Origin of the sequence: Cytophaga aurantiaca DSM 3654 (genome assembly GCF_000379725.1) — a bacterium.
Lineage (GTDB): Bacteria > Bacteroidota > Bacteroidia > Cytophagales > Cytophagaceae > Cytophaga > Cytophaga aurantiaca.
The window spans coordinates 57,672-115,342 of sequence record NZ_KB903625.1 but is presented as its reverse complement, the minus strand read 5'-3'; the positions used below and the strand labels follow the sequence as shown (position 1 = coordinate 115,342).

56 protein-coding genes and 3 tRNA genes (2 of these 59 cut by a window edge) are annotated in these 57,671 nt (G+C 38.0%); 30 read left to right on the top strand and 29 right to left on the bottom strand.

The genetic code is table 11. From position 1 onward, the window contains the following. Positions 1-1,803: the 5' portion of an OmpA family protein gene (locus tag A3EE_RS0105385; protein WP_245553807.1), read on the bottom strand. 303 nt of this gene lie to the left of the window's left edge; only the first 1,803 of its 2,106 coding nucleotides appear in the window; the start codon lies at positions 1,801-1,803; the stop codon falls past the left edge of the window. 155 nt (positions 1,804-1,958) lie between these two features. Between A3EE_RS0105385 and lon the strand changes: the two genes are divergently transcribed. From lon to A3EE_RS0105360, 5 genes are all read left to right on the top strand, one after another. Then, the gene (gene lon / locus A3EE_RS0105380; RefSeq protein WP_033417580.1) at positions 1,959-4,433 is read left to right on the top strand and encodes an endopeptidase La; all 2,475 of its coding nucleotides are present in this window, start codon (positions 1,959-1,961) and stop codon (positions 4,431-4,433) included. A gap of 65 nt (positions 4,434-4,498) precedes the next feature. Continuing rightward, on the top strand, positions 4,499-5,530 hold the full coding sequence (porQ, locus tag A3EE_RS0105375; RefSeq protein WP_018342414.1) for a type IX secretion system protein PorQ: 1,032 nt from the start codon (positions 4,499-4,501) through the stop codon (positions 5,528-5,530). A gap of 15 nt (positions 5,531-5,545) precedes the next feature. Beyond that, positions 5,546-6,943 carry an ATP-dependent protease ATPase subunit HslU gene (gene hslU, locus A3EE_RS0105370; protein ID WP_018342413.1) on the top strand — a complete coding sequence of 466 codons (1,398 nt, stop codon included), beginning with the start codon at positions 5,546-5,548 and terminating at the stop codon, positions 6,941-6,943. Then, positions 6,943-7,674 (top strand): SDR family NAD(P)-dependent oxidoreductase, encoded by a 732-nt coding sequence (locus A3EE_RS0105365; RefSeq protein WP_018342412.1) that lies wholly within the window; start codon positions 6,943-6,945, stop codon positions 7,672-7,674. Before hslU ends, A3EE_RS0105365 begins: the two co-directional genes overlap by 1 nt. 374 nt (positions 7,675-8,048) lie before the next feature. Beyond that, complete coding sequence (locus tag A3EE_RS0105360; protein ID WP_018342411.1) at positions 8,049-8,633, top strand: DinB family protein; 585 nt, start codon at positions 8,049-8,051, stop codon at positions 8,631-8,633. 130 nt (positions 8,634-8,763) lie between these two features. Here A3EE_RS0105360 and gap read toward each other — a convergent pair whose 3' ends face one another. Next, positions 8,764-9,771 carry a type I glyceraldehyde-3-phosphate dehydrogenase gene (gap, locus tag A3EE_RS0105355; RefSeq protein ID WP_018342410.1) on the bottom strand — a complete coding sequence of 336 codons (1,008 nt, stop codon included), beginning with the start codon at positions 9,769-9,771 and terminating at the stop codon, positions 8,764-8,766. Between the two features lie 182 nt (positions 9,772-9,953). On the opposite strand from gap, the gene A3EE_RS0105350 reads away from it, so the two are divergent. After that, positions 9,954-10,025 (top strand) — tRNA-Glu (locus A3EE_RS0105350). Positions 10,026-10,138: 113 nt separating this feature from the next. After that, positions 10,139-10,210: transfer RNA gene (locus A3EE_RS0105345), tRNA-Glu, on the top strand. A gap of 98 nt (positions 10,211-10,308) precedes the next feature. On the opposite strand, the gene A3EE_RS0105340 is transcribed toward A3EE_RS0105345, so the two are convergent. After that, the gene (locus A3EE_RS0105340) at positions 10,309-10,851 is read right to left on the bottom strand and encodes a hypothetical protein (RefSeq protein ID WP_157446896.1); all 543 of its coding nucleotides are present in this window, start codon (positions 10,849-10,851) and stop codon (positions 10,309-10,311) included. Positions 10,852-11,126: 275 nt separating this feature from the next. Between A3EE_RS0105340 and A3EE_RS0105335 the strand changes: the two genes are divergently transcribed. From A3EE_RS0105335 to A3EE_RS0105325, 3 genes are read left to right on the top strand one after another with little or no spacing between them, the layout of a single operon-like run. Further along, on the top strand, positions 11,127-11,918 hold the full coding sequence (locus A3EE_RS0105335) for an MlaE family ABC transporter permease (protein WP_018342408.1): 792 nt from the start codon (positions 11,127-11,129) through the stop codon (positions 11,916-11,918). 2 nt (positions 11,919-11,920) lie between these two features. Continuing rightward, positions 11,921-12,694 (top strand): ABC transporter ATP-binding protein, encoded by a 774-nt coding sequence (locus A3EE_RS0105330; protein ID WP_018342407.1) that lies wholly within the window; start codon positions 11,921-11,923, stop codon positions 12,692-12,694. Further along, the gene (locus A3EE_RS0105325; RefSeq protein ID WP_018342406.1) at positions 12,694-13,668 is read left to right on the top strand and encodes an MlaD family protein; all 975 of its coding nucleotides are present in this window, start codon (positions 12,694-12,696) and stop codon (positions 13,666-13,668) included. Before A3EE_RS0105330 ends, A3EE_RS0105325 begins: the two co-directional genes overlap by 1 nt. A 57-nt stretch (positions 13,669-13,725) precedes the next feature. Here A3EE_RS0105325 and A3EE_RS0105320 read toward each other — a convergent pair whose 3' ends face one another. Beyond that, the gene (locus A3EE_RS0105320) at positions 13,726-14,403 is read right to left on the bottom strand and encodes a porin family protein (protein WP_018342405.1); all 678 of its coding nucleotides are present in this window, start codon (positions 14,401-14,403) and stop codon (positions 13,726-13,728) included. A 357-nt stretch (positions 14,404-14,760) separates the two neighbouring features. Here A3EE_RS0105320 and A3EE_RS0105315 point away from each other — a divergent pair, with 357 nt between their 5' ends. Beyond that, positions 14,761-15,057: a hypothetical protein gene (locus A3EE_RS0105315; protein ID WP_018342404.1), complete on the top strand. Its 297-nt coding sequence runs from the start codon at positions 14,761-14,763 to the stop codon at positions 15,055-15,057. Between the two features lie 108 nt (positions 15,058-15,165). Here the strand turns inward: A3EE_RS0105315 and A3EE_RS21800 are convergent, their stop codons facing one another. Then, positions 15,166-15,321, bottom strand: a complete 156-nt coding sequence (locus A3EE_RS21800) for a hypothetical protein (protein WP_157446895.1) — start codon at positions 15,319-15,321, stop codon at positions 15,166-15,168. 107 nt (positions 15,322-15,428) lie between these two features. Next, positions 15,429-17,393, bottom strand: a complete 1,965-nt coding sequence (locus A3EE_RS0105310) for an AMP-binding protein (protein WP_018342403.1) — start codon at positions 17,391-17,393, stop codon at positions 15,429-15,431. Positions 17,394-17,519: 126 nt separating this feature from the next. Between A3EE_RS0105310 and A3EE_RS0105305 the strand changes: the two genes are divergently transcribed. The 6 genes from A3EE_RS0105305 to A3EE_RS0105280 all read left to right on the top strand — a co-directional run bounded on the left by A3EE_RS0105305 (position 17,520) and on the right by A3EE_RS0105280 (position 23,853). Further along, positions 17,520-17,909 carry a DUF1573 domain-containing protein gene (locus A3EE_RS0105305; protein WP_018342402.1) on the top strand — a complete coding sequence of 130 codons (390 nt, stop codon included), beginning with the start codon at positions 17,520-17,522 and terminating at the stop codon, positions 17,907-17,909. 152 nt (positions 17,910-18,061) lie between these two features. Continuing rightward, on the top strand, positions 18,062-19,051 hold the full coding sequence (locus A3EE_RS0105300) for a 2-hydroxyacid dehydrogenase (RefSeq protein WP_018342401.1): 990 nt from the start codon (positions 18,062-18,064) through the stop codon (positions 19,049-19,051). A gap of 148 nt (positions 19,052-19,199) precedes the next feature. After that, entirely contained in the window at positions 19,200-20,324 is a 1,125-nt protein-coding gene (locus tag A3EE_RS0105295; RefSeq protein ID WP_018342400.1) for an aminotransferase class I/II-fold pyridoxal phosphate-dependent enzyme, read from the top strand. Further along, positions 20,321-20,938: a dethiobiotin synthase gene (gene bioD / locus A3EE_RS0105290; RefSeq protein ID WP_018342399.1), complete on the top strand. Its 618-nt coding sequence runs from the start codon at positions 20,321-20,323 to the stop codon at positions 20,936-20,938. The genes A3EE_RS0105295 and bioD overlap by 4 nt, the downstream gene beginning before the upstream one ends. Beyond that, a complete protein-coding gene (bioA, locus tag A3EE_RS0105285) occupies positions 20,931-22,220 on the top strand; it encodes an adenosylmethionine--8-amino-7-oxononanoate transaminase (protein WP_018342398.1) in 1,290 nt (429 codons plus the stop codon). The genes bioD and bioA overlap by 8 nt, the downstream gene beginning before the upstream one ends. A gap of 67 nt (positions 22,221-22,287) precedes the next feature. Further along, a complete protein-coding gene (locus A3EE_RS0105280; protein ID WP_018342397.1) occupies positions 22,288-23,853 on the top strand; it encodes a hypothetical protein in 1,566 nt (521 codons plus the stop codon). Positions 23,854-23,878: 25 nt separating this feature from the next. Here the strand turns inward: A3EE_RS0105280 and A3EE_RS0105275 are convergent, their stop codons facing one another. The 4 genes from A3EE_RS0105275 to A3EE_RS0105260 all read right to left on the bottom strand — a co-directional run bounded on the left by A3EE_RS0105275 (position 23,879) and on the right by A3EE_RS0105260 (position 29,618). Next, positions 23,879-24,655, bottom strand: a complete 777-nt coding sequence (locus A3EE_RS0105275) for an enoyl-CoA hydratase/isomerase family protein (protein WP_018342396.1) — start codon at positions 24,653-24,655, stop codon at positions 23,879-23,881. 43 nt (positions 24,656-24,698) lie between these two features. Next, positions 24,699-26,576, bottom strand: coding sequence for a ComEC/Rec2 family competence protein (locus tag A3EE_RS0105270; protein WP_157446894.1), 1,878 nt, complete (start codon positions 26,574-26,576; stop codon positions 24,699-24,701). Positions 26,577-26,764: 188 nt separating this feature from the next. After that, positions 26,765-28,636: a T9SS type A sorting domain-containing protein gene (locus A3EE_RS20060; protein WP_018342394.1), complete on the bottom strand. Its 1,872-nt coding sequence runs from the start codon at positions 28,634-28,636 to the stop codon at positions 26,765-26,767. After that, positions 28,629-29,618, bottom strand: a complete 990-nt coding sequence (locus A3EE_RS0105260) for a PhoH family protein (RefSeq protein WP_026209610.1) — start codon at positions 29,616-29,618, stop codon at positions 28,629-28,631. Before A3EE_RS0105260 ends, A3EE_RS20060 begins: the two co-directional genes overlap by 8 nt. 114 nt (positions 29,619-29,732) lie before the next feature. Here A3EE_RS0105260 and A3EE_RS0105255 point away from each other — a divergent pair, with 114 nt between their 5' ends. From A3EE_RS0105255 to A3EE_RS22250, 3 genes are all read left to right on the top strand, one after another. Then, positions 29,733-30,512, top strand: coding sequence for an SAM hydrolase/SAM-dependent halogenase family protein (locus A3EE_RS0105255; RefSeq protein ID WP_018342392.1), 780 nt, complete (start codon positions 29,733-29,735; stop codon positions 30,510-30,512). A gap of 241 nt (positions 30,513-30,753) precedes the next feature. After that, positions 30,754-30,835: transfer RNA gene (locus tag A3EE_RS0105250), tRNA-Leu, on the top strand. 67 nt (positions 30,836-30,902) lie between these two features. Further along, positions 30,903-31,202, top strand: coding sequence for a GIY-YIG nuclease family protein (locus A3EE_RS22250; RefSeq protein ID WP_026209609.1), 300 nt, complete (start codon positions 30,903-30,905; stop codon positions 31,200-31,202). A gap of 344 nt (positions 31,203-31,546) precedes the next feature. Here A3EE_RS22250 and A3EE_RS0105235 read toward each other — a convergent pair whose 3' ends face one another. The 7 genes from A3EE_RS0105235 to A3EE_RS0105205 form a co-directional block, all read right to left on the bottom strand. Then, positions 31,547-32,176, bottom strand: coding sequence for a thioredoxin domain-containing protein (locus A3EE_RS0105235; protein WP_018342390.1), 630 nt, complete (start codon positions 32,174-32,176; stop codon positions 31,547-31,549). Positions 32,177-32,265: 89 nt separating this feature from the next. Then, the gene (locus A3EE_RS0105230) at positions 32,266-32,484 is read right to left on the bottom strand and encodes a hypothetical protein (protein WP_018342389.1); all 219 of its coding nucleotides are present in this window, start codon (positions 32,482-32,484) and stop codon (positions 32,266-32,268) included. After that, a complete protein-coding gene (locus tag A3EE_RS0105225; protein WP_018342388.1) occupies positions 32,484-32,798 on the bottom strand; it encodes a rhodanese-like domain-containing protein in 315 nt (104 codons plus the stop codon). Before A3EE_RS0105225 ends, A3EE_RS0105230 begins: the two co-directional genes overlap by 1 nt. 9 nt (positions 32,799-32,807) lie before the next feature. Next, positions 32,808-33,047: a rhodanese-like domain-containing protein gene (locus A3EE_RS21795; RefSeq protein ID WP_018342387.1), complete on the bottom strand. Its 240-nt coding sequence runs from the start codon at positions 33,045-33,047 to the stop codon at positions 32,808-32,810. Between the two features lie 12 nt (positions 33,048-33,059). Next, a complete protein-coding gene (locus A3EE_RS21790) occupies positions 33,060-33,239 on the bottom strand; it encodes a DUF6132 family protein (RefSeq protein ID WP_245553806.1) in 180 nt (59 codons plus the stop codon). Positions 33,240-33,241: 2 nt separating this feature from the next. Next, positions 33,242-33,700 carry an OsmC family protein gene (locus A3EE_RS0105210; protein ID WP_018342385.1) on the bottom strand — a complete coding sequence of 153 codons (459 nt, stop codon included), beginning with the start codon at positions 33,698-33,700 and terminating at the stop codon, positions 33,242-33,244. Between the two features lies 1 nt (position 33,701). Further along, the gene (locus tag A3EE_RS0105205; protein WP_245553805.1) at positions 33,702-33,941 is read right to left on the bottom strand and encodes a YgaP family membrane protein; all 240 of its coding nucleotides are present in this window, start codon (positions 33,939-33,941) and stop codon (positions 33,702-33,704) included. Between the two features lie 109 nt (positions 33,942-34,050). Here A3EE_RS0105205 and A3EE_RS0105200 point away from each other — a divergent pair, with 109 nt between their 5' ends. Both A3EE_RS0105200 and A3EE_RS0105190 read left to right on the top strand, forming a co-directional pair. Further along, entirely contained in the window at positions 34,051-34,671 is a 621-nt protein-coding gene (locus A3EE_RS0105200; RefSeq protein ID WP_018342383.1) for a Crp/Fnr family transcriptional regulator, read from the top strand. Between the two features lie 560 nt (positions 34,672-35,231). Next, complete coding sequence (locus A3EE_RS0105190) at positions 35,232-35,519, top strand: barstar family protein (protein WP_033417594.1); 288 nt, start codon at positions 35,232-35,234, stop codon at positions 35,517-35,519. A gap of 202 nt (positions 35,520-35,721) precedes the next feature. On the opposite strand, the gene A3EE_RS21785 is transcribed toward A3EE_RS0105190, so the two are convergent. Continuing rightward, entirely contained in the window at positions 35,722-35,895 is a 174-nt protein-coding gene (locus A3EE_RS21785; protein WP_018342380.1) for a hypothetical protein, read from the bottom strand. Between the two features lie 242 nt (positions 35,896-36,137). Here A3EE_RS21785 and A3EE_RS20055 point away from each other — a divergent pair, with 242 nt between their 5' ends. The 3 genes from A3EE_RS20055 to A3EE_RS0105170 all read left to right on the top strand — a co-directional run bounded on the left by A3EE_RS20055 (position 36,138) and on the right by A3EE_RS0105170 (position 38,010). Next, complete coding sequence (locus tag A3EE_RS20055) at positions 36,138-36,362, top strand: hypothetical protein (protein ID WP_018342379.1); 225 nt, start codon at positions 36,138-36,140, stop codon at positions 36,360-36,362. 223 nt (positions 36,363-36,585) lie between these two features. Next, entirely contained in the window at positions 36,586-37,143 is a 558-nt protein-coding gene (locus A3EE_RS0105175) for a hypothetical protein (protein WP_157446893.1), read from the top strand. A 6-nt stretch (positions 37,144-37,149) separates the two neighbouring features. Continuing rightward, positions 37,150-38,010, top strand: a complete 861-nt coding sequence (locus A3EE_RS0105170) for a hypothetical protein (RefSeq protein WP_018342377.1) — start codon at positions 37,150-37,152, stop codon at positions 38,008-38,010. A 3-nt stretch (positions 38,011-38,013) separates the two neighbouring features. Here A3EE_RS0105170 and A3EE_RS0105165 read toward each other — a convergent pair whose 3' ends face one another. Further along, a complete protein-coding gene (locus A3EE_RS0105165) occupies positions 38,014-40,053 on the bottom strand; it encodes a DUF2075 domain-containing protein (protein WP_018342376.1) in 2,040 nt (679 codons plus the stop codon). Then, entirely contained in the window at positions 40,050-40,271 is a 222-nt protein-coding gene (locus tag A3EE_RS0105160) for a helix-turn-helix domain-containing protein (RefSeq protein ID WP_018342375.1), read from the bottom strand. Before A3EE_RS0105160 ends, A3EE_RS0105165 begins: the two co-directional genes overlap by 4 nt. Positions 40,272-40,362: 91 nt before the next feature. Between A3EE_RS0105160 and A3EE_RS20050 the strand changes: the two genes are divergently transcribed. Further along, entirely contained in the window at positions 40,363-40,695 is a 333-nt protein-coding gene (locus tag A3EE_RS20050; RefSeq protein ID WP_018342374.1) for a hypothetical protein, read from the top strand. 158 nt (positions 40,696-40,853) lie between these two features. Here the strand turns inward: A3EE_RS20050 and A3EE_RS21195 are convergent, their stop codons facing one another. Further along, the gene (locus A3EE_RS21195) at positions 40,854-41,276 is read right to left on the bottom strand and encodes a helix-turn-helix domain-containing protein (protein ID WP_018342373.1); all 423 of its coding nucleotides are present in this window, start codon (positions 41,274-41,276) and stop codon (positions 40,854-40,856) included. A 170-nt stretch (positions 41,277-41,446) separates the two neighbouring features. Here A3EE_RS21195 and A3EE_RS0105145 point away from each other — a divergent pair, with 170 nt between their 5' ends. Then, the gene (locus tag A3EE_RS0105145; RefSeq protein ID WP_018342372.1) at positions 41,447-41,767 is read left to right on the top strand and encodes a hypothetical protein; all 321 of its coding nucleotides are present in this window, start codon (positions 41,447-41,449) and stop codon (positions 41,765-41,767) included. A 165-nt stretch (positions 41,768-41,932) separates the two neighbouring features. Here the strand turns inward: A3EE_RS0105145 and A3EE_RS0105140 are convergent, their stop codons facing one another. Then, the gene (locus tag A3EE_RS0105140) at positions 41,933-42,172 is read right to left on the bottom strand and encodes a helix-turn-helix domain-containing protein (RefSeq protein WP_018342371.1); all 240 of its coding nucleotides are present in this window, start codon (positions 42,170-42,172) and stop codon (positions 41,933-41,935) included. A gap of 99 nt (positions 42,173-42,271) precedes the next feature. On the opposite strand from A3EE_RS0105140, the gene A3EE_RS0105135 reads away from it, so the two are divergent. Next, positions 42,272-42,652: a hypothetical protein gene (locus A3EE_RS0105135; RefSeq protein ID WP_018342370.1), complete on the top strand. Its 381-nt coding sequence runs from the start codon at positions 42,272-42,274 to the stop codon at positions 42,650-42,652. Positions 42,653-42,875: 223 nt separating this feature from the next. On the opposite strand, the gene A3EE_RS0105130 is transcribed toward A3EE_RS0105135, so the two are convergent. Continuing rightward, complete coding sequence (locus A3EE_RS0105130) at positions 42,876-43,958, bottom strand: AI-2E family transporter (protein WP_018342369.1); 1,083 nt, start codon at positions 43,956-43,958, stop codon at positions 42,876-42,878. A 466-nt stretch (positions 43,959-44,424) separates the two neighbouring features. Here A3EE_RS0105130 and A3EE_RS0105125 point away from each other — a divergent pair, with 466 nt between their 5' ends. Then, positions 44,425-44,823 carry a GxxExxY protein gene (locus tag A3EE_RS0105125; protein WP_018342368.1) on the top strand — a complete coding sequence of 133 codons (399 nt, stop codon included), beginning with the start codon at positions 44,425-44,427 and terminating at the stop codon, positions 44,821-44,823. Positions 44,824-45,166: 343 nt separating this feature from the next. On the opposite strand, the gene A3EE_RS0105120 is transcribed toward A3EE_RS0105125, so the two are convergent. The 6 genes from A3EE_RS0105120 to A3EE_RS0105095 all read right to left on the bottom strand — a co-directional run bounded on the left by A3EE_RS0105120 (position 45,167) and on the right by A3EE_RS0105095 (position 56,370). Then, positions 45,167-46,168, bottom strand: coding sequence for a PorP/SprF family type IX secretion system membrane protein (locus A3EE_RS0105120; RefSeq protein WP_083921243.1), 1,002 nt, complete (start codon positions 46,166-46,168; stop codon positions 45,167-45,169). Positions 46,169-46,180: 12 nt separating this feature from the next. Then, entirely contained in the window at positions 46,181-47,905 is a 1,725-nt protein-coding gene (locus tag A3EE_RS0105115; protein WP_026209605.1) for a T9SS type B sorting domain-containing protein, read from the bottom strand. An 82-nt stretch (positions 47,906-47,987) separates the two neighbouring features. Next, positions 47,988-51,173 (bottom strand): T9SS type B sorting domain-containing protein, encoded by a 3,186-nt coding sequence (locus tag A3EE_RS0105110; protein WP_033417577.1) that lies wholly within the window; start codon positions 51,171-51,173, stop codon positions 47,988-47,990. Between the two features lie 2 nt (positions 51,174-51,175). Further along, complete coding sequence (locus A3EE_RS0105105) at positions 51,176-51,661, bottom strand: hypothetical protein (RefSeq protein WP_018342366.1); 486 nt, start codon at positions 51,659-51,661, stop codon at positions 51,176-51,178. After that, the gene (locus A3EE_RS0105100; protein WP_018342365.1) at positions 51,661-55,659 is read right to left on the bottom strand and encodes a T9SS type A sorting domain-containing protein; all 3,999 of its coding nucleotides are present in this window, start codon (positions 55,657-55,659) and stop codon (positions 51,661-51,663) included. Before A3EE_RS0105100 ends, A3EE_RS0105105 begins: the two co-directional genes overlap by 1 nt. 6 nt (positions 55,660-55,665) lie before the next feature. After that, on the bottom strand, positions 55,666-56,370 hold the full coding sequence (locus tag A3EE_RS0105095; RefSeq protein ID WP_018342364.1) for a hypothetical protein: 705 nt from the start codon (positions 56,368-56,370) through the stop codon (positions 55,666-55,668). 421 nt (positions 56,371-56,791) lie between these two features. On the opposite strand from A3EE_RS0105095, the gene A3EE_RS0105090 reads away from it, so the two are divergent. Further along, positions 56,792-57,671 carry the 5' portion of an SAM-dependent methyltransferase gene (locus A3EE_RS0105090; protein WP_018342363.1) on the top strand. The gene runs 23 nt beyond the window's last position, so the window shows 880 of its 903 coding nt (coding positions 1-880); its start codon is at positions 56,792-56,794; its stop codon lies off the right edge, out of view.

Here is a 57,671-nt window from a genome sequence, read left to right as displayed (position 1 = left end):
TTGAGGATGATCAACCAAAAAATCAACTACCTTATTCAAATCGGTTTCCATTTCAGGAAGGATCTCAGAACTATTGTTGTTAAATTCTAAGGAAGTGAATTTCCATTTGTTATACTTGATCGAGTTGGTCTGAAGGTTGATCGTTGTATCTCCTTCAAGTTTGAAGTTGTGTTCAATTCTAAAGAAATCATCCCCTTGAATAACCAATAAATATTCATTTTCATTATTCAGATCAAATTCAAAAGACCCATCTTCACGCATAAACTTGGGTGCTACTTCAATTCCATTTGTTAAATCGATAACAGATACAATACCTTTGAACGGTTCGTTTGTTAGTGAATCGGTAAGAGAACCTTTTAACTTCGTATAGGCTAATGGCTGTGCCTCCATTGGCAATGGGAAGCTAAACAAATCTAAATTTGCCAGGTTGTCAACTTCAGATTTAGAGTAAAATAAATCGCGTGATTTTGAATCGATGGTGAAATAATATTCATCGCCGGGGCCATTTACAAGCGGACCTATATTTTTAGGCTCTTGCCATAGATGTTCAAGCAGGCGGGTTTTATAAATATCGTAGGTATGATACGTGAAATCCAAGCTGTCTCTTTTTCCGAAATTCAATAACTGTCCATTAGAGCTAAAATAAAATACATGATGTATCGGATGATAGAACGGACTTACTTCGTTGCCACGTGTGTTGATTACAGGTCCCATGTTTTGAGCCGGTGCCCAGCCTCCTTTCAGAAGTTTGTATGTATACCAGATATCTGACAAGCCAAAACCACCAATCCGGTCAGATGCAAAATACAAGGTGTCTTCTGTGTGAGAGAGCGTAGGATGTGAATCCCAGGAAATACTATTTACCTGTATGCCTAAGTTTTGTGCCACAGACCATTTGCCATCTGCATCCATGTGTGATTCATAGATATCGCATGAACCCATACAATCTCTACAATCATATAGGAAGTCAGGTACAATACAGCGTGCAAAATAGAGTGTTTTACCATCACGGCTAATTGTTGCAGAGCCTTCGTTGCAATGTGAGTTAATTACGTTTGAGAAAGGAAGTGCTTCATCCCAGAAACCATCGTAGTTTATAGAATAATACAGATCTTCATTTTCTCTGTATGTTAATTTTGTAGGAGTTAATATTTTTTTACGTTTTGTGAAAATTAAAATATTTCCAGTTACGTTCATTGTTGGTCCGTAATCCGGGTAACGCAGATCATTTACCAATTCTCCCATGTTTAAGAAAACACTTTTAGGTGGATACAGTGTATCTACCGTTTTGCGATACTCAACTAATTGATAATAATATTCTAACGGAACATATTTGTCCAGGCTTGCAGCAGTAATGGTATCGTAATAGGTTTTAATTTCTTCTATTCTTTTTCCTCGAAGATTTTTTAATGCCGTTCTGTATAAAAATAACGCTCTGTCGTTATAGCCAAACAGCTGATAGAGTCTGCCTAGCTTCCAGATCATGTCGGTATTTCTGCTGAAATTCTGGATACCAAAAGAATTCACATATCGTTCCATGTGCGGCAACAATTCTTTGTAATTCTTCGCTTCTTCTAATTTTTTAATTTTTAAGAATTCAGCTTCGTTGTAATAAAATGGAATTACATTGATATTCTTAAATTGAAACTGATATTCTGACCGGATGACAGAAACACTGTCTAATTGACCATGTTCGGACATGGTCACAAAAGTGTTCTTATTTTTCTTTTTTTGAGAATAGCCAACATTATAAATGAGTAGAAACGTCAGTACAAGTAAGATACTTAAACTGAATTTGGCCAACTCAATTAATTTGAAAACTAATTTGTTAAAAATGTATAATGGCATGCGAATTGTAAAACTTATATAAATATAGTTCTAATTAGATTAAATACACAAATAATCCTAAAAAAATGCCATATTGGCATAGGAACGGAGTAGCATAAGATATGAGTAAAATGAATAAATCGGAGTGGTCGCTTTTATCAAATATTTTAGAGACAGAGACAGTGGATATGATACCACTAATAACTCCCGAAGAAGAAGCGGAAATGGACAAAGAGGAGTTTCCCGGTATCTTGCCAATTTTGCCCGTTCGCAATATTGTACTTTTTCCCGGTGTTGTTATTCCTATTACTGTTGGCCGTCAGAAATCTATTCGATTGGTTAAGAAATTCTATAAAGGCGATCGTACAATTGGTGTTGTAGCTCAGGAAAATCAAAAGACTGAAGAACCCGGTTTTCAGGATATTTATAAAGTAGGAACAGTTGCTAAGATTCTGCGCATGTTTGTATTGCCCGATGGGAACACTACCATTCTGATTCAAGGGAAACGCCGTTTTCAAATCACAGAAGAAGTTCAAACAGAACCTTTCTTACAGGCTAAGGTTGCGATGTTGAAAGACATACATCCGAATATGGCTAAGAAAGAAGTAAAAGGTCTGCTTCAAACGATTAAAGAAACAGCTACCAAAATTTTAAAAATGAATCCTGAAATTCCTCAGGATGCACAGGTTGCTATCAATAATATTGAAAGTGAAAATTTCTTAACGCATTTCTTATCTTCGAACATCAATGCAGAGTTGAAAGATAAGCAGAAATTGCTTGAATTTGACGATGCAGCTGATCGCGCTACGTGGCTTCTACAGCTGATGGATAAAGACATTCAGATGCTGGAGATCAAGCGGGATATTCATACAAAAGTACATACCGATATTGATCAGCAGCAGCGCGAATACTTCCTGCGTCAACAGATCAAAGTACTTCAGGATGAACTTGGAGATTTCAATACAGAGCAGGAGTTTGATCGTTTGAGAGAACGTGCATTGACTAAAAAATGGTCGGATAAAGTTCGTGCACATTTTGATAAAGAGATGTCGAAGATGCAGCGGTTGAATCCGATGGCGCCCGACTATCCCATAACATTTAACTATCTGGAGTTGCTTGTTGATTTGCCTTGGGGTGAAAACAGCGTAGATAATTTTGATTTAACACATGCCAAAGAAATATTAGACGAAGATCATTTTGGTTTGGCGAAAGTGAAACAACGCATACTGGAATATCTTGCGGTGTTGAAGTTGAAAAATAACATGAAGGCGCCTATCCTTTGTCTGTATGGACCTCCGGGTGTTGGTAAAACTTCATTAGGGAGATCTATTGCGAAAGCATTGGATCGTAAATACGTGCGTATGTCGTTGGGGGGTGTGCATGATGAATCTGAGATCAGAGGTCACCGCAAAACCTACATCGGTGCAATGCCGGGTAAAATTATCCAAGGCATCAAGCGTTCAGAATCTTCAAATCCGGTTTTCATTTTAGATGAGATCGATAAAATTTCTAAAGATCTCAGAGGCGATCCATCTTCTGCTTTGTTAGAAGTATTGGATCCGGAACAGAATTCAACCTTTATGGATAATTTCATTGAAGTTGAATACGATCTGTCTAAAGTCTTATTCATTGCTACATCGAACTCATTGGAAAGCATACAGCCTGCATTAAGAGACCGTATGGAGATCATTGAAATCAATGGATACACGTTGGAAGAGAAAATCCAGATCGCTAAAAAATATTTGATCCCGAAGCAGAAAGAAGAGCATGGTTTAAAACCGAAGTCTGTTTCTTTTACGGACGCAGCGATTGTTAAGATCATTGAAGATTATACACGCGAATCGGGTGTTCGTAATCTGGAACGTAAGATTGGTGCTGTTGTACGAAATGTTGCAGTATCGGTAGCAATGGGCAACGAATACACAAAAAAGATTCAACCTGCGCAGGTGCGTGAAATATTGGGATCTGAGGATTTTGAAAAAGACACCTATCAGCAGGATGAGTTGGCAGGTATTGTTACAGGTTTGGCCTGGACGCCTTATGGCGGCGAGATTTTAACGATTGAATCTATTATAAGTAAAGGCAAAGGTAAACTTACGTTATCCGGTCAGCTGGGTGATGTGATGAAAGAATCGGCAGGTGCAGCACTTTCTTTGTTGAAAGCAAATGTTGAAGCGATCGGTATCGACTATCGTGTGTTTGATCATTTTGATCTGCATGTGCACGTACCGGCTGGAGCAACGCCTAAAGATGGTCCTTCTGCAGGGATTGCTTTATATACCTCTTTGGCATCTACGTTTACTCAACGTAAGATCAAACCTGCTCTGGCTATGACGGGTGAAATTACCTTGCGTGGCAAAGTATTGCCAGTCGGAGGGATCAAAGAGAAAATTCTTGCAGCAAAACGTGCAGGCATTAAAGAGATTATTTTGAGTGTGAAGAATAAAAAGGATATTGAAGAAATTCACCAGCCGGATATTGCCGATCTGAAATTTCATTTTGTAGAAACGGCCGATGAAGTGTTGGCAATTGCCTTGCTGAAACAAAAAATTAAGAAGCCTTTTAATCTTCAAATTCCGGAAGAATCAAAAAAGAAAGAAAAATAACAAGTAAATTACGGAAGCAGATACCATCTGCTTCCGTTTTACGTTTTGCTAATAAAATGATACGAATGCGTTTTTTTATTTATTTGATTCTTTTGTTGCCCTTCACATCGCTGGCCCAATTAGGCGGACGTACAGGCTATTCTTTTCTTGAAGTGCCGGTTGCAGCCCGTCAGGCAGCAGTTGGCGGATACAACGTATCGATCCAGGATAGAGATGTTGCAATGGGTTATTCAAATCCTGCTTTATTAAATGATAGCGTTCATAAAACCGTTAGCTTTACCTATCAACCATTTTTTGCAGACATAAAAAAAACAACACTGTTTGGTGCCTATAAATTAAAGGAAGATAAAGGGACCTTAAGTGTGGGATTGAATTATTTCAGTTATGGGAAAATAGATCAGATAGATGCTTCGGGCAATGCTACAGGAGCAGTTTTTAGTCCGAATGAATATGCAGTGATTCTTGGATATGCAAAAAGCCTCGGGCCGTTTTCAATGGGCGCAAATTTAAAATACGTTCATTCTTCCATTGAGACCTATAACGCTTCGGCTGTAATGGTTGACTTTGGGACGCTTTATAAGCATCCCAAGCAACAATTGACGGTGGGCTTAACGTTTAAAAATGTTGGTTTCAATCTGAATAATTACGTAAAAGATCAACCCGTAAATTTACCTTTTGATATACAGTTGGGTGCAACGTTTAAACCGGAACATATGCCGTTGCGTTTTTCACTTACGACACATCATTTATATAAATTTGATATTGTTTATAATGACCCGTCTATTAATGTGAAAGTGAATTTAGATGGAACGGTGACTCCAATTGAAACCACGTTTTCAGATAAGTTATTAAGACATTTTGTAATTGGCGGCGAATTGCTGTTGACAAAGAATATTCACGCACGTTTTGGATATAATTTTTTAATGAGAAGAGAAATGCGTCTGCAGGACCGCTCTGCAGGAGCCGGTCTTTCCTGGGGTTTCATGATGCGTGTAAAGAAATTTGATATTGGCTTTACGCGCACGTATTATTCAATCAAAGGAGGCAGCAGCTTTTTTACTTTGGGATTGAATATCAATGAATGGATTAAGAAATAATAAATAAAAATTTGGATGGCAGCTTTAGAAGGATTACTAACACCTACAGAAATTGTAGCGGAGTTGGATAAGTATATAATCGGACAAGCAGATGCAAAACGAAATGTAGCAATTGCATTGCGCAACCGTTGGAGAAGGATGTATGCTCAAGAAGATATGCGAAAAGAAATTATGCCGAATAATATCCTGTTGATTGGTCCGACGGGTGTTGGCAAAACTGAAATCGCACGCCGCCTTGCAAAGCTTGCAGATGCTCCATTTACTAAGGTTGAAGCATCTAAATTTACAGAAGTAGGTTATGTTGGCCGCGATGTAGAAAGCATGGTACGCGATCTGGTAGAGCAGGCCGTGAACATGGTTAAGACTCAGAAGAAAGAAGAAGTCAAAATAAAAGCTGCGCAGGTTGTTGAAGATATTATTTTAGATCTGTTGATTCCGCCTGTTAAATCAGCAGGTTTAGGTTTTAAAAGCAATCGCTCAGATGTTCCTGTTGATAGTACAGAGGTGCCTAACAATGATGAAGAGTTAAATGAACGTACACGAGAATTGTTTCGTGAGAAGATTCGCAAAGGTGAATTGGATGAGCGTAAAGTAGAGATTAATGTACAGCAGCAAGGACCCGGTGTTGGCGTTGTGGGCGGTGCAATGGATGAAGCATCTATGATGAACATTCAGGAAATGATCGGAAATATGATTCCGAAGAAAACCAAAAAAAGGAAGCTTGCCATTTCTGAAGCGCGTAAAATATTAATGGAAGAAGAGTCTGCTAAATTAATTGACATGGACGATGTAAAAGACGAAGCCATTCGTAAAGCAGAGAACATGGGAATTATATTTATAGATGAAATTGATAAAGTAGCTTCTTCTAAAAAGGGAAGCGGTCCGGATGTCAGCAGAGAAGGGGTTCAGAGAGATTTACTTCCGATTGTGGAAGGCAGTGCTGTAAACACCAAATACGGTATCGTACATACAGATCACATCTTGTTTATTGCAGCAGGTGCATTTCATATTTCTAAACCATCTGATCTGATTCCTGAATTGCAGGGACGGTTTCCGATCCGTGTAGAATTAAACAGTCTTACTCAAGGAGATTTTTATCATATCCTAAAAGAGCCTAAAAATGCCCTGACCAGACAGTATGAAGCATTGCTGAGTTCAGAAAATGTTGTTATAACGTTTGAAGACGATGCGCTGAAAGCGATTGCTGAAATTGCATTTGAGTTGAATGTTGAAGTTGAAAACATAGGTGCAAGAAGATTACATACTGTTATGAGTCATTTGCTGAATGAGCTGTTGTTTGAAGTGCCGGATCGAAGAATGAGTGAAGCACCGATTGTAATAACAAAAGAATATGTGCATCAGAAAATGAATGGGTTGGTTAAAAATAGAGATCTAAGTCAGTTTATTTTATAATGAACTCCTATTACATCAGCGGTACTTCTTCCGGGATTGGAAAGGCAATAGCATTAGTGTTATTGGAAAGAGAGGATACGCGTGTCATAGGAATATCCAGGACTTGTACGATTGAACATATACATTACACACATGTGTATGCAGACCTGAGCGATCCTGCACAGGTAGCAAAGACTGCTGAAATCTTTAAAGCGAAACACACAGAAACGGAAAAACTTTATTTGATAAATAACGCCGGAGTTATTGATCCGATTCAATATGCTCAAGCATATTCTGAAGTAGAGATTCAGCGTTTAATGCAAGTGAATTTGATTGCATCCATACAATTGATAAGTGCGTTCCTTAAAATTCCGAAGAGCAAATACAACAGTCGTATTATCTTGTCTGTATCATCAGGAGCAGCAGCAAAGGTAATTGATGGTTGGTCGCTATATGGAGCAGCTAAAGCCGGCTTAGATCATTTCTCCAGACATGTTGCAAGAGAATTAGAATTGGCGGGTGACAATCGCACACGAATCTTTTCGGTTGCGCCAGGTGTGGTTGATACAGCGATGCAGCAAAAGATAAGAGAAACCACTTCTGATTCTTTTTCAACGGTGGATCGGTTTTTAGCATTACAGGCATCCGGTCAATTGGTAGCACCCGAAGTAATTGCCCGAAAATACTGCAGAATTTTAGATGACCCGGAACATTTTCCGGATGTGGTTTTCTCGCTTAGAGATCTCAATTAATAGATGTTTAAACACTTTTTCTTTATTCAAATATTTATATTACATATAAATGTATGTTAATTAATATATTTAAAATTTTATTAATTGATTGATTTTCAATTTATAATAATATTTGTTGATATATATCAATGAATATTATTCTTTAAAATTGTTGTTTATTAATAAATAAGGTACATATTTGTCTTATACTTTTAGGGACAATATTTTTGATATCTTTTATACTATACTTCTAATGAAAGGGATGATATTTTTTTAAATGTCATCCCTTTTAATTTTTACCGCTACCTGGTTATTAATTGCGTTGATTTTATTAACAGCTACTTATTTTGACGTGAATTATAATTAATATTGCACATAGCAATGAACGTGTTATAATGAGCGCAGAAGATACATATAAGAAGTTATTACCCTTGTCTAAGTATTGGTTAAAGGAATTGGACTTTTATGGTACAAATCAATTCAAGAAGAAGGTAAATCCTACAAGTTGGACAATTGGCCAGCTATATGATCACTTGCTTATATATTCCCAGGAAGTTCATCTTAAAGCAATTCAGGAATGTCTTCAGACGAAAGATGTGAGTGCTAAAAAAGAGGGTAAATCTTTTAAGGGATTCATTCAGTTTTCAGTAGGAAGTTATTTGCCGTATAAGCACAAAAGCAATCCGTATAAAGAACCGAGTCAGCCGTTAAGTACTGAAAAAGTAAAGGATGATTTTTACCGGTTTTTAAAAGTAGTATATAAAGCTGCTAAAGAAATTGATTATAAAAAACCAACGAAGAAAGTAAAGCACCCAAGTCTGGGCTATCTATCGGCTGAAGAATGGTTTCAATTAATAGAGATGCATTTCCGTCATCATGTTCGTCAAAAGAAAAAACTAGATAATGAAGTTCGAAGCAATTTCAGAGAAACGGAAGTGAAAGAGTTTGACGATATCCCGGATCTTCCTACATATGAATAGTTGAGGATATTAGTGAAATATAAAAGGCCTGTATAGATCCCGATCTATACAGGTCTTTTTGTGTAGATAGCAAAAAAAATCCCCCGATACCAATCGGGGGATTTTAATATTAAAGGGAAACGTTAATTAATTACTTAACAGTATCCATGTGAACAATCAAATCAACCAATTTGTTTGAATAACCCCATTCGTTATCATACCAAGAAACGATTTTAACGAAGTTTTCATTCAATGAAATACCAGCTTTAGCATCGAAGATTGAAGTACGTGCATCGCCTAAGAAGTCAGTAGAAACTACTTCATCTTCTGTATATCCAAGAATCCCTTTCATGTCGCCTTCAGAAGCAGCTTTCATAGCAGCTTTGATTGTTTCGTAAGAAGCAGGTTTAACTAAACGACAAGTTAAATCAACAACAGAAACGTCAGCAGTTGGAACACGGAAAGACATACCAGTTAATTTTCCTTTTAATTCAGGAATAACTAATCCAACAGCCTTTGCAGCACCAGTAGAAGAAGGGATGATGTTCTGGTAAGCACCACGGCCACCTCTCCAGTCTTTTGCAGACGGACCATCAACAGTTTTTTGAGTAGCAGTAGCAGCGTGTACAGTAGTCATTAAACCTTCAAGGATACCGAAGTTATCGTTCAATACTTTTGCTACAGGAGCTAAGCAGTTTGTTGTACAAGAAGCATTAGAAACGATTGTCATATCTTTAGTATATGACTTATTGTTTACACCCATTACGAATGTAGGAGTATCGTCTTTTGCAGGAGCTGATAATACAACTCTTTTTGCACCAGCTGCAATGTGTTTGTCAGCAGTATCTAAAGTCAAGAATAGACCAGTAGATTCTACAACGTATTCAGCACCAATTTCATTCCATTTTAAGTTTGCAGGATCTCTTTCTGCAGTCACTCTGATAGCGTTTCCGTTAACAACCAATTTACCATCCTTCACTTCGATAGAACCATCAAAACGACCATGCGTTGAATCATACTTCAACATGTATGCCATGTAGTCAACATCAATCAAATCGTTAATACCAACTATTTGAATGTTAGGGTTTTTTACCGCAGCACGGAAAACTAAGCGACCAATACGACCGAAGCCGTTAATACCAACTTTAATTTTTGACATAATTATTAAAGATTAAACTTTCAACTTATACAATTCTGCACTAATACAGAATAAGCTACAAACATACAATAACGCATCCCCAAAGTCAAACCAGCGGCCTTTTTATTTATTTTGGCAAAAAATAGTTTCAATGGTTTTGTAATTGTCGAAAAAATTCCTAGTTTTGCAAACCTTTAGAAAAAGGCCTGTTCGTCTAGGGGTTAGGACGCGTCCCTTTCACGGACGAAACACGGGTTCGATTCCCGTACAGGCTACAGAGATTATACGTTAAAGCTCACTCAGTTAAGTGAGCTTTTCTTTTTCTGCATCAATCCCGAATTCACATAGTTGAAATTTAACGGTTGATTAAAACAAATTTATTTAAAAAGGCCTGTTCGTCTAGGGGTTAGGACGCGTCCCTTTCACGGACGAAACACGGGTTCGATTCCCGTACAGGCTACAACTAAAATCCCTTTGCTATAACTATATCAAGCGAAGGGATTTCTTTTTTCAGGTAGTGAATGTTTACCCTGTAAATTTTTTAAGATGAATACACCATTAATACATCATAAGTCTAAGGATAAATCTTGCTAGATAAAACAGTGTTACACATATTGCTAGGATTACATACAAGCGGTTTCGACCTTTTATATTCTTTTTTACATCAATAATTTCTTCATCGCTGAAGTTATATTCCTTTTTTAATTCTGCATTGATGTAGGCTTCATCTTTACTTTCGTCTGTTGCGTTTGCAATTTTATTAGAAATTGCATCAACCAATATGGCTTCCTTGTTGATTAAGTTTTCAAATGTAATTCCATGATCTGCAAGGTCAAGTTTGATGCTTTGTATAGATTCGCCTGTCTGCAGTCGATCGGATACTAATTTCTGTATTTCTTTTAAAGAAAGTTTTGATGGATCGAACTTAGCACTAAAAAATGTATCAATAGCAAAAGACTCTTCAAACATTTCTCTATTCATGAACTCTTGTTTCAACGAAACGATAGCAGTTGAGTCCAGCGTACTTAGGTCATCTAATGTTGTACGTAACTTTTCGTCTGAATAACTACTAAAGATGTTTGTAGAATCTGATTCTTGCATGAATGATTTTAGATTTATGTATGCGATATGTTGAGATGTAATTTTGATTAAAAATAAAATCAAAATCTATAAGTTCATATAAATGTAACTATTTCTTTTTATTGTGTAACTCTACTTAAAAAACATTGTCGTACATATGTGGCAGCATATCGGAAATTATATTCTTACATATGTTGCCCGCGTTGCTTTATTGTAGTAACTTATGTTATTAAATAAAAACATCTGACAATTTTAAAAATAATAATTTTAATCTCCTTAAATACGTACAATTTTAGATGACTAAAAAAATCAGGCCATATATTTTTTCCAGAGGAATTGATGAAACCTTCAAAGGAGTGTATGATGCCTTTGCATTTATTGCACTGTTTTTTAAGCAGGTTTTTAAACCACCATTTCATTTTCGTCAGGTAATAGATCAGTGTTATGAAGTAGGAATAAAATCCTTGCCATTGATTACACTAACGGGTTTTGTTACGGGCTTGGTTTTTACAAAACAATCCAGACCTTCCCTTGAAGTATTTGGAGCAACATCCTGGTTACCTTCTCTTATTTCAATCGCATTGGTTCGTGCATTGGGGCCGCTTGTTACCGCATTAATATGTGCGGGTAAGGTAGGTTCAAGTATCGGTGCAGAATTAGGTTCTATGAAAGTGACGGAACAAATTGATGCGATGGAAGTATCCGCAATTAATCCATTTAAATATTTAGCTGTTAGCAGGATTATTGCTACAACATTGATGGTATGTGTGTTGTCATTTTACTGTAGTTTTGTAGGCTTGTTAGGTGCATTTGTAAATGTTCATGCAAATGATACAACAAGTTTTTCCAACTTTTTCCAAAGTGGATTTAGTGATATAAACTTTATAGATATTTTCTCTTCCGTTACCAAGTCGTTGGTTTTTGGATTTACAATCGGAATTGTAGGTTGTTATAAAGGATTTAATGCAACTCAAGGTACGCGTGGTGTTGGTAAAGCTGCAAACCAGGCAGTTGTAACATCCATGTTTCTTATTTTCGTTGAAGAAATTGTGATTGTACAGATAAGTAATTGGATTAGATTTTTCTAAAAATGGAAAAGAAAGCACACAATATTGATATAAATGAAAAGGCTATTTCCATTAAAGGATTGTACAAATCCTTTGGCGACTTGCATGTATTAAAAGGAATTGATTTGGATGTTCATAAAGGAGAGAATGTTGTCGTACTCGGAAAATCAGGAACAGGTAAGTCGGTTTTAATTAAAATATTAGTAGGTCTGTTGAAGCCGGATTCCGGAGTGGTAGAGGTATTAGGAAAAGAAGTTGATAAATTAAGTCAAAAAGAACTGGATGCCTTAAGACTCCATATAGGTTTTGCTTTTCAAAGCAGCGCCTTGTATGATAGTATGGATGTGCGTCAAAATCTGGAATTTCCTTTAACGATGAATTTTAAAAATCTGAGCAAAGGGGAAGTTAAAGATTCAGTAGAAGAAGTATTGGAAGCAGTAGGCTTAATTGATAAATTGAATCAGATGCCATCTGATTTGTCTGGAGGACAACGCAAGCGTATAGGCATTGCCCGTACGTTGATTCTAAAGCCCCAAATCATGTTGTATGATGAGCCTACATCCGGTTTAGATCCGATAACATGTCTTGAAATAAATGAATTGATTAACGAAGTGCAGCAAAAATACAATACGTCTTCTATTATCATTACACACGATTTAACGTGTGCCAAGGAAACAGGTGATCGTGTTGCAATGTTGCTGGATGGGATATTTGTAAAAACAGGTTCTTTTGAAGACGTGTTTGCAGATAAAGATGAACGGATACAAAGTTTTTATAATTATAATTTTATTAAATAATGAAAGAGTCACCAAATAAACGTGCGGTCATAGTTGGTATGTTCGTGCTTGTTGGAATATTGATATTGCTGGCAGGTATATTAACGGTTGGTAATTTGCATACAACATTTACAAAAAAGATGAAAATCACGGCTGTATTTGATGATGTAAACGGATTGCTGCCGGGGAGTAATATATGGTATTCAGGTGTGAAAATAGGTACTGTTAAATCGCTGCAGTTCTACGGAAAATCACAGGTAGAAGTAGAAATGAATATTGATCAGAATTCTCAGAAATACATTCGCAAAGATTCAAAGGTAAAACTTGGTTCGGATGGATTGATCGGGAATAAAATTCTGATCATTTATGGTGGTACAGAACAAGCCGGAGAAATACAAGAAAATGATGTATTGACTGTAGGTGTTATTCTTTCAACAGATGACGTAATGAATACGCTTCAGCAGAACAATAAAAACATTCTCGCCATTACAAATGACTTTAAAATAATCAGTAAACGAATGGTAGATGGACAAGGTACTATTGGTAAACTGATGACAGATGAATCCATCTTTAATAACATCAATGCAACAACAAAGTCCCTTCAGCAGGCGTCTGTAAAAGCGCAGGAGCTAATAGCATCTTTATCTAATTACACTGCTAAATTGGATGATGAAGGTACATTACTGAACGAACTTGTTACAGATACTGTGATGTTTAAATCCATGTCTGCAAGTATTGACAAGCTTCAGCAGATGGCTGATTCTGCAGCAGTGATGGTCAATAACTTAAAAACTGCTAGTCAGGATCCCAACAGTACAATCGGAGTATTATTACATGATGATGCGTCCGGAGCGCATTTAAAAGCAACAATTAAAAATCTTGAAACCAGTTCTCAGAAATTAGATGAAGATCTGGAATTGCTGAAAGGAAGCTTCCTGCTTAGAGGTGCTGTTAAGCGTAAGGAGAAGGAAGAAAAAAAGAAGAATAAGCAATAGAAAATTATAAATGAAAAAAGAGTCCAGATCGGACTCTTTTTTCATTTATAATGAATGTTACTGTGCTTTGCCCAGGTTAAACATATAACCTATATTTAAAAATAAGCCCCGGTTGTATGCATCTTGTCTGAGTCCATAATATTTATCGGTTGTTAAATTGCTGCAGCCAATCATATAGCGTGCATCAAGAAAAATAAAACCATTACCCAATTCTCTTGTACCGCCAATGCCAACAAGTAATCCTAGGTCAGTTCGTCTCATTTTTTCATCTTTTAAATTAAAATTTTCTTTGTCATCGGATTTGTTGTTTGTAATATTTGCATCGAGTGCATATGAAAAATAGCCTCCGGCTTTTGCATACAGCGAATATTTTGAAATAGGTAAAGAATAATTAAATGTTAAAGGTACAGATAGGTAATTCAATGCGAAATAAAGTTCGGTATTCTTTAATGCAAGATAAATAGGATCATTAGGGTCTATAACCTTTAAATCATATTTTAATGTACTGCCCATATTGATATAAGATATGCAGGATTCAAATCCAACATGTTGATTTAATTTAAAAAGCACCGGTATGCCAATATTGAATCTTACAAGCGAATTGAATTTGAATAGCCCCTGATCTTTCCCGCTGAATTTTGTTATAGATGCTCCTGAAGATAAACCAATATACACTTGGCTATATGCTTGTGTACAGATAAAAAAAATTCCGATAGCAATTAAAATTTGTTTCATAGTTGTTTGTTAAATAAAAAGAAGTGTAAATATATTTTTTTATATTCAGTTCTGGATACATACACCAAATAAATATGGTATCAGAATTATTTTCTATTAAAGGAAGGCGTCAAACTTCGGTTAGGTGAAGATGTATTGATTGAAATTATGTCCCATACTGTCCCCTGTAAAATAATCCTAGCCACGTTCCTGGAAGGTAATTTTAGTATAATTTCCCAAAAACTGAATCCGGGTACTTCACGTTTATATGCAAAAGTATTAGAGTAGGGTTGGATCAAAAAAAGGATTTAATAGAAGAAATAAAATAAATAAATAAAAAAATCTAGTTACTTATTTATGTTTTGCGTAATATAAAGCATGGATCAATATTTAATAGACATAGACTTTCCGGATGAAGCAGACGACGAGTTTGTTTCGTTGATTCCTTCACAACGAAGTATGATTAATACCTATATGCATAGCGGTATTGTAACTTCATATAGTTTGTCGTCTGATAGAACAAAACTTTGGGTTACGATTGTGGCTGAAAGTGAAAAAGAAGTGGGAGAGATCTTAGCGACATTTCCATTGATAAGCTATATGGTTTATTCTATCCACAAGCTGGCATTTCATAATACAGCACAATATTCTATGCCGCCAATATCATTGAATTGATTTTGTACCTTCTTCACAAAAATAAAAAAAGAGTCACGCTTATGGCGTGACTCTTTTACTTTAACTAAACTGGAAACTACTATATATATTACTGGGAACTACTATATATTAATTTTGGTAAGACGGATCAGAATGACCGTGGTGATGCTTCACTTTATGCGATTTTGATGCGTGATATTTATGACCATGGGATGCTGTAGCAGCCGATACATTAAACGCAAGTAGAGTAAATACTATTGTGCTGAATACGATTAATTTTTTCATAGTAGTACTTGTTTTGTGATTCAATTATTAATTTATAATACAAGTATACATACCAAATCTGTAGATAACTTGGGCGCATTCTGAAGAGTTTTTGAAGTTGAAATATATTATTGATGCGCAAGGTATTCTTTTCTCAATTCTTTGCGCATTAGCTTGTTGGAAGCCGTTCTGGGGAAGTTTTCTTTAAAACAGATTGCAAAAATTTTAAAAAGAGGATTTAATTCTTTTTGAATCATTTTTTGTAATTCGTTCTGAAAAGCAGAAATATCTGAAATTGACAGAAGGGGATGAATGAAAAGAATTAATTTTTCCGGTCCGCCGTTTTTATCCTGCGAAGCAATTGCTGCACTTTCAAAAACTGCAGCATGTTTATTAATTACTGTTTCGATTTCAATCGAACTGATTTTGATGCCACCCAAATTCATGGAGTCGTCTGTACGACCAATACTCTTATAATAGCTGATACCATCAAGTTGTTGAATTGTAAAACCATCTCCGTGTTTTCGAAGCAATGGATAATTTTTAATTGCCGGAAGTTCAGAATAATATTCTTCGTGGTGATTTTTATTTAACAATTGCTGAGATAGACCGATTGCTGGCGGAATGATGAATACTTCGCCTGAGCCTGCTGCTGAAAGCACTTCTTTATGTTCGTTGATCAAAATAAACTGACTGCCAGGTGCTGCTGTATTGAAACAAGAAAGTGCATTGGGAAGCACAACAGCGCTACTTATGTAGCCACCACCTATTTCAGTTCCGCCGCAGTATTCAATGATCGGGGCCTTGAAATTATTCATGTAAAGTAAATATAAATAATCATCCATGTCTGAAGGCTCGCCTGTTGAACTGAATACCCTCACATTCCAGTTCGGTATTTTTCCAAAGTCCTGTGCGCGCCAGCTTTTAACAACAGATGGAATGGTTCCTAAGACGGTAACCTTCGTTTGAATGGTAAAATCTATAAATTCTTTTTTTGAATATGCACCACTATAAATGGCAATGCTTGCCTTATTGAGTAAACTTGCAAAAATGAGCCAGGGGGCCATCATCCAGCCCATGCCACTGGTCCAGGTAACAACATCTCCTTCATGAATGTCTTGCAGTAATTTGCCGTCGGCAGCACATTTAATGGGTGTTGTCGCGGTCCAGGGAAGTGCCTTGGGTTCTTTTGTAGTCCCCGATGAAAATAAAATTGAAATGGTGTCTGTACTTGAATGATAAAACGGTTCTGTTGCAGCAGCATTGAAATTTAATAGATCCGTAAGTAAAATATCATTGACATTATTCCGGATGCTGTAGGCATCTGCTATTTCAGCTGTATGCAGTATTATTCGCTCAGGATTTGCTTCGAGAACTTTTGGTAAAACGGATATTTTTTTATCTGCATACCAATAGAAATCAGTTGTGATAACGGTTGTTGCCTGTATGATGTCAATACGTTTTTTTAATTCAATAGCAGAGAAGCTATCGGCAACCAACACCGGCTCTGCACCAATGTAGATGAGTGCTAAATAATTTGTAATTGCTTCGATGCTAAAAGGAATGTACAGAACAATGCGGTCACCTGCTGCTATTCCATGAGCGTTCAGTGCAGCCGCACAGGCACGTACTTTTTTTTGTAGCTCTCCATAGGTTATCTGGATAATATCTGGAGACTGTTCGCTTTGATAATAAAAAGCAGTTTGATCTGATTTCGCAAGAAAGCAGCTTTCAACAATATTGAATGTTGCGTCCTGTAGCCATTTGGTTTGATCCGGATCGGCAGCTTCTTTTAGTATTGCAGTATAAGGAGTTTTAATTTTTAAGGGAATGGATTTAATAATATGTTCCCAGAATTTGGCTTTGTTTTTAATGGACCAATCATAAAATTCCGGATACGAAAGATTCAGATCTTTTATCCAGATACTTACGTTTGAGGCAAGCGGATATTGGTCCGGAGTCCATACTACAGGCACATCCTTTTCTGAAAAAATAGTTTTAAAGCCCTGAAGAATAGAGTTAAAAGGGGCGTTCTGATTTTCTTTTAAAAACAGCTTCCACGCATCATTTTTCGAGGGATTGACAGGATTCATAACTACGGTTGGTTAGTGCTATTATGTACGCATAATTTAAAAAAGAGATTATGAAACTAAAAGTAAACTTATTTCGTTGATTATGGCATAATAGTTGTACTAAAACAGATATAACCGTTTGCATATATGTCTCGAATTTATTTATTAATCGTATTCGTGTTTTCCTGCGCATTTTATTCAAATGCACAAGCTGATATTCAGTTTAAAGAAATGGGGCATGATTTTGGCAAGGTTCAGGCAGGGAAAGATACCTTATGGTATAATTTCGTTGTTACCAATACGGGAAATGAACCATTGCTCATTCAGGATATAAAAACCTCGTGTGACTGTACACTGGCGCAATGGCCTAAAACGCCTATCATGCCTGGGAGAACAGCAATTGTTCGTGGCGGATTCAAAATTGAAAACAAATCCGGAACATTTGAAAAGTCTTTGTACATCATCACAAATACGTCACCTGCAACAACGATTTTATATCTCAGAGGTGAAATTATCAGCGGTGAATCAACCCAATAAATAGTTTGTTGTTTAGTTTAATGTAGTTTATAGTTTATTTTCGTAATGCCCTTTGCTTGTCACAAAGGGCATTATTTTTTATATATTTTTTAAGTTGTGTATTGTCGATATTTTAATCCAATTTTATAGTAACGTATTTAATTTAGATTATTATGATGAAAGTTGTTGTATACAGCACAAACACGTATGATAAAACCCATTTTGAGGCAACTGCTGATCATGCATTTACATTTGAATATGTAGGCACCGCTTTAAGTATCGATACAGTACACTTGGCTGCAGATGCTTTTGCAGTTTGTATTTTTGTAAACGACGATGCTTCAAGACCGGTATTGGAAAAACTTGCTGCAATGGGTGTTAAAGGCATTGCGATACGTGCTGCAGGCCACGATCAGACAGATCATGAAGCTGCACACCAATTAGGTCTGCATGTAGCATATGTGCCCGCTTATTCCCCGCATTCCATTGCAGAGCATACGGTAGCTTTGTTGCTGGCATTAACGCGTAAAATTGTTGAAGCAGATAAGCGGGTAAAAAGTTACAATTTCAAATTGGATCCTTTGGTTGGATTTAATCTGCATCACAAAAAAGTTGGTATTGTAGGCATCGGGAAAATTGGAGGAATCACTGCAAAAATTTTACAGGGCTTTGGCTGTACATTATTGGGTTATGATCCCAAACCGAATGAGGAGTATGCTAAGGCCTACGGTTTACAATATGTATCTATAGATGAACTGATTCAGAACGCTGACATCATCATCATACAAGCTCCGCTGAATGCTGCTACCAAACATCTGATCAATACGGATTCAATTGCTAAAATGAAAGATGGAGTATTTATTATTAATACAGGGAGGGGAGCAATTATTAACACCGCTGATGCTATTGAAGGTCTGAAATCCGGAAAGATAGGTGCATTGGGAATTGATGTATATGAAAATGAAAAGGGATTATTCTTTAATGATCATACCATGTCCATTCCTACCGATGATGTTTTTGCACGTTTGCTCACATTCAAAAATGTACTGGTTACAGGTCATATGGCTTTCTTAACAACCAATGCATTAACAAGCATTGTTCAAACAACCCTAGAAAATCTGAATGCGTGGAAAGATGGTCGTAATGCTGTAAATGAATTGTAAATCATGTTGTTTCATCCAGGTGTATACACGTAAATCGCGTACTTCAAATTCAATTCACCCCTTTATTAAAATGACTTTTAAAGGATTTACTTATATTCGTATTCGTTAAGATGATTGATTATTCAGATCATCGCTTATAAAAATAAGAATGTCGTATAAAGATAACATTTCAAAAAAATTAGCAGCACGCAAATCGGAGAATGCTTTCAGAACGTTGAGCGTGCGCGAAGGTTTGATTGATTTTTTTTCAAATGATTATATCGGATTTGCACGCAATAAAGAATTACAAAAAGAAATTCATTCAAAAGAATTGAGTTATAATCTGGAAGTCTGTAACGGATCTACAGGTTCACGTTTGTTGTCGGGTAACAGTGCATTGGCAGAATCTGTCGAGCAGTATCTGGCTCAATTTTTTAAGGTTGAAAGCACCTTATTATTTAACTCCGGCTATGCAGCGAATCTCGGCGTGCTTTCTGCGTTGCCTCAAAAAGGCGATACCATTTTATACGATGAATTGATTCACGCAAGTTTAAAAGACGGCGCACGTTTGTCTTTTGCAGATCGTATTTCATTCCGTCATAATGATCTGGAAGATTTAGAACGAAAGATCAAAAAATCGAAAGGTGATATTTTTGTTGTGCTTGAATCCATCTATTCCATGGATGGTGATCAAGCATTGTTAAAAGAGATCATCGGGATTTCAAAAAAATACAATGCCTGTATCATTGTTGATGAGGCACATTCTACCGGCACCTCCGGTGCAATCGGACAAGGTTTGGTGCTTGCTGAAAACGTTGCAGATGATATCGATATCCGTATTCATACCTTTGGAAAGGCAATGGGGATACATGGAGCCTGTGTAGCTGGTTCTAAAGAATTAATTGATTATCTAATTAATTTTTCAAGACCATTCATTTACACAACCGCATTTTCACCGCATTCATTTTTATCGGTACTGGCTGCGTTTGAAAAATTGGAACAATCTGCTTCGGTGATCGAAGCATTAAATAAAAATATACAGCAGCTTTCTGCAGGCTTACATTCCTTTGAAGGATACATAGCCAGTACTAGTCCGATCCATGTGTTGAAAGTAGGGGGGACGGATAACGTAAAGCAATTGGCAACTGCTGTACAGGAATCCGGATTTGATGTACGACCAATCCTTTCGCCTACTGTGAAAAAAGGCGAAGAGCGTTTGCGTTTCTGTGTGCACGCATTCAATACAAAAACACAGATAGAAGAATTGCTTGCTGCTCTCAAAAAGAATTTATGAAAAAATATTTTATAACAGCCATCTCAACAGATTCGGGCAAAACACTTGTCAGTGCAATTCTTGCAAATGCATTGCAGGCTGATTACTGGAAGCCTGTACAGGCAGGTGTAGAAACAGACAGTTTGTGGATGCGTAGAATGCTGCATAGTGGTCATTCTATGATTCATCCCGAAGCATATGCGTTGAAACTTGCTGCATCGCCGCATGCAGCTGCAAAGGCAGAGGGAATAGAAATAGATTTGTCGCAGATCCAATTGCCGGAGACCAATGGCAATGATCTTATAATAGAAGGTGCAGGCGGAGTATTGGTTCCGCTGAACGATGCAGATGTTGTAGCAGATCTGATACCGCAATTTGATGCAGAAGTAATTCTGGTTTCAAATAATTATCTGGGAAGTATCAATCATACCTTACTTACTGCGCAGGAATTGAAGCGGAGAAATATTAAAGTGAAAGGAATTATTTTTAATGGTCCAGCGAATGAAGAAACTGAACGGATTATTTTAAAACATACCGGATACACAATGCTGCTGCATGTATATCCGGAAAAAGAAATTACCATCGCTGTGATCAATGCATATGCAGTGAAATTATTTGAAAACTGGTATGAGTAAAAATATTATTGAAACAGATGCAGCGCATGTATGGCATCCGTATTCTCCCTTATTAACTAAAAGACCTGTTGCAGAAGTTGTTTCTGCGAAAGGTATGTATCTGCATTTAGCAGATGGTTCAACGTTGTTGGATGCAATATCTTCCTGGTGGGTGAACATACATGGACATGCGAATGAAGTATTAGCAAATGCTGTTAAAGAACAGATACTGTCTTTAGATCACACCTTGTTTGCAGGCTTTACACACAAACCTGCGGTAGAGTTTGCAACACGTTTTTTAGAGGTGGTTGCATGTGAGCAGCAGCGTGTTTTTTATTCTGAAAATGGAAGCACTGCGGTAGAGGTTGCATTAAAACTTGCTGTACAATACTGGAAAAATAAAGGGCAGAATAAAACTGCCTTTGTTGCAATAGAAGGCGCGTTTCACGGCGACACATTTGGTGCTATGTCTGTTAGCGCGCGCGGCTTATTTACAGAAGCTTTTGAATCGTTGTTAAATCCGGTGGTGTTTATTCCGTTTCCGGATGGTTCCAATGATGAAGCCGTGTTATCTGCATTGGAATCGTATATTAAGGACGACACGGTTGCAGCATTTATCTACGAGCCACTTATTCAAGGCACTGCAGGCATGCGTACATACAGTCCTGCGATGCTTGATAAAATGATTCGTTTGTGTAGAGAACACAACGTATTGTGCATTGCAGATGAAGTAATGACGGGCTTTGGAAGAACGGGTAAAAAATTCGCTTCACACTATTGTGAAACACATCCCGACATCATGTGTTTTTCAAAAGCGATCACCGGAGGCTTGTTGCCTTTAGGTGTGACAACATGTACACGGGAAGTAGAAGCACCTTTTTTAACCGAAGAATTGAATCGTGCATTCTTTCACGGACATTCCTATACTGCTAATGCAACCATCTGTAAATTGGCTTTAACCAGTTTGGAATTATTTGAATCCGAACCATGCCAAAACGATATTAAGCGTATTGAAGCAGCTCATAAAAAGTTTTTTTTAACATATGTTAATCATAAAAATATCAAACGTATTCAATCTCTTGGAACAATACTGGCAATTGAGCTTCAAACGTCGAATGGGAAGACAACGTATGAGCATGAGATGAGGCATTTTTTATATGATTTTTTTATTGCTAAAGGTATTTTATTGAGGCCATTAGGAAATATTATTTACATTTTACCACCTTACATTATCACAAATGAAGAGCTGAATCGCATTTATAAAACTGTTGAAGAAATGTTGATAGTTTTAGATAAAAAATAAAACTCCATGCAACCGTATTGCGTATGTATACACGTATACATAAAGTCAATAAATTAAATAAATTCGCATGAATCGCATCATAACACTCATTTTTTATATACTTGCTGTAAGCGGGTATGCTCAGGTTTTAACTAAAAGTGCGGAATATACTATTGCGAGTTCCAACATAGAAACGACCCAACAGATATTGAGTTTACCTGTAGGAAAAGAGCACTTTATAAGTTTGAATAAAACTAAAGGTTCGCAATTAAGTCCGTCTTCTTTTTTGCTGCAAAAGTATGATATGAACTTAGCTGCCGTTTTTAGTACGCCGCTTACAATAGACGTTAATGAAGATTATAAAGAAATTCATGTAGTAGAAAATGAAATTTATTTATTTTCAGAGAAACATGATATTTTTCAAAAGAAGAAAGCATTGAAAGTTTATGTTTTCAATCTGGAAACGGGAGTATTAAAAAGCGATAAAATAATCAATGAGCAGACAGTTGCTGCATGGCTTGAATATCCATCTAAAGGTGCAACAAAAGAAACCTACGAGTTAGCGATCTCAAGCAACTTAACTTATAATTTTAATACGCCTTTAGAGTATCAGTATACCATTCAATTTTCTCCGGATAAAAAAACCATTCTTGTTTATACATTTGATTACAGTCAAAAAACGCTTATTGCAACAACCATCATTTTAGATACAAAATTGAATGTGTTGCAGGATTCAAAAGTGAGTGTAGATAATAACTTTATTAATTATGGTATTTTTGTAAATAATAAGCAGGAGCTTCATATTTTGAACTGCGATAAATTAGGACGTATTGTTTTAGTTCGTTTCAATCCGGTAACACGTGACATGATCTTCTTGGATGTGCAGAGTACGATTTCAAAAAGAGAAGGATTGAAATTGCAATTTTTTAATGACGATGAAATCTATGTTGCCAATGTTATTACTTCTAATAAAAAGTTCAGTGGCATCATGTATTCTAAATTTAATTTTAGAGATCGTATCGTAGAGAAATTAAATATACATGATTTGTCTGAAGGCTTATTGCAAACTTCTAAAGCAGTACATACTTCTACTAAATTATTTTCAAGTGAAGAAAACTGGATGAATTATCAGATCGCAGATTTTCGTTTAAATGAATATGAAAAAATTGTTTTAGTGCTTGAAAAAAGAAATCTGGAGGTGATCGGATATCAGTATGAATCATCCAGTGTGAACGATATTAAAAACTGGATGGTGAAGCTGGGTAAAGTACATGTTGAGTCAGTGATTATGATGGCTTTCAACAAAGACGATCAGTTGCTGTGGGAGAATTATTATGCCAAAAATCAGGTGAATGATATTACGGGTGGTACATTACATGCTTCGTATTCAATGGATATCAGCGACGAAGGTAAGATCCGTATGGTATATGCCAGCAGCGATAATGCAACGGGTGTATACAATCTATTAAAATACGTAGAGTGGGACGAACTGAGCGGAAGCAAAGTAAAAGACTTATCTCTTTCGAATGATGATGGTTTGGTGCTGTTGCGCAACTATACCTTGTGGTGGGAGAGTAAACTGGTGCTGGTTGGCAAAAAAGGTATTCTGGGTAAGAAAACCATGGTACATACCTACGATCTGGCCAGTAAATAATTCTACGGAATTATTTACTGATCTTTTACCACTTAAGCGTTTCTTTATTTAAAAATGCTGCAATGCCTTTTTTGCAATCAGAAGAATTACGTGCAGTGGCATTCATTTTAGCAGCATAAGCTAATGCCTCGTTTAATGGCATCGACTGTATTTCGGCCAACATTTTTTTTGTAAGCTCCATGGATGTTTCGGAGTTGTGTATGATCAGATGTTCCGCAAATTTTAACACTTCTTCTTCAAGTTCGTTTTCTGAATCAATAATATTTGTTACAAGACCATATTTTTGTGCATCTGCAGCTTTGATCACATTTCCGCTTAACAACATCATGCGCGCGTTCGACTCGCCGATTTTCTTAATCAGAAAGGTCATCACAATTGCAGGAATAAAACCAATCCGCGATTCTGTATAGCCAAAGTTTGCTTCCGGAATACTGAATGCAAAATCACATACACTCACCAATCCGCAGCCTCCCGCTAAAGCATGTCCGTTTACTTGTGCAATAACAACTTTGTTTAATGTATAGATTAATTTATAGAGCTCCATCAGATGTGTGGAGTCTACTAAATTTTCTTCGTAGGTATTGTGCTGCAACTGCTGAAGATATTCTAAGTCTGCACCGGCACAAAATGCCATTCCTTCGGCTTTTAGAATAATTACTTTTACAGCAGGATCTGCCGCAAAAGATTGAAATGCTTCCTTCAATTCACTTACAAATTGAAAATTAAGTGCATTGCGTTTATCCGGACGATTTAAGCTGATAAAGCCGATGCGATCGCTGATGGTGGTTTGTACAAATTCCATACGTTATAAAAGTATAAAATAAATATAAGCAGAATTTATCATATCATTTTAGTGAAACAATGCTTTTTACTTTTAAAGAATGGAATTTTTTAGCGCTATAAACCATGCTATCCTGTTCTTTATATGAAAACGTATGTTCGATTGCTAAGGGAACGTTTGTGCAATTTTTACGGGTAATCCAGATCAGATTGTGGGCTGGAATTTCAGCGGCTAAACCGCTATAAGAAGAGTTTGTAGGATATTCGTTCAATTCACGCAGGTTGTAAAAGGCTTTTATTTTTAGTTTGTCAAAGGGTTTTACAGGAACCTGTGAATACATAGTTGCATCCAATCCGTTTATAGAAAGGATGGCTGATTTCTTTCCATGGCTAATAAACAGGCGGTCTGTTTTATGTTCACTTACATACTCGTTATAGATCCGGAATGCAGTCCAGCTAATGCAAATCAGAATGCCTGCAATAAGCGTTTTCTTTTTCAGTATAAACGGAAACTGAATGTAGGTGCAAAGAATAGCAGCTACCAGAATGGCTTCTACGGCGCTGAAAGCAATCGGTTGTATGGAACTGTTTGGTAGAGAAGCAAAGTAGGTTGCCGTGTTTGCAAACAGTTCTATGATCCATTGTGTGCAGTTGAACAGCCATGTGAAATGAATGCCGAGTCCGACAAAAAAAATGCTGATCATGCTGGCAAATAAACCGATGGTTGAGATGGGGATGAGTACCATGTTTGCCGGAATGAAATAAAGCGGAAAGGATTGAAAGTGATACAATACAACAGGTAAGGTGGTAAGCTGCGCGCAAACAGTTATGGATAATCCTTCAAAAAAATATTTACTTACACGGTTTTTAAAATCGAATTGTCGTGAAATGAATTGGTGTAAAGTTAAAATACCGATCACTGCCAGGACGGAAAGCTGGAAGCCCAGATTCCATAGCTGGTATGGGCTGAACCAAAGTATGATCAGGATGCTTGTGCCCAATGTATTTAAACCACTGCCGCGTTTGCGGAATGCATAGGCAACGGCAAACATGCTGCACATGATGGATGCTCGCAATACAGAAGTGGAACATCCGCTTAATAACGTAAAGTATGTTAGCACAAACAAGGCAGTTGCCAGAAATACAAAACGATGTTTCTGTGAACTTCCGAAAGGCAGAAAGATCAGAAACAGCATTTCATAAATCAATGCGGTATGCATGCCCGACACCGCTAATAAATGCGAGACACCGCTTTTCAAAAAAGAGTCCTTTGTTTCTCTATCCAGCTCCTCACGATAACCCAACAACAGACTCTCCGCTAAGCCTTTCGATTCAGGAGTTGTGAAGATCTGTGCGGTAGATTTTTTAAACTGAACTCTGCTTGCCTGAATCCATTGATAGAAGGCATGTGTAAGACCATGTACGGTATCTTTTGTAATGGAACAGAGTTCAAGTTTGTGCGTGATGCCATTGCTAAACAGATAGGTCTTATAATCGAATTCAAAGGGGAATGCCGGCGCGTCAATTTCGGATGCAGGTTTTGCAGTTGAAAACACATCTCCGTAGTTCAACACCACATGTGTGTCTTTACAGATTACTAAAAAAGTTTCTGTATCAAAGAATTCGAACGAAGAGGAGTTGATTACCGTTGCCTCAAATTGTGTTTGAAACGATTGCTTCTGCGGGAACGAACTGATGCGAAGCTGTTTCATCCTTCCTGTCTCATGCTGCTGCCAGAGCTGCATACGCAGCATGCCCAAGCAGATCATTACCATGCTTATTGAAATGAGTAAATGGATTTGGTATTGTGCGGTTGTTTTAAAAAAACGAAAGATCAGATAGCTTAAACTGATTGCTCCGATCAGACAAACGATCCAGACGGGTATATCTATATACCGTGCAATGCATATGCCTGCCAATAAAAATAAGCTGTACCGAAACATAGGAATATGTTTCCGTGTAATTTCCCCCATAGCTGTAATTCAAAAAGTATTCTAAAAATTTGTAAAATGATATTGAAAATCAACCGCAAAGAACGCAAGGATTTTTCGCAAAGGGCGCAAGTAAAGCAGTTGTGTTCCTTGCGTTTTTTTCTTTGCGTACTTTGCGGTTGATTTTTTTCAAGCGGTATTTATTGCTTCACAATCTTGTAGACATATCTGTTGCCTCCATCTGACACCTGGATCAGATATACACCACTAGCCAGCGATGATAGGTCGATCTGTTTTGTATAGCTGTATACTTCCTGATCGTGGGCTTTGAAAACAAGCTGGCCCAGCATATTGTAGATGATGTAATCAATATTTTTTGTTCCGTTAAACAGTATTTTAATATTCAGTACATCACTCGTTGGATTAGGAAACAGCGTTGCAGTAAACGTATCAGAGGATTGTAAAATATTAATGTTGTCCAGATAAAATGTATTGATGCCTTTCGAGTACGCAACAAACTTTAGATGAACAACTGTATTCGTCGCATAGCCAACGAGGCTGATCTCTGTTGTATTCCATTCGTTTGCTCCCGGAACAAATGATGCTCTAGGGTTTGATGTGCTGCTAAAGTTCGATCCATAAAATGTATACAGTGGAACGAAATTATCAGCACAGCCTGTGGAGATGAAAATAACAATGCTATCTGTTTTGGGATTGTTGGCAAGTGGACTGTAAGCCCAGTTAAACCGAAGCTTCGGATTGGATGTTGTTCTTAAATTGAAATACGGAGACACGTAACTGAATACGTATTTATGAGTAGTTGCATCGGTTTCAACATACACACTGTCGTTGGTGACAGAGATTGCATAGCTACCATTGTTGAATGCGCTGGTATTGCTTAGTTCAAATCCTTTGGTGTAGGTACTGCTGCTGTTTGGATTTATTGTTGTCCAGCCATCGGATGCAATGTCTCCATCTTCAAACGATTTTTCATACGGCGTATTGATGCCTGCTGGAATGGAACAACAGCCTAAGGAAGAAAGCAAGGCATAGCGTCTGGCGCTGAGTTCAATGGTGGTGCGCATTCTGGACTTCTGATCCTCTGTAAATAAATTCATACACCCGTCGTCGGAGTAGTCCATATAATTCTGAACCATACGTGCAGGGGTACATACTACCGTATTCGGTCCGGAAGGGATGTTGTTGCATGCCGGATAAGCCGATTCATAGACGTTTCCACAAGGAGGTGTATCGTTGCAATAATCTGTTAAGGAGCAATCGCCGCTGTTGAAATCGCCCCAGGGGTGCGACAAGCCAAACCAGTGGCCCACTTCGTGCGTGGTGGTTCTGCCTAAATTGTATTTTGTTACATAAACATTTCCAACCTTCCCGAATGCTTTGTAATCAATTACTACACCATCTGTTTTTTTAACTCCATCTGATGGATTTAAACCGGGAACGCCTGTTGCGCCCGGAGGCTGTGCAAAACCAAGTATACCACCGTTGAGGTCACATACCCAAATGTTCAGGTACTGATCGCTTGGCCAATAAGCAAGCTGACTCAGCAGTGTTGCATCTGCAACGGTGTAGGTTGACTGATTGTTGTAGGTGCGTGTAATGCCGGTTGAATAGACACCATTCGAATCTCTGTTAGCAAGACAGAATTGTAGTTTCACATTTGCAGCAATGGGTTTGTAACCGGGAGGTGTATTTACCGAGTCTGCATTCAAACGCTGGTAATCGTTGTTAAGCACTTCTATCTGTGAAAGCACCTGCGCATCGCTGATGTTGTTATTGTTTGTGCCGCCAATAATACCTGCAGCATTGTTGTGAATGATATGGATCACAACCGGTATTTTTATAATTGTATCTGTTGATGTAGACGTGCGAAGAGATTGGTTCGGATGTAAGGTTAGTTGTTTTTGAAACAGAAGAATGTGTTTGTATGCTTCGGGTTGCGTTGCTTTCAAATGTTCTATGTATTCTCCCGAACCGCAACGGTCGCCCGTTTGAGCCATGCCTGTACTGCATACACAAAAAAATATCCAAAAAATCAGTAACAGTTTATTCATTTTTCTTTTGTTCGTTTTCGTAAGCCTCCAGAATACGTTCAACAAGTTTATGGCGCATTACATCTTTTTTATCCAGTTCAATCTGGGCAATACCCGGAATGCCTTTCAATATTTTAGTTGCTTCTACCAAGCCCGATTTCTGATTGCGTGGCAAATCAATTTGAGAGCTATCACCCGTTACAACCATTTTACAGTTGTTACCCATACGCGTCAAAAACATTTTGATCTGCATGGCTGTGGTGTTCTGTGCTTCATCCAATAAAATGAATGCACCGTGCAAGGTACGTCCACGCATGTAAGCCAAGGGCGCAATTTCTATAACGTTGTTCTCGTAATAATATTTTAATTTCTCTGCGGGGATCATATCCTCTAAGGCATCGTAGATCGGACGCAGGTATGGGTCGATCTTTTCTTTCAGATCACCGGGTAAAAAGCCCAGACTTTCTCCTGCTTCAACAGCAGGTCTGGTGATGATGATCTTTTTAATTTCTTTATTCTTTAACGCACGTACGGCAAGTGCTACAGAGATGTAGGTTTTACCCGTACCGGCAGGGCCAAGCACAAACATCAGATCGTTTTCGCGGATGCCTTTCACAATCTTTTGCTGATTGAGTGTACGTGCTTTTATGATGATGCCTTTGTTGCCATGCAGAATAATGTCGTCATCCGCTGCAGCGCTGCTTCCTGTGCCGCCTTCTGCAGGTGTAAGTCCGTCCTGTGTAGCAAGCTCATCAGAGCTTAAAATAGAGCGCACGTATTTATCATCCAGATATCCATATTTATGGAAATAGATCTGAAGCGTATCGATCACATCTGAGATACGTTGTACCTCCAGCAGGTTGCCAATGATCTTGATCTCATTGCCACGACTGATAATCTTAGACTTGGGGAAAGCTGTAATTACCTCGTTGATGTTCTTATTATGGACACCCATGAATTCTGCAATAGGCAGATCTTCCAGGTTGATTATTTTTTCTACGATCAATGCAATCAGTATTAATTGTTATAGCAATCACGATAAAAAAATGTATTTTTACTTTTACAGGTTTTACCGTTTTTCGCTTTTAACAAATATACTAAAAAGACAGACTGGTTCATGGCGATTATTACTTTTATGTCCGATTTTGGCTGGCGCGATCCCTATGTGGCTTCGATTAAGGCAAAAATTTTATCGGTCAACCATACCATGCAGATCGTTGATATTACGCACGAAATTGAGCATTTCAATATTCCGCATGCGGCCTATGTGATGCGCAACATCTTTCGTGATTTCCCTAAAGGCTCGGTGCATCTGGTCTGTGTGAATACGCCTATTTCCGGTAGAGAAAAACTGGTGGCGTTGAAGCTCGAAGAACATTATTTTGTAGGCATAGACAATGGTTTCTTTTCCCTGTTGAGTGATAAGCAGCCAACGGTAATGATTGAACTACGCAAAGACGATAAATATTCGCCCCTTTTTCCGGAACGGAGTACGCTTGCTACCAGTGCCGTAGCATTGGCCAGCGGCAGTTCCATTTACAATATGGGCGTTGAATTGAAAGGTTTGGGTACGATGATGCTTCCGCAGGTAAAAGTGACCAAAAACCAGATCTGGGGCAGGGTAGTGCATGTGGATCATTACGGCAATCTCATTACCAATATCACCCAGGAAATGTTTGATAAGGTGCACGACGGCAGACCGTATTCGGTGATGTTTTCCAGAGAGCAGGTGGAACAGATCTCAAAGGCCTACAGCTCGGTAGAGAGCGGGGAGTGCGTAGCGGTATTTAACAGCAGCGGCAATCTGGAAATCGCAATTTGTCACGGAAATGCGTCTGAGTTGTTAGGGCTACAGTATGATAGTCAGGTACAGATTAAATTTGCGGAGAGTATCTAGTTACTAGTTTCCAGTCACTAGACTCGAAATGATTGCCAGTTTTCATGTTATGAAACTTCACGAATTATTTTTTTTCTAGAAACTAGTAGCTTGCAACTAGAAACTTTTATTTATAAGTAGTTGGTAACTAATTTTCTATACTCTAATCTGGCAACTAGTACCTAGTAACTAGCAACTAAAATTTGTTTTTTCAGCCAAATTTTCTACTTTTGCAACCCCACATAGAAGATGTGGATGATTTGCCTGGATGGCGGAACTGGTAGACGCGCACGACTCAAAATCGTGTACCGTGAGGTGTGTCGGTTCGATTCCGACTCTAGGTACAGGCAAGATAAAGAGAAACATCACGCAAGCGGTGTTTCTCTTTATTGTTTTAGAGCTAAAATTTTTATGGCATCTGTTTATATTCTTTTTTCAGATTCGTTGGGTAAATATTATATAGGAAGTTGTAAGGACATAGATGATCGGTTGCAACAACATCGATTGAAGGTATATAACACAAGTTTTACGTCGAAAGCAGAAGATTGGCAAGTATTTCTTTTGATATCAGTCCCGATAGCTATCGGGATGGGCTATGAGCAAGCGCGTAAAATTGAGGGTCATATCAAACGTATGAAGAGTAGTGTTTATATCAAAAATCTTAAGCAATATCCTGAGATAATTGAAAAACTGATTCAAATATATTCATAGTATTCCGGTTGGTGGTCCCGATAGCTATGCGGTCCCGATAGCTATCGGGATGGTAGACGCGCACGACTCAATCCCGATAGTTATCGGGACGTGTACCGTGAGGTGTGTCGGTTCGATTCCGACTCTAGGTACAGGCAAGATAAAGAGAAACATTACGCAAGCGGTGTTTCTCTTTATTGTTTTAGAGCTAAAATTTTTATGGCATCTGTTTATATTCTTTTTTCAGATTCGTTGGGTAAATTTTATACAGGAAGTATTAGTTACACTCAATAAAAAACGTTCTGAAAAGTTCGATGTTTATTACATTTTTAATGAAAAAGGGAGTCAGAGCGGTTATCGAACTATTACTTCAATTGTTTAGAAACTTCCTCTTTACCAATATAACCTATATGTGACCAAACAAGTTTTTTATCCTTGTAAAGTAACAAGGTTGGTAACGTTGCTAATTTAAGTTCTTTGAATAATGATTGATTTTCATCAGCGTCAATGCGAAGTAAAATAAATTTATCTTCCCTCTCTTTTTCTAATTCATCCAAATAAGGTTTCATTTTTTTACATGGCGCACACCAAGGAGCATAAAAATCCACCAATACCAATTTGTCAGAAATAAGGAGAGCATCAAATTGTTGTCGACTCATTCCTATTGATTTATTTACCGTATTGGTCGTTTCAGGAAAACCTGCATCACGCCATTTCAGAATCCCGCCATTTAATTCGTAAACCTTTGAAAAGCCCATAGTGCGCATTTTATCAGCCGCTGAAGAACTCCTCCCTCCACTCAAACAATACACAAAAACAGAGTTTGATGTATCCAATAGAGAAATCTGTTTTTCAAAATCATCTCCGTTCCAATCAATATTTATGGCGTTTTGTAAATGCCCTTTTAAATATTCTTTGGGCGTTCGCACATCTATAATTGTAGATGAATGTTTCTCTTTTATTTTCTCAGTAAATTCAATAGGCGTTAGTAACATATTCTCTTGTTTCACTTGTGTAGTAGAACACGAAAAGATTGACAACAGAATACATGTTGTGGAAATAATCAGGAATACTTTCATATACGTTAAGTATTATTTTTTTTCTTTACATAAGGCAAATCACAGCCATTGCTTCTGCAACAACCTGTATTCAATACAGCTTGAAACAATAGAAATGCAGCAAGCAAACCAGATAAAATATCCCGGGATTGAAATGCATGAATTGAAATTACTATACCAATAATCAATCGAAGCCACCTCATGAAGTGCCAATCCGAAAATAACGTGTGTTTAATACGTTCCATTATTTTATTTTGCTTTGCAATCCTGACCAACCGCCGCCATTATATACTTCAACAAAACCATTGGCCTTTAAAATACTTCTGGCTGAAGAACTACGCATTCCTGAAGCACAACATGTAATAATTGGGTTCTCTTTTTTGAGTTTAGATAAATTACTTTTTAATGTATCTAATGGAATATTCAACGAACCTTTTATATGTCCTCCTTGATATTCTCCTTTTGTTCGTACATCGATTATTGTTGCTCCGTTTTTTACTAAAGTAGAATAATCAATAGGAGTACCTGAGCCGAATAAATTTTTTAAAAAGCCTATCATAATTTATTATTAGTTTTTTTGTTGAACATTTAACCAGGAACCGCCATTCGAGCATTCAATTCCTTCTTCTTTTAAAAAAGCCGTTGCGTGACCACTTCTATTGCCGCTTGCACAGCATAAAATAATTGGTTGTGTAAACGACTTAATATCGTTCAGGCGATGAGGTATTTCCTGCAAAGGAATATTCATCGAATTCTCTACATGCCCTGATTTGTATTCTTCAGGACTTCTTACATCAATGATTGTCATGTTTTCGTTTTTTTAAGCTTTGAACATATTGAATAGTAAGCCACCCATTATAAGACCATACATCGTACTGTTGACTGGATTTGATGTTATGGGGCAGCTTCCATTGGCGCATCCAACAAACTGGTAATACATATAGCCTGCAAGTGCTCCAATCAACAAACCCAATGCAGTAATTCTATATTTTTTTATCATGTTCATGGTTCTGATATGGATACGGTTTTATTGGAAAAGACCAAGGTCCCATTGTAAACAATATCCCAGGTAACAGGCATGATTTTCTTTAACATGCTGCTTACACCACAGTATTTTTCCTGCGAGTCGGATACTGCCTCAAGGGCAGCGTCTTTATTTTGCACACTCCCTTTGAAAGAATATTCAAGATGAATGGATGTGTATTGTATGGGAGCAGTTTTGCTTAATTCTCCCGTTACCTTTATATCAAAGGAGTCCATCTCTTTTTTTTCTTTTCGTAACAAGGCTACTACATCCATGCCTGTGCAGCCCGACAAAGCAGTAAGTACGAAGGGCTTTGGAATCGGAGCCGAGTTTTCTCCTCCAGATTTTTCGGGGGCATCCATAATAACCGTATGAACGTTTATCAATGCATTGAATTGCATTTTACCCATCCATTGGGTTTCTACTTCATGTGCCATATCAGTGTGTGTCTTTTTGTTTTGTATTTATTTTAAAAGGCAGGTACAACGGACAAAATGCGATAAAGCTTGTCGCAATGAATATCGTTGCCAATCCCAGCAGAATAATTGCTGTTACTCCATTAATGACTTGAGTGAAATACAGAACTATTATTAAGGCAGCAAGTAAGGAACGAAAGACTCTGTCGATCATTCCCATATTATGTTTTATCTTCATATCGGATGGTTTAGTTGAATTCATGCTGCTAAATTCGGTGAATGTGAATTGTTGGTCAGTTACTTTTGTTACATTCACCTAAATAATTCAACAGTTAATAAGTAAATTGCTGAGCAACAATAATTTGAAATCTATGGATTTGGAAAATATATCGAAATTGAAATCTTCGCCTGAAATGTGGCAGCGACTTTCTGCCTATGGTGTTGTTAAGAACTTTAAACAGGATGATGTGATTCTGAATGAAGACAGTTATATAAAGGCGATTCCGATTGTACTTAAAGGGAGCCTGCGCGTGATGCGAACCGAAGAAGATGGAAGGGAGATATTGTTGTATTATATTAAAGCCGGAGAAAGCTGCATCATGTCTTTTTTAGGAGGCATCCATCACGAAACAAGCAAAGTAAAGGCAGTAGCAGAAGAAGATGTAGAAGTGTTGCTGCTGCCGGTTGATAAAGTCGGTGTGCTTTTGAAAGACTTTCCCGAATGGCTGGATTATATATTCAAACTATATCATAAGCGGTTTGAGGAATTGCTTGAAGTTGTAAATGCTGTGGCGTTTAAAAAAGTAGACGAAAGATTGTTAGATTTTCTTCATAAGAAATCTGACAACACAAAAAGCAAAATTCTTTCGATTACGCACGAGCAGCTTGCCAATGAATTGGGAACAGCACGGGTTGTTGTATCAAGGCTTTTAAAGCAATTAGAAATAAACGGAACATTGAAACTTGAAAGGAATAAAATTACCTTACTTTAAACAATCTACCCCTCATAATGCTCCATAAACGTCATTATTTATCTGGTTTCAACTACCATTTGGGTATAGGCTAAAAAGACTTCGAAGGTTATTCTTCAGAGTCTTTTTTTATTAGCGCCAGACTAGACACGATTATAGGATTGCGGGATGGGCAGGATTTTTATTTGCTCTTGATAATGAAGCGTTGTGAACGATCAATGATTTATCAATTCTAGCGTGTCCCTGCGGGCCGGGCTATCCGCTTCAATCTTTTTTGCGAAAAGCAAAAAAGGATTTCCGCTGCTATCCCTCACGCTGCGTGGTTTATCATCCATCTGTTGTTAATGAAACGGTGACCCCAGCGGGGTCAAATATTGTCTGAACCGCTGATTTACGCTGATTAAACTGATTTACTATGATTATTCGTTATCGAATGGTGTACTAAATTCAACTGCCTTCACTGGCTCCAGTCTTAGCGCAGCGATGAATGGTGCCCAGTCTTTCGTCAGTCTTTGACTGCATTCTTCATCCCTTTGAAATTTGGTTTTTGTCGTTTGGAATTTACAATGCATATTGGGTATATGGAAAATATACTTGTACTAGACGGCAATAACTTCTCCGACGAAGAAGGTTTTTATAACGAAGTAGATAAGATCTTAACGAAGAATCTCGACTGGAAAACAGGGCACAACCTCAATGCCTTTAACGATCTGCTGCGTGGTGGTTTTGGCGTACACGACTACGAAGAACCCATCTCTTTAAAATGGGCCAACTATGAGAAAAGTAAAAAAGACCTGGGAGAGGAATTTACCGATACGGTAATGGATATTATTCTCAGTCACGAACATGTAGAATTTTTGATGGACTGAAGGTAATTATGAATTATGAATTATGAATTATGAATTATGAATTATGAATTATGAATTATGAATTATGAATTATGAATTATGAATGACATATACTTTCTGTATTAAAACAGGTTCAAAAGCCGGGTTGAGAGATAGATGAATTAGACTTATTCCCTTGCCCAGGCCAGACATTCCATTCATAATTCATAATTTATAATTAAGACTACAATTCTTTAAATGTGGTGCCTGCTGCCAGAACCACAAAGCCTGTTAGTAAAAGCGCATAGCTGTATTCGCTCAGCATCTCGATGTGCACATAATGGCCAAGGATGCCAAGGATCCCAAATACCAGACCCAATGCCCAGGTAATTTTTTTAGGTGAAGAAGGTGTGCTCATAACGGTTGGTTAGTTTAAAAGTGTATTCTATAAAGATAAGCTTATTCGGGTGGGATGCAAGGATTGTTTCGTTATAGAGATGAGATAACTATGGGACAAGTATGGGGTAAGGGTGGGGTAAGCAGCCTTGTGCTATACTTCTGTTGGGGGGGATAAGGGAATTGAGAAGGTATCATATAAAATGCTTCGGTTGTCACTTATATCGGGGTGATACTTGATCCTTCTTTTACTTACTTGCTGGTATGAATATCTATTACGCCATTGATGTGGCTTATATCAGACCGTCCAGAACAATCGAAACAATTTTATTAGATAATGGAATGCGGAAAGCGATTGTGTATGTATACAACCGCGATGGTTTGTACTATTATTTTTTTAATTCTATTCTTGAGCTCATTAAATATTTTGATGATGCAATTGAATGTGAAATTGTTTTGAAGATGAGGAAGGGTTGGGGGAATTTCTAGAAATTATTGGTGTTTTAGATTCTTTAAATTAAATAAATGAAGCACTATGATTAATAATTAAATATGAAAAATATAACTAAAAAAAGTTATTGTTCGTATAAATACACTACAATAGGAATATTCGAAGATTGGATTTGCATATTCTATTTTAAGTAAGTAATATTGAAAAAGTGAATAATATAAATATTTTAGATTTTTAAATAATTATTAAAATATGAAAGACATGAAAAAGTCTATTGAAGACTATAGAGTAGCAGTAAAAAAGCTAGCTGAGTTGCAAGACGGACTTTTATTCGAAAATGATGGTATATACCATGCTGCAATAGTCAATTCTTCAATTTTTGATACTGCTGAAGAAATTGTAAGAATATACTCAAATGGTATGCGTGGGAGTTTTTCTACTTTAGATGAATATTTTAATTCAATAACGAAATTTTTATCAAACGATAGAATTGTAAAAGTAATTATTGACTCTGCTATAACTCAAGAAAATAAATTTCTACAAAAACTAACAAGTAAATACGAATCAATTCCTGAAAATATAGTTATCAAAATTGCGTCAAAAGATTTTGTTGACGATATTAAATCTATTTCTTCTAATAATAATTATGTACATCATTTTACTACAGGGGATAATAGAATGTTTCGTTTAGAAACGAATAATGAAAAACATACAGCATTTGTTTCTTTCAATAAGCCAGAAGTCGCAGAACTTTTAAATACAATTTTTGATAAGCACTTCGACAAACTAAAAAAAGTAGATTTAGCTTGTAGTAAGTAATATTTTATGGATGAATTAAAAATCGGAGATTTCAATTCTTATTTCGAATTGTTTGTTGCTTTTACATTTGCATATAGTGGACTTTCAGGTTTTAAAGATTATATAAATGTAGCATCTTTTCATGCCTATGCAACAATATTAGAAAAGTATTCTGCATCATTAAGAGAAACTCATTTGACGGTTTTGATTGGAGGGTCTGAAAGAACTAAAAAATGGCTCAATGATAAAAAAGACCTTGCAGAAATTCAATTAAATTTATTGCGAAAAATAATTGTACATTCAAATGCAATATTTGATGGTACAGCATTTAGATCCCAATTTTATCTTACAGGCGCTATTTTTTTAAGCTTAATTATTTTAAGTGGTTTTGAAAAAGCAATAGGTGATACAGTTACTTTCATTACTGTTTTTTTTATATCATTAATTTCGATTTGTTATAATAGATACGCTAACTGGCGGTTGACTTTGCAAGCTAAAGGCAAAATTGATGAGATTTATATTGAAAAGTTAATGAGTAGCAAAGTATTAATGATAATATATCTTATTTTTTTTATTTCTTCGGTTGGCATTGGTTACTTAGTACATTATAAATATTCTTTAATATTACTCAATACTATTTGTTTTGAAACAATAGATAAAGTTTATTTAATAACCGTTTTAAAAGTAAGTTTTATTTTATCTTTTTTACTTATATCTCTACTTCCATATTTAAGCTATTATAAAAGGCGAAAATTTTTCGTTAAATATTTTGATTCAAGAGTTGGAAATATCAATGAAAAATTAAATACTATATTTGATGATATAGAAGCATTGACTGAAAGTTCGCTTAATCAATCTATAAACATTAAGAAAAATCTTGAATTATAAGTCTTATAATCCGCACTTTTTTAAATACTCATAAATCTTATCATACTCTTTCTTAGGTCTTGTTAAATCAGATTTATCACCATTGGGAATCCAAATAGCAACTCCTTCGCGTGCACGAGTTAAAAGTACACGATACTTATTGATTAAATAGCGTTGTGTATCGTCTTTAATATTTGAAGACCATTTAGAATTTGACACATTGAAGTTTTGTGCGATCCATTTTTGATCGTAGGCCAAATCCAAGTCCCAACACAAACAGCAGAAATCAATTTCAAGACCTTGAATATCGAATTCTGTTGCCGCTTGTTCAAGGTAATAAGAAGAACGAATGTCTTTTGCCTCGTTTAAAAACCAATGTTCAACTTCTATTCTATCTTTTATATTTACTGCATCTGATTTTAAACGTACTGCTCCCGATGAGGCTACCAAGCCGATGCGTTTGTTACCAATTACTTTACTACGTAACCATGTTTTAGCTTCAGATAAATCTCGTGTTAGAAGAATTGGGAAATCTTTTTTTATCGTATTGTATACTTCCTTTGCTTTTTCAGGCTGGTTATTCAATACTGCGTTTACCCATTCATTGAAATTGTTTGCTTTGAATGAACGCTGATTTACTTTCAAGTGTAAATTTTCCTCTTTTAAAATAACTATATCCTTCGGTAAAGTATCAAATAGCATTTGATTTGCTGTTGATGTGTCTCCCAATAATAGTTGGGGAGATATATGAATGTTCCAATGGGGATATTTAATTTTTAATGCTTTGCCCCATTCTGCAATTCCACCCTCACCTGTATTGATTTCTTGACCGCCACCAACTAAAGCAATTATAACAGACCAATCTTTATGTCTGTCCATTATTTCAAATAACAATTCGGCTTCAGACTTTTCTTGTAAGTCAAATGGATTCGTTTCTCTGTTTTGGTTTTGCTTCGATTTATTAAAAAAATGTGTTGCATTCCAACATCTTTGTGCTTCATCAAAAACAACGACTTTTTCTGTTGGTGCTTGCTGATTACGTATACCTTCTTTAATAAAGGAATGGAGATTTTGAATTTTGCCTTTTATAGATTGTGCAGATTCCTTTTTTGTTGGTTTGTTTCCTTGTTTTCCTTCGCTTATATATTTAATAACTTGCTTATCATGGTTGTCTCGTGCTAATGCTTCCTTTAATACGCTAATTAATGGTCCATTACCTGAAAAGTATGCAGTGTCAAATTCATCTCCATCAAACTTTTCCTTTTCATGGATGATATTTAGTCCTACTAATGTTTTACCCGCGCCCGGGACGCCAGTAACAAAACAAACAACTTTTTTATTCTTTGTTTTGGCATCTTGAATCGTATTAATTAAATAATCAGATGTCAAAGTAAGATTCACAGAATCTGCTCCTGAGTTCGAAATGTCTTCAACTTTTTGTCCTGCAAATAATGCTTTTGCGGCTTGTACTATTGTTGGCGTTGGTTTATATACACTGTTCTCCCATGTATCTAAATCTATCTTTAGATCACTTGAATGATTGACTTTATAAGCATCAAGTATAATTGAATGTAGATTATTTTGATTAGCTAGCAAACAATGACTAACATTAGAATGCTTAATTATTGTTTGATTTTTATCTGGAGCAAGTGGAGAAAATAAGATTGGAATAATTGGTTTGTTTCTGCTTTCTAAGTGAAAGTCTTTCAAATCAAGTGCATAATCTTCCGCTTGTCTGATGTCTGCAGCTTCATATGTTTTGCGATCCATTTTAAATTCAATTACTAAAATGACATCGTTCGCAATAATAACAGCATCAATTCTGCTGGCTAATCTTGGGATTTCATATTCTAATAATAAATGCCAATTGGAAAAATTTTCATTTACTTCTACTAATTTCTTGAAGGATAATTTTAATAATTTTATGCAGTCATTCCATGAAAGGGTTCCAACGGTCCATTGTTGAACAAAACGACTATTTTCAAAGCTTAATTTGCCAAGGATAGAATTGTCATCTTCTTTTAGAAAACCATCTATTGAATTTCGGTAATAGGCTGGTCTCATTTCTTAAACTCCTTTGTGTTAAAAAAATCAGCAAAGGTTATTTCAGAGGCAATTATTATTTTTTCTAATAATTCAGCTGAAATATTTCTTCTTCCATTTTCTACGTCAGAAACATACGTTCTATCTATTCCTGCTTTATATGCAAATGCTTCTTGGGACAACCCCAATTCAGTTCTTAATTCCTTGATTCTAGCACCTATTTTAAGCTTGATATCCATTTAAGCAAGCTATCTTATTGTAGTTTTTAAGTCAACGGACTTTAAGTGTCATATTTTTTATATATTTGTATTAAAAAATGTGATTTAAGCTATGGAAAAGCTAATCAAAAATGTCCGCTTCAATTATCAATACAGAGATACAGCTAACTTTAAGCAATATGGTTCTGTCATTTTTAGTAATCCAAATCAGCTTTCTATAGAAACTATTGAGGAACAATTGAAAGAAGTATTGATTGATCAGGAATATTTTATTCCAAAGGCCTGCGAGGTTCCATTGATTTATCGTTTTCCTTTTGATTCGGAACTGGATCATGAATGGTATGAAATGGATTCAGTGGAAGAAACAAATAAGTTAATTACAGATAATAGAAATATAGAATTATTTATTAAAGATTGTGCAGATGGAAATCTTCATGCGAAATGATCAGCCCACAACTTGTCCATATTGTGGAGTACGTACAAAAATTATTATGGATTTATTCTGTACAAAGTATCAGACTCAATTGCACGAATGCTTGAGGTGCAATTATTTGTTTATAGAAGAAAATGAAGATTAACGCAAAAAATTAAGCATAGCCAATTCTACTTCTCCAACTGCTGTACCCGGCTCTGCAAAAAATGAATATTCGTATTCAGGCTATCAATTAATTGTTTTTGTGTGTCAATAACCTGCTGCATATTTTTTGCATTCTCGGTGTAGTATTGCGTTTTATCTTCCATTGCCATGTTCGGTTTCGAATCATTCTCAGCATTGGTAATAGGCTTTTTTAATGTATCAATTTTCGAAATCAGGTGTTCATTTTTACTCAGATCTTCTACTAAAAGCGTTTCCAGATCGACTCCAAAAAAGTTTGCTATGCGTAAAATTGTATCAATGTCAGGTTCTGACTTTCCGGACTCGTAATTGTTCCAGGTAGTTCGTTTTATCTTAATAATTTCAAAATCAGACTGTTTAAAACCGTTTGATTTTCGAAGTATCTGAATATTTAACGCGAAATTGTTCATGGATAAATTATTTAGTAAAATATTGACAAAGACAATATTTTACCTTTTATTTGTTTGTCAGTAAAAATACGAAAATAAAGGTAAGAGAAATGGGCAATAATACAAACTGTTTAAGAGAGAAGCGGGGGCTTTAATCAGTAAATAATCATCACAAACATCAATCAAAAGCTATGAATATGGAATTACCGGACAACCTGAAGCTCTTCAAATTGCCGCCGTCATCGGAGATTATGCTTTTTCTTATTTCTGAAGAAATGAAGAACCGCCGTCATATAAATGGTCTTGTAAAAGTTGGTTTTGATAGTACCTATACCTGTGATCTAAGTTCGCTTATTCTTTCACTGGCAGGCTTTGATCAGCGATCCGATAGTTTGTATGAATGGTATACTGCATTACTGGATGCGCATTGTGAGAAGGTTTCTCCTGCAGATGTGGAGGGATGGAAGGAAGCGGTGTTTGAAATGTATGTGGAGATAAAGAATCACCATTGATTACGCTGATTTTTCTGATTACGCTGAATGCACTAATTAAGAACATCTGAAAATTCAATCAGTCGTTTTTTTATTTATGGCAGAAAATGGAAAAGTTATAATGGTCCGTTACATAATGAACAATCATAGTAAATCATGTGAATCATTGTAATCAATGGTCTGGGCTTATTTAAACGATTTGAAAAAATCATTCAGACTTATTTCATGAATATCCAACAATCTAATCAGACTAGCTAATGTCATATTCTTTCCATTTTCATGATCGCCGTAACCGGAGCGAGGTAAGTTGTTATCAAAGGCAAACTGTTCGTATGAAGTATAGCCTTTTTTGATGCGTAGATCTTTTATCTTCTGTCCGACCTTTTCCAGTCGTGGGTCTAAGGTTTCGTTTTTAATCTTTGCCATAGATTATTTTTTATGAAAGGTCATAAAAAAACCTGTTAAACTTTACCTAATAAAAAAAACCTATTATATTGGACTTTTGATTTTAATATTTCCGAAGCTATGGAGCCAACAACAATCAACCGCAATGAAATTATCACACTCATCTTAGCAGACATGCGCAGCCGTAAGCTCATCATGGGACTGGAAGCAACGGGTTTGGCTACAGATGATTTTAATACCAATCTTGTAGAACTTATTTGTTCTAAAATGGATATTGCTAAAGAGCATGAAATACCTGTCTTCAACTGGTATGAAGACACTATTTATGATCTGTTGGATACAGATCTGAATAAATTCAGAGATCACCAGGTATTTTTAGCAGTAAAACTGTATGATGCGTTGAAAGAAAAAAGAGAGCAACTGCAAAAGAAGGATGTTTTGAAGGATGATACAAAATTCACTTTTCTGCAATGGATCTGGGGGAAGAGGTTTGATAATTAGTCGTCTGAACTCCCGGTCCAAAAGCGGGACAGGCACTGATTTACCTGATTAAATTGATTAACTATGATTAGAGCACGCGGAAACACCAACAACGGCGGAAGTAGATCCAAATGCAGTCAAAGACTGCGAAATGATAGGCACCAGTCACCGCTACGCTAAGACTGGCGCCAGTGAGAGTACGGGCGTTATCAGTGAAATCAATTTAATCAGGTGAATCAGTGGTTCAGACTTTTTTTGAATGTTTCTTTACAGAGTCATTTTCCGGCATATCGTCGCCAATTAAATAACCAAAGGGTTGAAGGGCTTCAATGCGGTCGAATATAACTTTAAGGATAGCTATTAATGGAATCGATAAGAACATTCCTGCGACGCCCCAAAGCGTACCGCCAATCAATACCACGATAATGGAAACGAGTGCGTTGACTTTAACTTTTGAAGCAACAATTTTAGGTACTAAAAAGTTATTATCAACAAACTGAATAAGGGCATAAGCCAAAAAGACATACAAAGCTGAAATGGGGCTATCTGTCATAAGGCCCATCAACATTGGTAATGCGATCGCAACCATACCTCCGATGTAAGGAATCAAATTAAGTATCGCACCAATCACGCCCAACAAGATGGCATATTTAATACCGATCAGCATTAATGCTACGCTATTCAATGTAGCTACAATAGACATTTCAATCATTAACCCGATTAAGTAATTTTGTATAAGTCCTTTTGTTTCGTTTAATACATCTGCTACAACTTTATGGTTGTCCCTGGAAAATAGTTTTGATATAAAGGTTAGTAAAAGAGGTTTGTAAAATAAAAACAGAAAGATATATACAGGTAACAGAAACAATCCCACAAACAAACCAGAAACTGATCCCAAGGCTGTACCTACGATGCCGCTTGCGCTTTGCATGCCTTTGGCTTTCTGTTCTTCGATCCAGGCGGTTAATTTGGGAGTGGTTATATTAAACGTATCAGAAAACCAGGATAGCCCCTGATGCCCCAGTTCATGAGCCTTTTGCTTTAATTGTGGCAACATATCTACGAATTTAGAAACCTGTGTGCCGATAAAAAATAATATGCCAGCGGAAACAAGGATCATTAAAACAATTGCCAAAACAATGGCTACAATTTTGTTTATTTTTTTGCTTTGCAGAAAATTAACGATGGGGTTTAATAATATAGCTAACAGCCATGCAAATGTTAATGGAACAAGTATTTCTTTACTGATAAATAGTATGTAAAAAAAGATAAACAGTCCAATGGTGATAACAGAAAGTTTATGGTATAGAGGTAATTTTTCAGTCATTGTGTATGGGTATTAAGTGTGTTTTGAAACATTTCTATTTTGCTTGCATTCATTTTAGAATGTAGCATAGATAAGATTTTAATAGAAAATATTAAAAACGTGTAAATGATACATTTCGTAAAGATCCTCGCAAATAAAAATACAAGTATTATACTCTCTGGTATTTCTGTTGTAGAAATCCCATATCTGGACCGTTGATTACGCTGATTTATATGATTACACTGAATGATTATGTTAAAGAGCATAATATATATATGTTCATTTCTACAATCAATAAGATGGTTTAATGGTTCTATTTTACAGCGTCATTCATTAGCACATTCAGCGTAATCATATAAATCAGCGTAATCAACCGTTAAGACATTTAACATTCGATAAAAAGATACTTTTCTATCTCTCTTTTATTGTATCAATGGAGAAACTATGATAAGTTGTTGTTGATTCAAGCAGCTTAATTTTTATTACAATGATCAAAAAAGAATACAAGCATTCTGATATTACTTCCAAAGTTATCAGAGCAGCTATTGAAGTTCATAAAGTATTGGGTAATGGGTTTCAGGAAGTAATTTATCAGCGTGCATTGGAAAAAGAAATGCTCTTGCAAGGCTTAACTTTTCAGCGTGAATTTGTAATGCCAATATTTTACAAGCAGGATCAAATCGGTACAAGAAGAGTAGACTTTATTGTTGAGCAGGTGGTGTCATTAGAACTAAAAGCACTTGTACAGGTAGAAGATGTGCATCTCGCCCAAGCTATAAATTATTTAGAAGCATATAACCTTGAAATAGGTATGCTGATTAACTTCGGTGCAAAGAGCTTACAGTTTAAGAGGCTGATTAATTCAAAGGCAAATCTGGACCGTTGATTACGCTGATTTATATGATTTACTATGATGCTTAATGTTAAAGAGCATAATATATATTTATTCATTTCTGCAATCAATTAGATGGTTTAATGGTTCTATTTTACAGCGTCATTCATCAGCGCAATCAATTATTTAGAAGCATATAACCTTGAAATAGATAGGTATGCTGATTAAATTGATTTACTCCCGCCCAAAAGCGGGACAGGTAATGATTGATTGTTATTAAACTGTACATCATGTATCGTTCATTTCTTCAAATAATCAGATGGTTTAAGAAATGAACGATAGATACTATTGGTTAACGTTTCAGCGAAATCATATAAATCAGGGTAATCAACGGTACTTACTGTACCGGCATCTTATATGGATTTTTTTTCCCTCCGTAGCTGCCGCCTGGTCTATGGCCATGGCCTCTGGTGTTTTGGTGGTTGTTGAAGTGGCCACCTTTCTTGTGTAAAATATTATCCATCTTCACGATCAGGTAGATCTCGTGTGTGCCTTTGCTGTAGCTCTTCAGGGGATTCAGGGTGATGTCGTAGCTGTAGCCAACAAATACGTTGGGTATGTTTGCACCTGCGAGCAATACTACTGCATCGTGGGTACGGTAGGATACGCCAGCTGTAAAATGATTTGCAATGGTTGCTTTTACATTCAGATCCATCTGGTAAGGTGCAGCAAATACTTTGCGTACCAGCACAGAAGGCTGGATGCTGAAATTGTCGTTGAGTACAAATTCATAACCTGCAGTTAAAAAGAATACGCGGCTGGCCGGATTGTAATTGCGATCTATGATGTCAAATAAATTGGTTGTTGTCTGAAACAGATTCTGTACTGAAAATCCTACATAATACTGTGAGTTGTATAAATACACACCTGTAGCCGCATCGGGTATAAACTTCGAGATGGCAGCAGTCGTAATAACGGGATCATTGGGTTGATCAAAGTGAAGTTTAGAAGGATCAAAACCAAACTGATAAAAGGTACCGGAGAGTCCGAATGAGAACCAGGTATCGTTTGCTTTGTTCACCATAAAATGGCGCGCTGCGGAAAAGCTCATGCCGGTTCTTCTGCTTGGTCCGGCTACTTCGTTAAAGAAGTTTACGCCGAGTCCGACGAATTGTCCGGTGTAGGCATGTGCAGAAATGGATTGTGTAACGGGTGCGTCCTGGATGCCCATCCACTGGCGTCTTACGGTTGCAACAATTGGAATCTTTTCATCGGATCCTGCTACTGCCGGGTTTAAGATGAACTGATTGAACATGTACTGGCTGTATAGAGGCCACTGCTGGGCCTGCAGGTTCAGGCCTGCCAGCATGATCACAAAGATTATAAGGATTCGTTTCATATATAATTATTTTTATCGGATCACGGTTAATGTTCCGCTGAATGGTTTGTCATCATCGGAATGTAAATTCACTTCATAATAATAGGTACCTCCGGATACATTGTGTCCGTTGAAGGTGCCGTCCCATGGCTGTGTATAGCCTGTTGAGGAGAAAACTGTTTGTCCCCATTGGTTGATCACTTTCACTTTTATTTCCGGGTAGAGTTCTGAATCACGGATGATCCATACATCGTTTGTGTTGTCGCCATTCGGAGAAAATGCATTGGGTATCGTAACCACAGTGATACATGCTTTTGGATTTGTAGGAACGGTAACCGTTGCAGAGAACGGACATGCATGCGCATCGGTAACAGTTACGGTATAATTATCTCCCAGCAGATCCGCTATGTCTTTTGTTGTTGCGCTGTTCGACCATACATAGGTGTAGGGCTCTATCGCACCGCTGTTGAACAGTACCACTTTTCCATCGTCGTTATCTTTGCAGGAAACTTCACTGACAGAAAATCCGAAGGTAAGATTGGTCGGTTGTTTGATCTCTCCCTGTACAAGTGCTGTACAGCCGTTCACATCATCGATCAGTACTTTATAAATACCGGCATGCACCGCAGCAATGTCTTGTGTGCGTTGTCCGCTCGACCATAAATAGGAGTAGGGAGGAAGACCGCCTGTTACGGTGAGGTCAATGCTTCCATTCAGACTGTCGTAACAGATCGCATCGGAGATCGCAAGATTGGTAACCAACAAGAAAGATTCTTTTACCTTCATGGTATCGTAATATTCGCATTGAAAAAAATCTTTGATCAATACATAATAGGTGCCAACGGGAATATCTGTAAGATCTTCTTCTGTTTGTCCGAGTACAATTTCCGGCGTAGACCATTTGTAGGTGTAGGGCAGCACACCACCGCTTACCGTGAGGTCAATGATGCCGTCTTTAAATCCGTAACATTTTACATCGGTAATGGTTTTATCTGCCGTGATGGGATCCGGCTGTGGTACGATGATGGATGTGATCAGCTTACATCCGTTCACATCTTTAATGGTTACGTCATGCACGCCTGCTTTCAGATTGTATTCATCCTGCAGCACGTTCCCATCGTCCCAGGTATACGAATAAAAAGAAGAACCTCCGAAGGCCGTAAGATCAATGGCTCCATCACTTCCTCCATAACAGGAAACGGTTTTTACTTCATAGGAAGATTGTAATTTTGTAGGCTGCTTTACGGTACTGCTTAAGTTTGCTTTGCAGCTATTGCCATCTTCTACTTGAACAGAATATGTTGCTGCAAGCAGTCCATCTACATCTGCAGATGTTTCTCCGTTGCTCCAGTGATACGAATATGCAGGTGTTCCGCCGGTTACCGTTAATTCGATTTTTCCTTCCGGTACCTGAAAGCACAACAGATCGGTGATGTCTGAGGTTACCACCAACGGATCGGGTTCGGTGATGTTCACGAAGTAACTGGCAATGCAGCCGGTCTGATCCGTAACTTTTACAAAGAATGTTCCGGCTGGAAGATCCGTATGCATTGCGGTTGTAACACCATCAAACCATTCGAGGGTGTAGGTAACGTTGGTGGGAATGTTCACACGTATTGTTGCCCATCCGCTTTTTTCTCCGTGGCATTTGACAGCTTGCTTATCAAAGGCAACGGTAAAGCTGCATGGCACATAGTCTGCATGCCCATTGAAGGAGATGCAGAACAACGCAAATACGAACAGAAAGATTCTTTTCATAATTTCTGTATATAATTTATCCCTTGAAGGGTTCGTATAATAAGATCATTCATTTCTTTATACATATTTCCCTTAAAGGGTTTTATTTAATGATGGTTAGCGGACTGGTAAACGAAGCTGATCCGTCGCCTCTGCTGAAAATAAAATAATAGGTTGCAGGAGGCAATAAATTTCCGTTGTGCCTTCCGTCCCAGGGTTCAAGGTAGGGAGAGGCACTGTATAATTCCTGTCCCCATTGATTGAAGACCTGCATGGTATTGTTCGGATAGAGTTGAATGTTGCGCAATACCCATCGGTCGTTGGTGCCGTCGCCGTTGGGTGAAAATGCATTTGGTATAAAGAGGCAATCGCCGTTGCCTGCGTTGACTGTAGCATTGCTTGTACTGGCACAGAGTTTCTGATCCGTAACCGTAACGGTATACAAGCCCGAAGCCAGACCCGTGATAGAAGTTTCGGTAGAACCGGTTGACCACAGATAGCTATATGGCGGTGTACCATTGCTTACACTTGCTACCACCTTTCCGTCCTGCTGTTCTGCGCATGAGACATCTGACACCGCAACGTTTACAATCATTGCAGAAGGAGATACGATCACTGCTTTGTTGATCGTTGTGCAATTTTTAAAATCTTTGATGGTGATGGTATAGGTACCTGCTGTGAGGTTTGTAACAGATGCACCGCTTGCTCCGTTCGACCAGCTGATCAGATACGGTGCTGTACCGCCCGTCACGTTTACTTGTCCTGTTCCGTCTGCACCATTGTGACAGCTGAGATCGGTTTTGGTTACACTGCTTTCCAATATAAATTGAGGCGCGGTAATTTCAATGTGGTTATCAGCAGTACACTTATTGATGTCGTGTACAGCTAATGAATAGGTACCTGCAGGTAATCCGCTTACAAGATTTGATGTATTGCTTAATTCCAGATCCGCATTTTTCCATGCATAAGAATAAGGCAATGTTCCGCCCGTGACATCCGCCAGAATGCTTCCGTCTTTTCCTCCAAGGCAGGCAACATCGCTCAGCACAGAAAGGTTGATTACTAATTGTGCAGGTTCAACAAGCGTGGTATTGAGATTACGGATACATCCGTTAGCATCTTTTATGTTTACCGTATACAAACCTCCGGGAAGCAGGCGTATGTCTTTTTCTGCAGCACCGTTGTTCCATTGATAGAAATAAGGCTGTACGCCGCCACTGACATCCAGTGAAAGAGATCCGTCTGATTTTCCGAAACAGGTAGGATTCGCTGCATGCAATACGTTTGCACGAATATCCGGTGGCTGACTAAGCAATATAGAATCCAATTTTTTGCAACCGTTTACATCCATTACGGTAACGATGTGTTTACCTGCTGCAAGTCCGGTAGGTGTTGCAGTAGATTGTCCGTCTGTCCATTGATAGGTATACGAAGGAATCCCGCCTGTAGTAGTTACTGCAGCTGATCCTGTAAAGTCGTTGTAACAAAGCAGATTTGTAGATGATATGCTGTTAAGGATCTGATCGGGCTGTGTGATGAATGCGTCTGCATGTACTCTGCATTGATTCACATCCGTAGCAATTACATATTGTCTTCCGGCTGGTGCATTGGTCAGATCTTTAGCAGTACTTCCGGTAGACCATTGATAGGCCACGGGAGACGTGACTCCGGTAACATCAAAGGTGGCGCTGCCGGTGGATGATCCAAAACAAGTGGCAGCACTGGCTACGACATTCATCCGAACTTTTCTCGGAACAAGCCTGAATGGATCCTCAATAAACTGTTCTGTAAAGCCGGCGAGTTCCCAGGTGCTGTTCACGTAATCCGGAAGGTCAAATCCTGCAAGGTGTACAGGAGGAGGTGTTACCAGCGGACCGATTGTAATTTCAAATCCGGGAACGGTAAGTTGAAAACACAGATCACCGATCAACGGAATGGGAATACAAAAGCGTGGAATAATATCGAAATCCGGAAATACAATGCCGAACTGAAAGGCTGTAAACACAAGCTCTATATCGACGTGATCGTAGGTACGGTTTGAAAACTCGTTTGTAGAAATCACATAACTGGCATTCATATCCATGTGCGACATGTTGCAGGGGTAGGTAATCTTGAGGTCTGCACCCAGCGGTACATCGATGATGGAATCTCTTCCTTCCACACTGTTTCCTGCTTTGATATCCGTGTATGAATAATGTACATCCACAGGCAATTTCAGTTTAAGATTGACGGTAGGATGGAAGCGGAATTGCTGCGATTGCGAGATCGGCATGTTCATGTGCATGGTGAACAGCACCCAATTTATTTCGATGGAACGTGGCGTGCCGCCAAAGTCTCTGATACCGGCCGGTGGAATTTTAAAACCTGAACTTAAGATACCGAAGAACGTTCCTACAGGTGGTGGTGCAAGGCTCAGCAGCTGCATTATATTGAGACTCGGGATCAGATACGGATCAGCGCCGCTTGCTAATAAATCTTTTCCGGATAAGCTTGCGGTGGTCTGTACGTTCGGAATTTTTATGGTACCGCTCAACGGTGAACTTGCGGGCAGTACGCCGGATGTGGAGCCTGCGGGAATTGCAACGCTGCATACGGGCGGAACATTGAAACACGGATAAACGATTTCGTCTTTATTTACTTTAAGGATTGTCCAGGTAAAATCAACCAATGGGTTGGGCCCACTACCTGGAGCACCAGGAGGAAAGATCTGTACACTGAAACATTCGAAGAGACATACATCAATACCTACTCTCATGTCGAACATGATCGGCATCTCCAGACTTACTTCTCCGGTTGCAGGATAAATGGTGTTGAGTTCGAAATCACTTTGTACGGTATAATCTGTTTCGATGGTAACGGACTCTCCGGCGTTAAAAGTAGAGTCGTCGGGCAACACAAGATCCACTTCGATCGGATACTTTACAGATACATCACCGCCTTCAAAGCCGCTTACTTTAAAGGCCATAGGGCCGAGACCAAAAGCAAATCTGCCCCAGATGCCTGCGCCGAATTTAAAACCGGCAACCGAGAAGATCGAACCGGGACGTGTATCAAAAGGGTATGAGCTTTCAAAACGATCGAACAGATTTACTGTGCGGTTGATGCTGAAGCCGTTTCCCGCTCCCCACATGGATTGCGAATCGGTTTCAAACACAACATTATGCATTACCGTTTTGGTTTGTGCATGCGTGTTTATGCTGAACAACATTGCTGTCAGCATAAGGAAACACAAGCTTGTAACGTGTTGCGTATAAAGATGAAGGGCAATATGTTTTATAAAATACTTCATAATTAAAACAATAGCGTAAGCATACTTTCCCGGATGGGTACAGTTAATTGGGACGCAAACATTTCCGGAAAGTTCGCCATTAAAATATAGGTATCGTTGTAGGTGCCTGTTACCAGCATCATGCGTTGCATCTTCACATTTTTTACTTCAAAAGACAAGTAATACAGTACACCATTCCATTTCGATGTCACAATTTTTTCAGACTTGATCAATGTTAAATTTTGTGTGCTGAAATATTCTTTTGTCAAACCCTGATTGAAAGCAATCGGATTTCTGTTTGCGGCTTTGGTAGCTACTAACGAACTGGAAGTTGCTTTGTGCAGCAAACCTTTGTACATGTAGGTGGTGTCGAAGTGCTGCGGTGCCTGTATGCTGAATCCTGTTTCCGGAAAGGTATAACGTTCTGCTTTCAGGTAGCTGCTTTTATTCTGTGCACCTGAAATGTAGGTCGTACCAAGGAACAGTATAAGAAATAATATTCTATACATTATTTCGGAAGTTTAATAAGTTTATAATAATAGCGCTCTGCTCCATTGCTTAACATCAGCACATACGAACCGGGCGCGAGCTGATCAGTGTTCAGATCTTCATCAGTATTGCTGATCACACTTTCAATGAGAAGTATACCGTTGATGTCGTAGATGGCTGCGTTCAATGGAAGCAGTGCTGCAGACTGTACATCGATCGTTAAAAGATTGTCGAATGGATTGGGATAGCAACGCATTGGTGCATTTTTAAATCCGTTTGTTACAGATAATACAACAACAGACAGCGGCGCAGAGATCGAAATACATCCCGAAAGATCTTCCACCTGCACGGTATAATCTCCGCTTTCTTCGGCTACAATGATCCGGGTATCCGCATCAACGATTGCTGTTCCATTCAGAAACCATTGATAAGTTAGTCCTGCGGAAGAAGTAAGTACATTGTTTGCGCCGGCTGTAATGACAGGCGGTGGGATACATACACGAATGATGTTAGAGAAAGAGGCACAGCCATCGCTGCGGAATACTTTTATTTTATAATCACCGGTTGTATTCACCAGATAGGATTGCGTAGTGGCATTGGATATCGCAACCCCATTTACATACCATTGATAGCTACTTCCGGATGTTGAACTCAGGAAGCTTCCGTTGGCCTGTATATGCGGAACCGGAACACATACCGTTACCGGATCTGCTTGTACACTGCAATCGCTGACATCGGTTACCTGTAAAGAATATTGTCCGTTGTCTGTTACTTTATAAATCTGATTTGTTGCTCCTGCAATCAGTGACCCGTTTTGATACCATTGATAAGAAAGAAATGCAGAAGTAGATATGAATTCATTATCGACTGTGATGACCGGTTTAACAAGCGGTTTCACGTCAATGGTATATGCAGAAGAAGTACTGCTGCATTTTGCGTTGATGGAGATCACCACGTTGTATGAACCTGAAGTGGTAACGATGTAGTCGGCACTGTTTCCGCCGGATGTAATCGCAACATTGTTTTTTCTCCATTGATAGAGGAATGCAGGATCCTGTGTCGCAGAAAGTTTCACCTGACTGCCGTCACAGAATGTCAGTGGGTCTGTATATGTGATGGTATTCGGAGGCACTGTATATACATGCACGGTTACGGCATCGGATGTATCGGCGCAGCCAATGGTGTTGCGGACACGTACTTTGTAATCGCCGCTTGTCTTGATCGTTTGAATACGACTGGTCATAGCCGGTACACTTGTTCCGTTGTTGAACCATTCGTAAAATAATCCGGTGCCCGGTGTTGCATTCAGTGTAACAGAATCACCTGTGCAGAAGGTAAGATTGCCCGAAGTTAAAATGCTTGCAACCGGAACGGAAAAGGCTGTAAGCACTACGTTTGAGGAAGTATCGCTGCAGAGGTTGATATCTGAAACGATGACACGGTAGTTGCCCGCCTGTTTGCCGTAATACACGCCTGATTGCGCGCTTGTTACCGTTGTTGCATTGCGTTGCCATACATAGGTGTAGGTGCCTGATGTTGCGTAGATCGGCACCGAATCACCTAAACAAAAATTACTATTTCCTGCAATGACAGCTACTGCTGTTGGTTGCGGATTAATTGTTACCGTTAGTTTAGACGATTCGCTGCTGCAATTGATCGCGTTTGTAACCTTGATGTGATATACACCACTTTGTGTGGGTTTATATGAATCGCTGCTTGCAGAGGGGATTACGATTCCATCCTTAAACCATTGAATGGTATTGATGGATGCATTTGCAGATGTGGTTAATGTAGGAAGCTGATACGAACAAGAGGTCAGGTTGCCTGTGTTTGTAATGGGTGCAACCGGTGCAGAGTTGACGAACACTGTATCTTCCGGTGAATATTTTCCGCAGCCCAATCTGTTTTTTACGAATACATTAAATCTTCCGTTTGTGTAGGCCTTATAAGCAGGAAGCGTATCGTTTGGCAACGGAATGTTGTTTTTATACCATTGATATTTATACGTAGCATTCGTTGCTGTGCTCATAAATACCGTATCACCCTGACAGACTATAAATTTTCCTGCAGGTGTAATGAGTGGGGAAGGAATGGGTTCGGCAATGGTGGTGAATGTACGTGAAGAATCCAGACAGCCTTTGTTGCTTTTAAGTGCTACGCGGTAGGAGCCGGACACTGCGGTGACATAACCTGCCAGGGTATCTTTTGCAAGCGGAGCAGCACCGTTTACCATCCATTGATATTTATATCCAAATGCTGCATTCATCGTCACTTGTGATCCTTCACAGAATTCAAGTTTGCCGCTGATGAAAATAGATGTGTCGGGTAACGGATTGATGGTGATAAAAAGTCCGGGAGAATATTTGATGCAACCAATGGCAGGATTGGTAGACTGTACAACGACTCTGTACAAGGCAGAATCTTTTGCATAATAATTTGCTGCTGTTGCTCCGGGAATGTTTACACCATTTTTCTGCCATTGATACAGTACCGCTGATCCCGTTACGGCCTGAAGGAGGATAGAATCTTTTTTGCAGGTAACTATTTTTGCAGGTGTCTGTATGCTTGCTTTAACATACGGACAAGCATCGATGCGTGCTACAAACGAGTTCAGACCTACACTGCTGTTGGTGACTTTAGAACTATCAATTGTTATCGATGTGTTGAAATAGCCTGTAATGAATACCTGTGATGAATCGTATGCGATTATATTCTTACCTGCATCGGTTGTTCCTTCGGCGTATGACTGCAGCCATTGGACAGTGCCATCTGTTTTGTATTTGGCTACATAAAATGTAAAACCTGGTTTTGCAGTAATACTTTTACTACCTGCTGTAAGTACTGCAGCTGTAGATGTTTTTTTTCCGAAATTTCCGATCGCGTATACATTCCCATATATATCGCCCGATACACCATACGTTACTGCTGCGGAATCTGCTGCAGGTACGGTAAGTGTTTTCACCCACTGCATCACACCCGATGTATCGTAGCGTGCAACGTATGCTCCGTAATTGGCCGTAGTTGTTAAGGTTGTTCCGCCTAATTTGTTGTTGTTCTTATAATCGCCGCCCAGTAAAAAGTACTTCTGATCTTTTTCAAGTTCAATACTATTTGCATGTGCTACCGTGTCTTTTTTGATCCATTGTAATTTTCCTCCGGAAGTAAATTTAGAAATGAAAATTCCCGATGTGCCCGTTGCAAAATTGATTGAATCCTGCTGAACAAAAATAGTATCGCTTGCATTCCCGGTTAGAAAAATAATTCCGTTTGTATCCTGCCACAGATCTGTGCCTTCAGCTACTGAGCCGGCGTTTTTGCCTTTTGAAGATTTCATCCAAAGGTAATTTCCTGAGGCATCAAACTTTATCAGGTACAAGGATTTTTTTACCGAATAAAGTGTATCCTGATCGTCTGAAGAAATAATGGAGTCTTTGTAGTGTCCTGTAAATACGGCGCTTCCATCTGTGCCTGCAGAAATAGATGCGGTAGTTATTTCTGCAACCGCATTGCGTGTAAAATTTGTTTTCACCCACAGAAAATTTCCGTTTGCATCGTAGCAGGCAATAAACGCGTCACTTACAGAAGTTGTATTCGTGATGGTCGTGCTTCCAAATGTTACCGAGCCTTTGTAATGACCGGTAATAAATACGGCAGAAGATGAAACCGAAATGCCTTTCACTTCAAATAACGTGTTTGCCGCATTCCCAACGATCTGTTTTTTCCAGAGTACTAGTCCGGCTGCGGTATATTTTATCAGGTATCCGTCGAAGCGTGGTATAACCAAAGGTTTCGTGGTTGTGTCTCCACAAGATGGGTTATGCAAGGTGTCGCCTTGAATGACCAGATCGCAGGTGAATCTTCCGGTGGCGTAAACATTTCCCGATGCATCGCGTGCAAGTGCTTCTCCTAATGAAATGCTTCGCGTATTGCCGATGTCGACCCATTGCGCTTCGCTGATATGCGTTAAAGCAATAGAAAAAATAAAGATGAAAAGATATCGGAATGAGATGTTGTTCATTTTCTGTTAGTGTAAGATGACCGTACTGCCAATATTGGTTTTCTGATTCATGATGTCCAGCAGAGATCCGGTGTACAGAAGTGTTTTACCATCTGCGCTTATAAAATATAATGGATTGCTTACCTCTTTTATTTTTTTGTCGAACGTACAGGTTAATGTATAACGAGAGCCTCTGAACAGCTCGGTTGTAAGACTGTCGTTCTTACTGCTGGATCCGGTAACATTGGCTTTGGAGATATCGTTGACCTTTTCAAAATGTTTGTTATCATATGCGTAATGGATCATATCGGTAGTAGTGCCTCCGGTAGTGTTGGAGTTGCGGAGCACGTTGATAGACTTATTCAGCGATTCTATCGTTGCGAAAGAATACGTTGCACCAATGATGTAATTCGTCGTATCACAAACCGTTTTATAGTTTGTAATTCCCGGCACCGCTTCCAGCGTAGACTGCAGTCCATCAAACTTGGCTTTCATCTGGATCAATGGATTGTTCATAGGAGCTGAATTGCGTGCACGTGCAGAGGTATCGCCCATAGAACGTTTGAAGTCGCGGCTCATACCGAAGAGCGCTCTCATCTGAGACAGGTCCATCAGGAAAGAATACGTGCCTGAACCGTTTTCATTGATGCGGATGTTTTCTTTGATTTCAAAACAGGAATATAAGCAGCCTGTTAGTATACAGAAACAGAACAGTAAGAGGAAACGTCTCATTCGTTGTTAGATTATTTTGTATTGCTGGGTATCCGGAATACAGCATTCAGGATATTTATGGAAATTTATTCGGGGAAAAGATCAATATACTGCCCTGAGAGCAACAAAATGCATTATTCCGTAATTTAATACCATGATATTAAATACATTGTAAAAGTACCTTTTTTAGGGGAATATGCAATGATTCAAAAATAAAAATAGACACGATATACGTTACGGGTAGAGATGATTTTGACGATTCTTATTAATGTCCCCGCGTTTCTATCAGACTTTTTGAATTCATTTGAAATTCACAGGGGGGCTTGCATCTGTTAAAATCAATAAGTAACTTATTATAAGCTATTGGAGGCATACAAGGTGTTTAAACACGCAATATGATCTTCTGTTATCTTTTAACTTAAACAATTATACTTTTACTACTATGGCAACACAACATGAAATTGATTACTCTTACACCACTATGGACAAAATATGGAGGTTGAGTGTAGGTGAGATGGCTGATTTTACAGGCGCTCGTTACAATGGCGATTTTTCTCTTTCTCTGGAAGAGGCTCAGAAACGGAAGCACGATTTTATATTAGAGCATTTAAATATTGATGCCGGGAGTAAGGTGCTGGATATTGGCTGCGGTTGGGGCCCTGTGTTAAACCGACTTCGTCATGCCAATGCGAAAGGAACAGGCATTACGCTTTCTCAAGGTCAGTATGCAGCTTGCAAACATAAGGGATTTGATGTTCACATTAAAAATTACCGCGATCTGACTCCTTCTACTTTTGGAACATTCGATGCCGTTGTTTCAGTCGGAGCGTTTGAACATTTCTGTTCTGTTGATGAATACAAGGAAGGCAAACAGGATCAGGTGTATCAGGAATTTTTTAAAAAAGTAAGCGATCTGCTTCCTGTTGGAGGAAGATGCTTCATCCAGACGATGGTATTTGAAAACGGCATGATCCCCCTGGAGGCATTCGATATTAATGCGCCGAAAGATTCTAATGAATACTTGATGGCACTTATTATGAATGAATTTCCAGGTTCATGGCTGCCGTACGGGAAAGAACAGATCATTCAGAATGCTGCTCCATACTTTAATCTGGTAACGGAACACAGCGGCAAATTGGATTACATTGAAACGATCAATGTCTGGAGAAAAAGACTGACAAGTTTCGGCATAAAAAAATACCTTGCATATTTATCCTTGCTTCCGCGTTTTGTTGCAGATGCATCCATGCGCAAACGATTAGACAATCTGAAAATAGCTCCTATCAAAGTTGCATTCGAACGCGGTATATGGGATCACTACA

Coding starts and splice junctions, on each gene's coding strand:
- lon (WP_033417580.1), top strand. CDS start 1,959: ATGAATAAATCGGAGTGGTCGCTTTTATCAAATATTTTAGAGACAGAG.
- porQ (WP_018342414.1), top strand. CDS start 4,499: ATGCGTTTTTTTATTTATTTGATTCTTTTGTTGCCCTTCACATCGCTG.
- hslU (WP_018342413.1), top strand. CDS start 5,546: ATGGCAGCTTTAGAAGGATTACTAACACCTACAGAAATTGTAGCGGAG.
- A3EE_RS0105365 (WP_018342412.1), top strand. CDS start 6,943: ATGAACTCCTATTACATCAGCGGTACTTCTTCCGGGATTGGAAAGGCA.
- A3EE_RS0105360 (WP_018342411.1), top strand. CDS start 8,049: ATGAGCGCAGAAGATACATATAAGAAGTTATTACCCTTGTCTAAGTAT.
- gap (WP_018342410.1), bottom strand. CDS start 9,771: ATGTCAAAAATTAAAGTTGGTATTAACGGCTTCGGTCGTATTGGTCGC.
- A3EE_RS0105340 (WP_157446896.1), bottom strand. CDS start 10,851: ATGCAAGAATCAGATTCTACAAACATCTTTAGTAGTTATTCAGACGAA.
- A3EE_RS0105335 (WP_018342408.1), top strand. CDS start 11,127: ATGACTAAAAAAATCAGGCCATATATTTTTTCCAGAGGAATTGATGAA.
- A3EE_RS0105330 (WP_018342407.1), top strand. CDS start 11,921: ATGGAAAAGAAAGCACACAATATTGATATAAATGAAAAGGCTATTTCC.
- A3EE_RS0105325 (WP_018342406.1), top strand. CDS start 12,694: ATGAAAGAGTCACCAAATAAACGTGCGGTCATAGTTGGTATGTTCGTG.
- A3EE_RS0105320 (WP_018342405.1), bottom strand. CDS start 14,403: ATGAAACAAATTTTAATTGCTATCGGAATTTTTTTTATCTGTACACAA.
- A3EE_RS0105315 (WP_018342404.1), top strand. CDS start 14,761: ATGGATCAATATTTAATAGACATAGACTTTCCGGATGAAGCAGACGAC.
- A3EE_RS21800 (WP_157446895.1), bottom strand. CDS start 15,321: ATGAAAAAATTAATCGTATTCAGCACAATAGTATTTACTCTACTTGCG.
- A3EE_RS0105310 (WP_018342403.1), bottom strand. CDS start 17,393: ATGAATCCTGTCAATCCCTCGAAAAATGATGCGTGGAAGCTGTTTTTA.
- A3EE_RS0105305 (WP_018342402.1), top strand. CDS start 17,520: ATGTCTCGAATTTATTTATTAATCGTATTCGTGTTTTCCTGCGCATTT.
- A3EE_RS0105300 (WP_018342401.1), top strand. CDS start 18,062: ATGATGAAAGTTGTTGTATACAGCACAAACACGTATGATAAAACCCAT.
- A3EE_RS0105295 (WP_018342400.1), top strand. CDS start 19,200: ATGTCGTATAAAGATAACATTTCAAAAAAATTAGCAGCACGCAAATCG.
- bioD (WP_018342399.1), top strand. CDS start 20,321: ATGAAAAAATATTTTATAACAGCCATCTCAACAGATTCGGGCAAAACA.
- bioA (WP_018342398.1), top strand. CDS start 20,931: ATGAGTAAAAATATTATTGAAACAGATGCAGCGCATGTATGGCATCCG.
- A3EE_RS0105280 (WP_018342397.1), top strand. CDS start 22,288: ATGAATCGCATCATAACACTCATTTTTTATATACTTGCTGTAAGCGGG.
- A3EE_RS0105275 (WP_018342396.1), bottom strand. CDS start 24,655: ATGGAATTTGTACAAACCACCATCAGCGATCGCATCGGCTTTATCAGC.
- A3EE_RS0105270 (WP_157446894.1), bottom strand. CDS start 26,576: ATGTTTCGGTACAGCTTATTTTTATTGGCAGGCATATGCATTGCACGG.
- A3EE_RS20060 (WP_018342394.1), bottom strand. CDS start 28,636: ATGAATAAACTGTTACTGATTTTTTGGATATTTTTTTGTGTATGCAGT.
- A3EE_RS0105255 (WP_018342392.1), top strand. CDS start 29,733: ATGGCGATTATTACTTTTATGTCCGATTTTGGCTGGCGCGATCCCTAT.
- A3EE_RS22250 (WP_026209609.1), top strand. CDS start 30,903: ATGGCATCTGTTTATATTCTTTTTTCAGATTCGTTGGGTAAATATTAT.
- A3EE_RS0105235 (WP_018342390.1), bottom strand. CDS start 32,176: ATGTTACTAACGCCTATTGAATTTACTGAGAAAATAAAAGAGAAACAT.
- A3EE_RS0105230 (WP_018342389.1), bottom strand. CDS start 32,484: ATGGAACGTATTAAACACACGTTATTTTCGGATTGGCACTTCATGAGG.
- A3EE_RS0105225 (WP_018342388.1), bottom strand. CDS start 32,798: ATGATAGGCTTTTTAAAAAATTTATTCGGCTCAGGTACTCCTATTGAT.
- A3EE_RS21795 (WP_018342387.1), bottom strand. CDS start 33,047: ATGACAATCATTGATGTAAGAAGTCCTGAAGAATACAAATCAGGGCAT.
- A3EE_RS21790 (WP_245553806.1), bottom strand. CDS start 33,239: ATGATAAAAAAATATAGAATTACTGCATTGGGTTTGTTGATTGGAGCA.
- A3EE_RS0105210 (WP_018342385.1), bottom strand. CDS start 33,700: ATGGCACATGAAGTAGAAACCCAATGGATGGGTAAAATGCAATTCAAT.
- A3EE_RS0105205 (WP_245553805.1), bottom strand. CDS start 33,941: ATGAATTCAACTAAACCATCCGATATGAAGATAAAACATAATATGGGA.
- A3EE_RS0105200 (WP_018342383.1), top strand. CDS start 34,051: ATGGATTTGGAAAATATATCGAAATTGAAATCTTCGCCTGAAATGTGG.
- A3EE_RS0105190 (WP_033417594.1), top strand. CDS start 35,232: ATGGAAAATATACTTGTACTAGACGGCAATAACTTCTCCGACGAAGAA.
- A3EE_RS21785 (WP_018342380.1), bottom strand. CDS start 35,895: ATGAGCACACCTTCTTCACCTAAAAAAATTACCTGGGCATTGGGTCTG.
- A3EE_RS20055 (WP_018342379.1), top strand. CDS start 36,138: ATGAATATCTATTACGCCATTGATGTGGCTTATATCAGACCGTCCAGA.
- A3EE_RS0105175 (WP_157446893.1), top strand. CDS start 36,586: ATGAAAAAGTCTATTGAAGACTATAGAGTAGCAGTAAAAAAGCTAGCT.
- A3EE_RS0105170 (WP_018342377.1), top strand. CDS start 37,150: ATGGATGAATTAAAAATCGGAGATTTCAATTCTTATTTCGAATTGTTT.
- A3EE_RS0105165 (WP_018342376.1), bottom strand. CDS start 40,053: ATGAGACCAGCCTATTACCGAAATTCAATAGATGGTTTTCTAAAAGAA.
- A3EE_RS0105160 (WP_018342375.1), bottom strand. CDS start 40,271: ATGGATATCAAGCTTAAAATAGGTGCTAGAATCAAGGAATTAAGAACT.
- A3EE_RS20050 (WP_018342374.1), top strand. CDS start 40,363: ATGGAAAAGCTAATCAAAAATGTCCGCTTCAATTATCAATACAGAGAT.
- A3EE_RS21195 (WP_018342373.1), bottom strand. CDS start 41,276: ATGAACAATTTCGCGTTAAATATTCAGATACTTCGAAAATCAAACGGT.
- A3EE_RS0105145 (WP_018342372.1), top strand. CDS start 41,447: ATGAATATGGAATTACCGGACAACCTGAAGCTCTTCAAATTGCCGCCG.
- A3EE_RS0105140 (WP_018342371.1), bottom strand. CDS start 42,172: ATGGCAAAGATTAAAAACGAAACCTTAGACCCACGACTGGAAAAGGTC.
- A3EE_RS0105135 (WP_018342370.1), top strand. CDS start 42,272: ATGGAGCCAACAACAATCAACCGCAATGAAATTATCACACTCATCTTA.
- A3EE_RS0105130 (WP_018342369.1), bottom strand. CDS start 43,958: ATGACTGAAAAATTACCTCTATACCATAAACTTTCTGTTATCACCATT.
- A3EE_RS0105125 (WP_018342368.1), top strand. CDS start 44,425: ATGATCAAAAAAGAATACAAGCATTCTGATATTACTTCCAAAGTTATC.
- A3EE_RS0105120 (WP_083921243.1), bottom strand. CDS start 46,168: ATGAAACGAATCCTTATAATCTTTGTGATCATGCTGGCAGGCCTGAAC.
- A3EE_RS0105115 (WP_026209605.1), bottom strand. CDS start 47,905: ATGAAAAGAATCTTTCTGTTCGTATTTGCGTTGTTCTGCATCTCCTTC.
- A3EE_RS0105110 (WP_033417577.1), bottom strand. CDS start 51,173: ATGAAGTATTTTATAAAACATATTGCCCTTCATCTTTATACGCAACAC.
- A3EE_RS0105105 (WP_018342366.1), bottom strand. CDS start 51,661: ATGTATAGAATATTATTTCTTATACTGTTCCTTGGTACGACCTACATT.
- A3EE_RS0105100 (WP_018342365.1), bottom strand. CDS start 55,659: ATGAACAACATCTCATTCCGATATCTTTTCATCTTTATTTTTTCTATT.
- A3EE_RS0105095 (WP_018342364.1), bottom strand. CDS start 56,370: ATGAGACGTTTCCTCTTACTGTTCTGTTTCTGTATACTAACAGGCTGC.